The organism is Caldimonas mangrovi, assembly GCF_023721835.1.
GTDB classification, from domain to species: domain Bacteria; phylum Pseudomonadota; class Gammaproteobacteria; order Burkholderiales; family Burkholderiaceae_C; genus Caldimonas; species Caldimonas mangrovi.
Genome location: NZ_JAMKFE010000003.1, coordinates 1 through 53,785 on the forward strand (window position 1 = coordinate 1; position 53,785 = coordinate 53,785).

Consider the following 53,785-nt stretch of genomic DNA (forward strand, 5'->3'; position numbering starts at 1 on the left):
CGAGCCCGCCCAGGCCGATGCGGCCCAAAAGCACACCGCCGCGCAAGACGACAAGCTGCCGCACACCACCGACCCGGTGATCGCGATCAGCGCCAAGGCCGGCTTCGCGCTCACCGCGGGGCAGGACCTCCACGTGGCCGCCGGCGAGATCGTGCACACCGCGGCCGGGCAGGACCTGCACCAGGCCATCGGCGGGCAGGCCCGGCTGCACACCGGCCAGGCCATCGGCGTGCTGGCCGGGGCCATCGGGCCGGGCAGCGAGGCGGCAGGCACCGGACTGACGGTGATCGCCGCACAAGGCGACGTCGACGTGCAGGCGCAGGCCGGGCCGATGCAACTGGCGGCCAAGCAACTGGTCGACGTGAAAAGCAAGGCCGCGCACATCGACTGGGCCGCGGCCCAGCGCATCGTGCTCAGCACGGCAGGCGGCGCCAGCCTCACCCTCGACGCCGGCGGCATCGTCACCCAGTGCCCCGGCAAGATCACCGTGCAGGCCGGCAAGAAGAGTTTTACCGGGCCGGGCAGCGCGTCCTACCCGATGCCGAACCTTCCGCGTGGGGAATTCGAGCTCGACGGCTCCTTCCCGTTCTCCGTCTAGCCGCTTACGCCCATGCTGATCAGCTACCCCATCCTCTCGGCCGCCGCCGTCCACGACGACGAAGACATCTACCTCGGCAACTTCACCGAAAGCCACTTGATTGCGCATGAGGGCCGCTACCCGGTGTCCACCCTCAACACCGCTCAAGGCCCGATGCACCGCTGGCACGGCGGCGTGCATCTCTTCGGCGGCCGCGAGCCCATCCGCGCCATCGCAGACGGCACCGTCGTCGCTTATCGATTCGCCGCAGCGCATGAAACCTACGCAGGCCAGGGCGACTACGACACCAGTTTCGTGCTGCTGCGCCACGAAACACAAACCGGCGAGAACACCACCGTGGTGTTCTATTCGTTGTACATGCACCTGGCCCATCGGGCGGCCCTGGCACCCGACCGCTTCCGCCAGCTGCCCGAGTGGCTGCGGCGTGCCCCGCCCGGCCCCGGCGTGCAGCGCCCCCAAGACCTGCGCGTGTGGCGCAAGGACGTGCTCGGCTACGCCGGGCAGCTGTATGGTGTCGAAGCAATGCACTTCGAGGTCTTCATGCTGGACGCCGACTTCAACCGCGTCTGGCGTGACAGCACGCGGGTGACGCAGGGGACCGGCGGCAATGACTGGTTCGGGGATGCGCACTTCGTGATTCCCGAGCGACAGCAGTTCCAGGAGCGTCACCACAACGGTGGCGTCAGTGGCGCCCATGGGATCTCGTTCAGTAGAACCGAGCGCTATGCGTTGCCGCTCGGTCAGACGGGACAGAACGCCGAGCGCTTGTACGTGAGCGTCAAACTGCAACACGGTCGGCGCATTGCCACCACCTATCGGGCAGGAGCACAGGGCTTGTACGAGCAGGTCGGGGCCCCGGTGGTGCAGGACGACTACGAGTACGAGCTGTACCGGCTGGCCACCGCGCTCTACCCCGACTGCCCCAGCGCCGGTTTCGAATGGCTGCGCTTCGGCCGCATGCTGGGCACCGACACCACCACGAACAATGCCAACTGGCAACTGGTCCGCTACAGCGAGGCAGCGGTGGGCTACATCGACCTAGCCGCCGCCGATATCGCCAAGCTCAGCGACGCGGACTTTCCGCATTGGCTGGGTTGGGAAAAGCGCGACGAGGGCCAGACCGCCCACGCGGCCGACGGGCTGTGCGACGACAGGCGCACGCTCGACTTGGTTCAGGCGGCGCAGGCCAGCGAGACCGCTGCGCGCAAGCTGCAGCATCTAGTGTGCAAGGCGCCGACCGAGTGGGACGACTCTGACCTTGCGACTCGATACGCCCGGCTGCGCGAACCCGGTCAGCCGCTGCAGAGCGAGGCCAGCTGGAGCGCATTTCAGGATCACGTTTCCAAGCTCGCGTTTTGGCCGCAGACGGGTATATCCGACCGCTCTGTCTGGCATTTCCATCCTCTGTGGTTCATCAGGCATTTCAGGCGGTGTGCTTGGCTTGCGCGCCACGAGTTTCGGCAACTGCAGCCCACACACGCCGTTCGGACTGGCTCACGAAACGGTCGTCCAATGGTGTATTGGGAGCCGGTGGCTGCTATGGGCACGGGCGTTAGCAGCGTCCCAGTCCGCTATCTCATCCCATTGAACAGGATGATGCGAAAGTACGGTGTCACGACAGGAAAGCGGCAAGCTTGCTTTTTCGGCAATTCGATTCAAGAAACGAGTTGGATCAGCGCTCTGCAGGAGGGAAGTGGCAGTAGTCTATGGTACGCGCCCTGGTTTGGAAGAGGGTTCCTCCAGCTCACCAATCCGATGAACTACTGTGGCTATTGGGATTGGCGCGGACGTGCTGTTCCTAGCACGCTGCAGGTTGCGCTGCAGCGTGCTTATAGCGCTATTGAGAACACCCGACCCCGCTCAGCAAGGTCCAACGGGACTCTGCAGGACACTCATTTCCCTGCTCTTACGCAGCAGATGGTTATTTGGCGTGACGATGTATTGGGCTCCAGGGCACCTAACCCCACCGCCGAGCAGCTGCTTGCGCCAGCCGACACCGCCGGCTTCTACTGGGTGTCCTTGCGGATGGCCCGCTATGCGGATGAACCTCATGTGATCGAAAGAGTCGCGATTGCAACCGATCAAGGGCAGAAGGTCTACTATCGCAGTCCCGCATTCTGGCGCGCCAGCGCGGCCGTAAACCTTCCTGGCTCGCTTCACAACACCTACAGCAGAGCGCTCAATGGCTTTGACTCTCGGTGTTGTGCGTACGGTGTTGCTCTTGCTGTACTCACTGACCTGCAGTTGCCTGATGCGCGAGGTCGGCAAGTGCTTTGGTATCCCGAAGGCTACAGCGTTCGTCGCCCATGATCATGATCAGAATCAATCATCTGCTTTTTGGTGTCGTTCCCCTCTGCTGGATTTCAATCGGTGCTGCTATCGGCGCCGGCGGACTGCCTCCGGCCCCTCTCCGCGAATCAGGCACGGCACCCGAGAGTCGAGTGCGCGAGTTGCATCTCAAAGATTATTCTGAGATTGGAGTGAAGCATTCTGTGCCCTGTGATTTTCGATACACCGATAAGTATTTCGGATACCTAGATGACGAGACGTACTACCGCAAGGGCAAGCTGCCATTCCAGTCGGCCTGCTACGATGCAGCTTCGGCGGAAGTGCTGGGCGATGCCCCTGTTCGCTTTGATGCAAGCAGAAACGAATGGGTGCGCGATATAAGCGTGGCATTGAAAAGATGGGCGTCGGGCGGGGAGCTCCGACCTGAGCAATTGAAGTCGATCACCGCCTCAATTCGTACTTATCCACTGAATAATGTAAATGCTCGTGGCTTCGCGTACACCGAAGATAGTTGGACGGGAGATGAGCGAAGTCGCGTGCGCCGTTTGCAGTACTGCCTTTTCCGAGAAGGAGTAGCTCTTTGCGGTGCGGGCGATATGGGATATTTGACGAGTGGGGAGGAAAAAGAAATGACAAGATACACCTTAGACATTCTCCGCAGCATCGAGTTCTTGCCGAAGCGTAACGACGCGAGCAGCTTGCCAAGTGGCCCTGCGCAGGAGCCTCAAATCAGGAATTGAGGATGCTTCGTCGTTTGTCTCCCATCGATCGATCGCGACAGTGGCACTTTTACATGAAACGATGGACGACATTTTGGTTTTCGTTGGTCTTATATGCGGCCGTACTCCCATCCACTGGTTCAGCGGTTCGATCTGACAAATATGAGGAGAATCAGAAACTCATCCGATGGATCTATTCTGAGAACCGGTGCGATCTGGCGTTGCCCATCCTGCAAAAGCGGGGAGCTTCGGTGTCGAAAGCACAAGATCATTCGTTTGAAGTCTCGAGTATGGGAACTTGCCTGGTCCGTATGGGGAAGGTTGCGCAAGCGTTGCCCTGGCTTGTTGCCACGAGCGAGCTGAAAGGGCATGAACTGATCACCGTCCGCCAAAACGCCTTCAAGGAATTGGCCGTGCTCTATGCCAAGGGGGATGGTGTACATCAGGATGTCGAGAAGGCAGTCGTCCTCTACCTGAAGGCCGGGGCGCACCGAGAGGCGGCCGAGTTGATGCTGGCCGGCACATGGGATAGCACAGAGACGATTCAACTTCTACTCGACAATGGAGGCCCAGCAGGCACTTTGCGGCTGGCGCAGTGGCTGCTAGAGCGTCAGGACGTGCACGCTGCGGAACGGGCACTCTGGAGAACGCTTGGCGCCCCGGGGTATCGAAGCAAGGAAGACACGGCTGCGCAAGAAACAGCTCGGATCATGCTGGCTCGCAGCCACCTTCGCACCGGCCGGACAGACGGTTTGCTAACAGCGCTTCTTCTCCTGCAGCGAGGGGGGGATGAATCGCAGGAGCTGCTCGATACAGCAGAAACGGAAATCCCCTGGGACCTTGTCCTGGCTGGGGCTGACGCGGACCGGGCAGAACCGCGTCCGGTGGAACGTCGGAAAGAGCACGCAGAACACTTGATACAAAGAGCCTCACTGCATGTACCACCCGATCTTTTGGCGTGGCAGCTCTGGCGAGGTGGGCATCTGGCCGAGTTGTCGCATCTTTCGGGCAAACGCGCGGACGAATGGTTGCTGATCGCGCAACCTGGGGTGCGAAGCAGTGCGTTGCGCAATCTACCGAATGCCAATGATCAAGCACAACTGCGAGTTGCCCTGTTGCGCATCTCTCTGCCGGCCGAGGGGGACACCACGGCACGGGTCCGAGTCACAGTACTGGCCAAGGTCGATGTGCAGGACATCATCGATGAATGTGTCGTTCCACCTCAGGATGATGAAGTGAACGACGGCTATGCAGTCGAATATGACCAAGTGGGCCGGTCGCCGATGTGGCGCAACGTTGGTGGCCGCAGGGCGTTGGAGGTCGAACTGCATCGGTTCGAGGGATTCTCGGGAGGCGGCAGCGGTCACCAGGCAACTGCATGGCTGTGGCCGCACGAAGGCCGGCTGGAGTTGCTCGCCTGCGGGTTGACGCGCCGCTCCGTCAGCATGGCGGGGAACCAGCGTCCCGACGGCTCGCAGATGCATCACGAATATCTGGAAGAGTGGGAACTCGTCGCTGGTGGCAAGCCAACAGCCGGGTGGCCGCAAGTGAAGCTCGTGTCGGTCGCAAAACCGAGAAAGACAGTTGCCGCCTGGCAATGGGACGAACAAGCCGGCCGGTACCTGCTGAAGGCGGGGCATCATCGGTGGCAACAAGGGGCAAAGGCCTCTCGATAGGCCGACGTGCTACAGGTATGCCGCGGGGCACTGGGCCATGCCCACGCCGTCATCAGGGGTGGCGGCCACGAGCGCTGCCGGCGCACCGCAGAATGACCCGGTCCGCGCACGCCCCGCGTGTGCACGTTTGTTGTTGTTGCATTCCGACCGGAGGACTTCATGGACAAGAAGCTGCATCTCCTCGAATCCTTCACGGCCAAGGGCAGTGACGGCGCGATCTACAAGGTGTGCGGGTACGAGCACCTGGTGCGCGATGAGTCGCTGATGGGGGCCGACGAACACTGGGAGCCGACCGGCCTGGCCGAATACCGTCTCGACGACGGGCAGCGCATCGAAGTGTCGCGCGACGGCTCGATGCGGGTGGCGGGCACGGGCGTGCAACTGCAGCGCCACTGAGCACCCACCCTGCCTTTTCCCGTTTCTTCTCTTCGGCGCGTGGTGCGCAGCCGCGCACCGTTCGTCGCTGCACCGGCATGCGTGTTGCCTGCCTGAGCCCAAGTCCGTTCGACACGAGGAAGCCAGATGCCCAATGCCGCCAACGCGGGATCCCCCGAAGAACTGCAGGAAATCTACCAACTGTTGAAAAAAGGACTAGGGCATGAACGGGTGAACGACGACAACGTCTTCGCCCTGATCGATCTGGCCTCGCGCTACGGCAACACCGACCTGGAGGCGCTGCTGCGCGAATGGCAGGCGCCGTGCAGCGACGGCTCCGAGGGGGTGCCGAGCACGATCCCGCCGACGCGCGGCTTCAACCGCGAGCACGTGAAGCGGCGTTAGCGGGCCGCCGTCGGCCGCTGGCCGGCGTGTCCTTCAGGGGCGCGGGGACAGCGTCAGCGTGCAGCTGTCGCCCGAGGCCTCGCGCCACACCTTGACCCACGCCAGCCGCGGCACGGTGGTCGACAGGCGCTGTGCGATGTAGGTGCACAGGCCTTCGAGCGTCGGCCGTTCCAGGCCCGGCACTTCGTCGAGCAGGTGGTGGTCGAGCGCGTCGCGCAGCGGCTCGAGCGCGCGGCGCAGGTAGCCCAGGTCCATCACCATGCCGGTGGCCGGGTCGGGTTGGCCGCGCACGGCCACTTCGGCCAGGTAGGTGTGGCCGTGCACGCGCCGGCTGGGCGCGGCGTCGACCGTGCGTTGCAGGGTGTGGGCGGCCTCGAAATAGAAGCGCTGGGTCAGTTCGTACTGCTGCATGGTCATCGGATGTCGAGCACCTTGTGCGTCTGCACGCTCAGGCGCCAGCGTGGGTCGTGCAGGCAGCGGTCGATGGCCCATTGCGTGTTGCGCTTGGCATCGGGGCCGTCCATGGGCTGCAGGAAGTGATGGGCGAAATCCAGCGTGGCCAGCGCGTCGAGGTCCAGGCCTTCCTGCGGCACCACGACCTTGAGTTCCTGGCCGCGCGTCTGCTGCAGCGGTGCACCGGCCTTGGGGCTGACGCAGATCCAGTCGATGCCGGCCGGCGCGGCAAGGGTGCCGTTGGTCTCGACGGCGATCTCGAAGCCCCGCCCGTGCAGCGCGTCGACGAGGGCGTCGTCGACCTGCAGCAGCGGTTCGCCGCCGGTCAGCACGGTCAGCGGGCGCCCCGGCCGGCCGGCGGGCCATTGCGCGGCAATCCTGTCGGCCAGTTGCGCGGCGTCGGCATAGCGGCCGCCGAGCGTGCCGTCGGTGCCGACGAAATCGGTATCGCAGAAGCGGCACACGGCCCGCTCGCGGTCGGCCTCGCGCCCGCTCCACAGGTTGCAGCCTGCAAAACGACAGAACACGGCCGGGCGCCCGGCATTGGCACCTTCGCCTTGCAGGGTGTAGAAGATTTCCTTGATCTGGTAGGCCACACTGCGCTCCTGGCGGCGGCATCCGCTGCCGCCGTGCCCCGCGCATCGCGAGGCGAACCCGATATTGTCGCTGCCCCAGCCCACCCAGGAGTCCCCCGCCATGAAAGCCATCTGGAATGACACCGTGATCGCCGAGAGCGACGACACCGTCGTCGTCGAAGGCAACCACTACTTCCCCGAGTCGTCGGTGAAACGCGACTACCTGATGCCCAGCAACACCCGGACGACGTGTTCGTGGAAGGGCACGGCGCAGTACTACAACCTGCTGGTCGACGGCAACGCCAACCCGGACGCGGTCTGGTACTACGCGGAGCCGAAGGAGGCCGCGGCACAGATCAAGGGCCGCGTGGCGTTCTGGAACGGGGTGCAGGTGGTCGAGTGAATGGCCTGCTATCAATAAATTCGTTTGAAGACAGCAGAAGAAACGATTTCCTTTATTCGTGCGCCGTCCCTAGCATCCGGGTCTGACCCCCAACAGACCTGCGAGAGGAGACGGCGATGAAGAAGTGGCTGGTACGCGGTGCCGCGGTGCTTGCCGGGACGGTGACGGTGCTGGTGGCGGCGCTGGCGCTGATGCCGGTGCTGGAGGGGCCGCTCGACGAGCCGGCCTACGCCGCGCCCCCCTTGCCGGGCGGGTGGCCCGACGCGCGGCCGCCGCAGGCGCTGGCGTACTCGCTGATCCACACGTCGACCACCCAGGCCACGCCCGAAGCGCTGGTGGTGGCCGGCGGACGCTGGGGCACCGAACGCCGGCCGCTGCACGCGGCCGTGCTGGTGCGTCACCCGCAGGGCAGCTTCCTGTTCGACACGGGGCTGGGCCGCCGGGTCGCCGAGCAGTTCGCGGTGAACTCGGCCTTCCACCGCCAGTTCTTCGCGTATGAAGGGCTGGCGCCGGCGGCCGACCAACTGGCGGCACATGGGGTGCCGGTCGGCGAGATCCGGCGCATCATCCCGTCGCACATGCATTGGGACCACGTCAGCGGCCTGAAGGACTTTCCGGACGCCGAGGTGTGGGTCGGCGCCGAGGAACTGGAGCATGCGCGCCACGGCCAACCGCCGGGCTTCATCGCGAGCCAGTTCGACGGCGACGTCCGCTGGCGGTTGTTCGAGTTCGACGGCCCCGCGTACATGGGCTATCCGGCCAGCCTCGACCTGTTCGGCGACGGCTCGGCGGTGCTGGTGCCGATGCAGGGCCACACGGCCGGCCAGGTGGGCCTGTTCCTGGCGCTGCCGTCGGGCCAACGGCTGTTCTTCATCGGTGACACGACCTGGGCGCTGGAAGGGGTCACGGCTCCTGCCGAGCGGCCGTGGCTGGTGCGGCGCTTGTCGAACGTCGACCACGACGAGGCGCGCAACCGCGCCGCCATCGTCCATGTGCACCGGTTGATGCGGGCCTTCCCCGAGCTGGTGGTGGTGCCCGCGCACGACGAGCGGGTGGCGGCCCGGCTGCCGCGCTTTCCGGCCTTCGCGCGATGAGTCTGAGCCTGCGCAACCTGCGCTACTTCTGCGCCGCCTACGAAGAACGCAGCACGGTGGGCGCGGCGCGCGCGTGCCATGTCACGCAGCCGGCGGTGTCGGCAGCCATCGCGCAGCTCGAGCAGGAGCTGGGCGTGCGGCTGTTCCTGCGCCAGCAGCGCGGTCTCGCGCCCACGCCGGCGGCACAGCGCCTGTACCGCCTGGGCGGCAAGCTGCTGGCCGACACGCAGGCCATCGCGGCCAGCTTTCGGGACACGGCAGACAACCCGCGGCTGGCCTTGCGGCTGTTGCCGTCGCTGGATCCGGCATCGGCGCGACGGCTGCTGCGTCAGTGGCGCCAGCAGATGCCGCGGCTCGAGCTGTCGGTCGTCGGCCCCGAGGAGCCTGCCGACGTCGAGCTGACGTCCAGCCGCTGCGCGACCGACGGCACGAGTTTCGTGCCGCTGTGGGAAGAGAGTTATGTGCTGGCGGTGCCCGAGGACCATCCGCTCGCGGTGCAGGAGCAGGTCGGCCTGGTCGACCTGCATGGCGTGGCCTTCATCGAACGCACGCATTGCGAGATGCATGCGGCCTGGCAGGCCGCGATGGGGCGCGGCGAAGTGCTGCCGCAGGTGCGCGCCCGGGTCACCGACGAAGAGTGGGCGCTCAGCCTGGTGTCGGCCGGCGTCGGTGTGACGATCGCGCCGTTGCATGCGGCGGTGCAACGCGAGGGCGTGGTGCTGCGCACGGATGTGGCCGAGTTGCAGCCCTACCGACGCTCCATCGGCCTGGCCTACCACCCGCCCGCGACGGCGGTGCTCGACGCCTTGTTGCCGGACCCTGGCTGACGCGAACCGTCAGGGCTCGAAAGCACGTCCGAGCGCATCGACCATGGCGCGTGCGACGGCCCCGCCGCGGTCGAGTTCCGGATTGAAGATGCCGACGTGCATGCCACGCGCCTTGGGGCGGTGCAGCGCGACGCGCAGCGCCGCCACCAGTTCGTCCCACGACAGCCCGCCCGGCAGGCGGTAGTCGACGGCCGGCATGACGGCGTCGTCGAGCGCGTCGGCGTCGAGGTGGAGCCAGTAGCCGTCGATCGGCTGCGCCTCCAGACGGGCGACCGCACGGTGTGCCGAAGCCGCCGCGCCTTCGGTGCGCACGGCCTGCAGGTCGATCTGCAGGATCGCGGTGTCCTCAATGCGCGGGCTGTGGAACCGGTCGGCCTCCGGTGCATCCCGGCGGCCGTAGACCACCACATCCTCGTCTCGCACCAGCGGGCGCCGGCCTTCGAGCGCTGCGACGACGGCCGGCCCGCGGCCGGTCGCAAAGGCCAGGTCCATCGACGCGGCCTCGCCGTCGGGCAGCACCTCGGGAAGATAGAAATCCGAGTGCGCGTCGATGAAAAACAGTCCTGGGCGCCCGCGGCGTCGCAACGCGAGCAGGTTGCCCAGCACGATGCTGCAGTCACCGCCGAGCACGAGCGGAAAGCCGCCCTCGTCCAGCACCTGTCCCACCGCATCCGCGAGCCCCAGCGAGAAGCTGGCGATGGCGGCGGCGTTGAGCACGCCGCTGCCGGCGTCGACCTGCGTGCCATGCGGCGGGGGGTCGAGGCGGGGGCCGGGCAAGGCGTGCAGGCGTTCGGCGAGGCCGGCGTCGAGCAGCGCCTGCGGCAGGTGCTCGACGCCGCGCGCGGACAAGCCCAGCGCGGAGGGCGCGTGGACCAGGGTGGGGCGAAACAAGTGGGCCATGCGAGTCGGCGAGGGCCGGATCGCAGCAGCAACTCGCATGCCCCGTGCCCCGCGCGGCCCGTGGACCCTTCAACCGCGGGGACGCTCAGCGTTGCATCGTGTCCTGCAACATCGCCACGGTGGCGCCGAGCGGGTCGATCAGCACCGCGAAGCGGCCGACGTTCGGGATGTCGGTCGGCGGCATCGTCACCGTGGCGCCGAGCGAGCGCGCCTTCTCGGCGCTGGCGTCGCAGTCGTCCACGGCCACGTAGGGCAGCCACATGGTCGGCATCGCCGGGTCGGTGGCCCGGAAGACGCCGGCGCGCGAGACGCCGCCAGCCTTCAGCAGGTAGTAGGTGCCCTGCTCGCCCATGTTCATCGCTTCGCGGGTGTAGCCGAACACCTGCTCGTAGAACGCCAGCGCGGCCCCCTCGTCCAGCGTCCACAGCTCGGCCCAGCACCAGTGGCCGGCCGGCGGCGGGTCGACGTCGGCCGGGTCGTCGTCGTGGCCCTGCCACATCGACACCACGGCACCGGTCGGGTCGGTGACTGCCGCCCCGCGGCCGGCCGGGCCGAACTCGGTCGGCGGCAGCAGCGAGCGAGCGCCGGCCGCGACCGCCGCGGCATGGGTCGCGTCGAGGTCGGCCACGCTGATGTAGCCCATCCACAGGCTCGGCACGTCGGGCTCGATCTGGCGGTAGCCGCCGATGCCCTGCTCGCCGGCGTGAATCATCGGGTAGGCCGCATCGCCCATCGCCACCTCTGCGGAGCGCCAGCCGAACAGCGCGTCGTAGAAGCGTTGTGCGTTGGCGGGGTCGGCCGAGAGGTGTTCGAACCAGACGAACTTGCCGGGCAGTCGATGGGCCATCGTGGGTCTCCTGATCGGAATCAAGGCCCAGCATAGGCGAGAACCGGCCGACCGCACAGCTCAACGTCAGCTGAACGGCTGTCCGATGTCGAGACAGCACCGCGGGAAAACGCTGACTCACGGGCGGACACTTTCCAGGCGGTGAGACATGCGGGAAATCCCGTGAGACACCAGCGTTTCCCGTTGGCCGACAAGCACTTGCGCGCATGCACCAAAGCGTGGCACAGGCCTTGCGCTCGGTGTTCCGCGCTGCGGGCCGTGGGGGCTCGCCGCTGAACCGAAATCAAGACACACAAACATGGGAGCGTGCTGAGTCGGGCGTGTCGGCGCATGGCCGCGTCCCCGGCCGATACCGCGGAGTTGTTGATGAAGTCCTCGCGCTGGTCGTTCCGTCTCGTGTTGACGGTGAGTTTGTGGTGGTGGGTGCCGGGCCTGGCTGGCGCCGAGGTGCTGGTCGGGCAGGTCGCGCCGCTGTCGGGTGTGCTCGCGAGCACCGGCAAGCACATGGTGCTGGGCGGCAAGGTGTACTTCGATTGGGTCAATACGCAAGGGGGCGTGCATGGCGAGAAGATCCGCACCGTCGTGGTCGACGATGGCTACAAGGTCGACGAGACGGTGCGGCTGACACGCGACATGGTGGGCAATCCCGACGTGGTGGCGCTGTTCGGTTTCGCCGGCACTGCCAACGTCGGCAAGCTGCTGCAGGACAAGGTGCTGGAAGAAGCCGGCATCGCCCTGGTGGCGCCCTATACCGGCGGCGAGCCGCTGCGCAACCCGTACAACCCATGGATCTTCCATGTGCGTGCCGGCTATGCCGACGAGGCGGAGCACATGGTCAAGCAGCTCTACACCCAGGGCGTGCGCCGCGTGGCCGTGCTCTACCAGGACGACGCCTTCGGCAAGGCCGGGCTGGCGGGCGTGGAGGCGGCGATGGGCCGGCGTGCGCTGGAAGTGGCCGCGGCGGCGCCGTACGAGCGCAACACCGACGAGGTGGGTGCGGCCGTCAAGCAGATCATGGCCGCACAGGCCCAGGCGGTGATCATGGTCGCGATCAACCGGCCTGCCGCGGCCTTCGTCAAGCAGTACCGCGAAGCGGGCGGCGGCGGGCAGCTGTTCAACATCTCGGTGGTCGACCCGGCCGAACTGGTCCGCCTGGCCGGGCTGAACCATGCACGCGGGCTCGGCATCAGCCAGGTCGTGCCCTACCCCTACCAGCCCCTGCTGCCGGCAGTGAGCGAATTCCATCGCCTGATGAAGCAGTACGCGCCGGGCGAGGACGTGAACTACACGAACTTCGAGGAGTTCCTCGGCGCCAAGGTGCTGGTCGAGGCGCTGCGCCGAGCGGGGCCGAAGCCCACGCGTGCGGCGGTGATCCGCGCGCTCGAATCCATGAACGCCTACGACCTGGGCGGTGTGACGGTGGGCTTCTCGAAGAACAACCGCATCGGCTCGCGTTACGTCGAGGTCACCGTGATCGGCAGCACCGGAAAACTACTGAAGTGAATCCGCAGGAGACATGAACCACCACGCCAACCCCATTCTCGAGGTCCGCGGCCTGACCAAGGAGTTCAAGGGCTTCACCGCGGTCAGCGGCGTCGACCTCACCGTGCAGCGCGGCACCATCCACGCGCTGATCGGCCCCAACGGCGCCGGCAAGACGACCTGCTTCAACCTGCTGACCAAGTTCCTGGAGCCGAGCGCGGGCAGCATCGTCTACAACGGCCGCGACATCACGCGCGAGTCGCCGGCGCACATCGCGCGGCGCGGCATCATCCGTTCGTTCCAGATCTCGGCGGTGTTCCCGCACCTCACGGTGCTGGAGAACGTGCGTGTGGGCCTGCAGCGCAAGCTGGGCACGGCCATGCATTTCTGGAAGAGCCAGTCGACGCTGGCGCCGCTGAACGGGCGCGCGATGGAGCTGCTCGACGAAGTCGGCCTGGCCGACTTCGCGCACACCGAGACGGTGAGCCTGCCCTACGGCCGCAAGCGCGCGCTCGAGATCGCGACCACGCTCGCGATGGATCCCGAGCTGATGCTGCTCGACGAACCGACCCAGGGCATGGGCCACGAGGACGTCGACCGCGTGACGCAGTTGATCAAGAAGGTCGGTGCGGGCCGCACCATCCTGATGGTCGAGCACAACATGAACGTCGTCTCGTCGATCGCCGACCGGATCACCGTGCTGCAGCGCGGTGCCATCCTGGCCGAGGGGCCGTATGAAGAGGTGTCGCGCAACCCCGCGGTGATCGAGGCCTACATGGGCAGCGCCGACACCGAGCTGGCAGGAGCACATTGATGGCCCACCCCCGAAACGCCTTCGACGCTCCCCCTCGAGAGGGCGCCACCAGCGGCCCGGCAAGGCCGGCTCCACGGTGTGCGCCGGGTTGGCCGCCGCTGGCTGCGCAGCGCCTTGAGTTGATCGGAAGGGGAGGCGCGTGTGACCGCTGCCATTGAAGTTCGGGACCTGCACGCCTGGTATGGCGAGTCGCACATCCTGCACGGCGTCGACATCACCGTGAACAAGGGCGAGGTCGTCACGCTGCTCGGCCGCAACGGCGCCGGACGCACGACCACCCTGCGAGCCATCATGGGCCTCACCGGCGAGCGCCGCGGCTCCATCCGCATTCACGGCACCGAGACGGTGGGCCAGCGCACGCACCGCATCGCGCACCACGGCATCGGCTACTGCCCCGAAGAGCGCGGCATCTTTGCCAGCCTGTCGTGCGAAGAGAACCTGATGCTGCCGCCCAGGCTGCGCAGCAACGGGGCCGGCATGGGCGTGGACGAGATCTACGAGATGTTCCCCAACCTGGCCGAGCGCCGCCACAGCCAGGGCACGCGCCTGTCCGGCGGCGAGCAGCAGATGCTGGCGGTGGCGCGCATCCTGCGCACCGGCGCCGACGTGCTGCTGCTCGACGAGATCTCGGAAGGCCTGGCCCCGGTCATCGTGCAGGCGCTGGCGCGAATGATCCGCACGCTCAAGGCCCGCGGCTACACGGTGGTGATGGTGGAGCAGAACTTCCGCTTCGCCGCGCCGCTGGCCGACCGGCTCTACGTGATGGAGCACGGAAAGATCGTCGAGTCCTTCGGCGCATCGCAACTCCATGAAAAGCTGCCCGTGCTCCATGAGCTGCTGGGTGTCTGACGCGAATTTCAACCAAGGGGCGAGCGCCCCACCTCAGAGGAGTCACACGATGAGACAAACCACGCTGGCCGCCGCGGCCGCCGCCCTGGCCTTGGGCCTCGGTGCCACGCAGACCCTGGCCCAGGTGTCGAACGACGCGGTGAAGATCGGCTTCATCACCGACATGTCGAGCCTGTACGCCGACATCGACGGCAAGAACGGCGTCGAGGCGATCCGCATGGCGATCGAGGACTTCGGCGGCAAGGTGCTGGGCAAGCCGATCGAGCTGGTCTCGGCCGACCACCAGAACAAGGCCGACATTGCCGCCTCGAAGGCGCGCGAGTGGTTCGACCAGGACAACGTCGACATGATCCTCGGCGGCACCAACTCGGGCACCGCGCTGGCGGTGAGCGGCCTGGCCTCCGGCAAGAAGCGCGTGTACTTCAACGTCGGCGCCGGCTCGGCACGCCTGACCAACGAGGACTGCACCCCCTACACGGTGCACTACGCGTACGACACCGTCGCGCTGTCGAAGGTGACCGGCTCGGCCATCCTCGAGCAGGGCGGCAAGAGCTGGTTCTTCCTGACTGCCGATTACGCCTTCGGCCACTCGCTGGAGAACGACACCGCCACGGTCGTCAAGGCCAAGGGCGGCACGGTGGTCGGCTCGGTGCGCCACCCGCTCAATGCGTCGGACTTCTCGTCCTTCCTGCTGCAGGCGCAGTCGTCGAAGGCGCAGATCCTGGGCCTGGCGAACGCCGGCGGCGACTTCGTCAACGCGGTGAAGGCCGCACGCGAGTTCGGCATCAACAAGAGCATGAAGATGGCCGGCCTGCTGGTGTTCCTGAACGACGTGCACAGCCTGGGCCTGCAGAACACGCAGGGCCTGCTGATGACCGACAGCTGGTACTGGGACACCAACGACGAGACCCGCAAGTTCGCGCAGCGCTTCTTCGACAAGACCAAGAAGATGCCCAGCAGCCTGCAGGCCGCCGACTACTCGGCCATCACCACCTACCTGAAGGCCGTGCAGGCCGCCGGCACCGACGACGCCGACAAGGTGATGGCGCAGCTCAAGAAGACGAAGCTCGACGACTTCTATGCCAAGGGCTACATCCGCAAGGACGGTCGCTACGTGCACGACATGTATTTGATGCAGGCCAAGGCGCCGAGCGAGTCCAAGGCCCCGTGGGACCTGCTGAAGAAGGTGGCCACCGTGCCGGGCGAGCAGGCGTTCACGACGCCGGCCGAGTCCAAGTGTTCCCTGATGAAGGGCTAGAGAGAGAGACCACCCCTACGGCCTTCGGCCGCCCCTCGAGGGGCGCCACCAGCGGACCGGCAAAGCCGGATCCGCAGTGGCCGCTGGGTTTGTCCGGTGCATGCGGGCAGACCTGCGCAGCGGTATGAAGGCCCAACCGCAACGGCCGCGGGGATCTTCCCGCGTGCATTTGCCAGCGCGAACCTGGTCGTCAAATGGACATCTTCGGTATTCCCTTGCCCGCGATGCTGAGCCAGCTGCTGCTGGGTCTCGTCAACGGCTCGTTCTACGCGGTGTTGAGCCTGGGCCTGGCGGTCATCTTCGGGCTGCTCAACGTCATCAACTTCGCGCACGGCGCGCTGTTCATGCTGGGCGCGCTGCTGGCCTGGATGGGCATGGACGCGCTGGGCCTGAACTACTGGGTGATGCTGCTGCTGTCGCCGCTGGTGGTCGGCGGGCTCGGCGTGATCATCGAGCGCACGCTGCTGCAGTGGATCTACAAGCTCGACCACCTGTACGGCCTGCTGCTGACGCTGGGCATCACGCTGGTGATCGAAGGCGTGTTCCGCTCGGTCTACGGTGTTTCCGGCCAGCCGTACTCGGCGCCGGACCAGCTCACCGGGGCGATGGATCTGGGCTTCATGATGCTGCCGGTCTATCGTGCGTGGGTGGTGGTGGCGGCGCTGGCCGCCTGCTTCGCCACCTGGTACGTGATCGAGAAGACCAAGCTGGGCGCCTACCTGCGCGCCGGCACCGAGAACCCGAAGCTGGTGGAGGCCTTCGGCATCAATGTGCCGCTGATGGTGACGCTGACCTATGGCTTCGGCGTCGCGCTGGCCGCCTTTGCCGGCGTGCTGGCCGCGCCGGTCATGCAGGTGACCCCGCTGATGGGGCAGAACCTGATCATCGTCGTCTTCGCGGTCGTCGTGATCGGCGGCATGGGCTCGATCCTGGGCGCCATCGTGACCGGCCTCGGGCTCGGCGTCGTCGAAGGCATGACCAAGGTGTTCTACCCCGAGGCGTCGACCACGGTGGTGTTCGTCATCATGGTCATCGTGCTGCTGATCCGCCCTGCCGGCCTGTTCGGCAAAACACGTTGAGGAGCGACCCGTGCTGCTTCGTCCAACCCGACTGATGTACGCCCTGCTGCTGGCCGGCCTGCTGCTGGCCCCGCTGCTGGGCGCCTACCCGGTGTTCGTGCTGAAAGTGCTGTGCTTCGGCCTGTTCGCCTGCGCGTTCAACCTGCTGATCGGCTACACCGGGCTGCTGTCGTTCGGCCATGCGGCCTTCTTCGGCGGCGCCGGCTATGTCTGCGGCCACGCGCTGAAGGTGTGGGGCCTGACGCCCGAGATCGGCCTGCTGCTCGGCACTGCGGCCGGCGCCGGCCTGGGCTGGCTGATGGGGGTGCTGGCCATCCGGCGCGAGGGCATCTACTTTTCGATGATCACGCTGGCGCTGGCACAGATGCTGTTCTTCTTCTGCCTGCAGTCGCCGCTCACCGGCGGCGAGGACGGGCTGCAGGGCGTGCCGCGCGGCAGGCTGTTCGGTGTGTTGAGCCTGGCCGACGACCGCGTGCTGTACTACGTGGCGCTGGCCATCGTGGTGGCGGCCTATGCGCTGATCGCGCGTATCGTGCACTCGCCGTTCGGCCAGATCCTGCGCGCAATCCGCGAGAACGAGCCGCGTGCCACCTCGCTGGGTTACGACACGCACCGCTTCAAGCTGCTGGCCTTCGTGCTGTCGGCCGCACTGGCCGCGCTGGCGGGCTCGCTGAAGGTGGTGGTGATGGGCTTCGAGACGCTGACCGACGTGCACTGGAGCATGTCCGGCCTGGTGATCCTGATGACGCTGGTCGGTGGCCTCGGCACGCTGGTCGGGCCGCTGGTCGGCGCCTTCGTGATCATCACGCTGGAGAACAAGCTCGGCGACATCGGCACCGGCCTGGCCGACCTGACCGGGCTGCCCCTTTTCGCCGCCCTCGGCGAATCCGTGACGACCGTCACGGGCGTGATCTTCGTGATCTGCGTGCTGGCCTTCCGCCGGGGGATCATGGGCGAGTTGATCCATCGCCTGGGTCGCAAGGACCCGCCCCCGCCGGTGCCGGCAACCGCTGCCACCCGCCCGGCTCACGCGGAACGCTGACGCGCGACGGGCCCCTCGGAGACGCAGTTGGAACCCGACAAGACGGACATCTGGGCCGCCGCAGACGCGGCGCGGCTCGGCGACTTTTCCTCGCTGCGCGACGGCGCGATGCAGGCCGTCTTCCGGGCGTTCGAGCGTGCCAGCGAGGGCACCATCATCGTCGACCGCGACGCCCGCATCGTCTGGATCAGCGAGCGCTATGCACGCCGCTTCGGCATCGGCGACCCACGCGACGCGCTCGGCCGCGCCTGCGAAGAAGTGATCCCGAACAGCCGCATGCGCGAAGTGGTCAGCACCGGGCAGCCGATCCTGCTCGACATCCTCGACGCGCCGCACAAGCCGCTGGTCGTGATCCGCCTGCCGCTGAAGAACGAGGCGGGCGAAGTGGTCGGCGCGGTCGGCTTCGCGTTGTTCGACGAACTCGGCTCGCTGTCGCCGCTGGTGTCCCGCTTCCTCGCCATGCAGCAGGAGCTGACCGCGGCGCGCAAGGCACGTCCGCCGCAGCGGCAGGCCAAGTACAACTTCTCCAACTTCGTCGGCGTTTCGCCGGCCACGCTGGAGCTGAAGCGCACCGCGCGCCGCGCGGCGGCGACCCATTCACCCGTGCTGTTGCTCGGCGAAACGGGTACCGGCAAGGAACTGCTGGCCCATGCCATCCACGGCGCTTCCCCGCGCGCGCACAAGCCTTTCGTGTCGCTGAGCATGGCCGCCATTCCCGAGAACCTGCTCGAAGCCGAGTTGTTCGGCGTGGCCGCCGGCGCGTACACCGGCGCCGACCGGCGCGATCGCCAGGGCAAGCTGCACATCGCGCAGGGCGGCACGCTGTTCCTCGACGAGATCGGCGACATGCCGCAGGCATTGCAGGCCAAGCTGCTACGCGTGCTGCAGGAAAAGGAGTTCGAGGCGCTGGGCTCGAACGACGTCGTGCGGGCCGACGTGCGCATCATCGCGGCCACCTCGCGCAAGCTGTCCGAGCTGGTCAAGAGCGGCAGCTTTCGTGCCGACCTGTACTACCGGCTCGACGTGCTGTCGATCTCGGTGCCGCCGCTGCGAGACCGCATCGAGGATCTCGAGCTCATCTGCGAGACCGTGCTCGAAGGGTTTGCCGAAGCCCGCCCGGGCGAGCCCTACGAGCTGCGTCCGGAGGCGCTGGCGGTGCTGTCCCGCTACCACTGGCCAGGCAACATCCGCGAGCTGCGCAACGTGCTCGAGCGGGCCATCCTGCTGAGCGACACGCCGGTGCTCACGGCCGCCAGCGTGCAGGCGGCACTCGCTGCCTCGACCGGCAGCGTCGCGGCTCGTGCACGCCAGCCCGAGCCGCTGTCGCCGGCCGACGTGCCGACCGGCGAAGGGCATGCGGTCGCGATGAGCCACTACGAACGCGGCCTGATCGAGCGCGCGCTCGCCGAAAGCCCGAGCGTCGCAGCGGCCGCCAAGCGGCTGGGCATCGGCCGCGCGACGCTGTACCGGAAGATGGCCGCCTACCGCATCGGCCGCTGGGAGCCGGTCAACGGCCAGGCAGGCGGCGAGCCGCCGGGCGGTGCCGAAGACGGTCCGATCTGATTCCCATTCCTTCTCTTCAGGAGCTATTCGGATGTTGAATGCCAAGACGGCCCTCGTGACCGGGTCGACCAGCGGGATCGGCCTCGCGATCGCGAAGTCGTTCGCTGCACAGGGCGCCCATGTGCTGCTCAACGGTTTCGGCGATGCGGCCGGTGCGATCGAGCAGGTGCGAACCGCCGCACCGCGGGGCGACGCTGTGGTCGAGCATCACCCCGCCGACATGAGCGACCCGCGCGACATCGAGCGCATGATGCAGTTCGCGCAGGCTCGCTTCGGCGGTGTCGACATCGTCGTCAACAACGCCGGCATCCAGCATGTTGCGCCGGTCGAAGCCTTCGCGCCCGAGCAGTGGGACCGCATCATCGCGATCAACCTGTCGTCGGTGTCCCACACCACGCGGCTCGCGCTGCCGGGCATGCGCGAGCGCAACTGGGGCCGCATCGTCAACATCGCCTCGGTGCATGGGCTGGTGGGCAGCGCCGGCAAGTCGGCTTACGTCGCGGCCAAGCATGCCGTGGTCGGGCTGACCAAGGTGGTGGCGCTCGAGACCGCCGAGACCGGCATCACCTGCAACGCCATCTGCCCTGGCTGGGTGTTGACGCCGCTGGTGCAGCAACAGGTCGATGCACGGGCTGCCGAGCGCGGCATCGGCGGGCTGGAAGCGCAGCGCGGCCTGCTGCAGGAGAAGCAGCCGAGTGGCGACTTCGTCTCGCCCGAGCAGCTCGGCGCGCTGGCGGTGTTCCTGTGCAGTTCCGCGGCGTCGCAGGTGCGCGGCGCGGCGTGGAACATGGATGGTGGCTGGACCGCGCAGTAGCGCGTTTCCGACCCCGCTGTCCGTGGCACTGTGGGGCCGGTGGCGCGCGCAAGCCGGGGCGCACGGCTTGACCCTCCGCTGAAGTGCGCACCCGCAGCGGGCGCCTATGGTGATATCGGTCTTGATTCATCTCAAGATCGATGCAATGCTGGGGCCTTGTCCCATTTGCCCGGGCGCTCATGAGCGACGTTGCCGAGCCGCAATCAGCGTTCCTATCGACCTTGCCAGCAGGCCCTGCACAGCGAAAGCTGGCGCTCACAACGGTGCTGGTTTCGGCGCTCATCTTCGCCGGCCTGGCGCCATTCGCGAAGCTGCAGCTGCCGCGCATCGGGCCGTTCATCCCGGTGTACCAGTCGGCGCTGGTGGTCAACGACCTGGTCACCGCGGTGTTGCTGTTCGGGCAGTTCCACATCCTGCGCCGGCGCGCGCTGCTGGTGCTGGCCGGCGGCTACCTGGTCACCGCGGTGATGGCGGCGCTGCACATGCTGAGCTTCCCGGGGCTGTTCTCGCCGGGCGGGTTGCTCGGTGCCGGGCCGCAGAGCACGGCGTGGATCTACATGTTCTGGCACGCCGCGTTTCCGCTGTGCGTGATGGGCTATGCGCTCGGCTGGCGCCGCGAGTCCCGCGCCGCACGGCCGGGCCTCGCGATCGCGGCGTGCGTGGCGGTCGCGCTGGTCTGCGCGGGGGGGCTGGCCGCGCTCGCCACGGCCGGCCAGCAACTGCTGCCGCCGATCATGGAGGGCAACCGCTACACCCCGGCGATGATCTTCGTCGTCTCCAGCGTGTGGGTCTTCAGCGTGGTGGCGCTCGCCCTGCTGTGGCGCCGGGCGCCGCACAGCGTGCTCGACCTGTGGCTGATGGTCGTGATGTGCGCGTGGCTGTTCGACATCGCGCTGGCGGCGGTGCTCAATGGCGGGCGCTTCGACCTGGGCTTCTATGCCGGGCGGATCTATGGGTTGCTGGCGTCCGCCTTCGTGCTGGGCGTGCTGCTGCTCGAGAACGGCACCCTGTATGCGCGGCTGGCCGAGTCGCATGAGCGCGAGCTCAGCAAGAACGCTGAACTGCTGCACTTGAACAACCGGCTGGTCGGCATGAACGCCGTGCTGGGCGAGGCCAACACGCGGTTGCAGCAGGCGAGCCGGTTCAAGTCGGAGTTCCTCGCCAACATGTCACACGAACTGCGCACGCCGCTGACGGCCATCATCGGCTTCTCCGAGCTGCTGAAGGACGGTGTGGCCGGGCCGGTGTTGCAGAAGCAGGCGCACTTCTCGCGTCAGATCTACGACAGCGGGCACCACCTGCTGGGGCTGCTGAACGAAGTGCTCGACCTGTCCAAGGTCGAGGCGGGCAAGATGTCGCTCGACCTCGACGGCGTCGAGCCTGACGGGTTTCTGCGCGCCTGCCTGGCCACCTTCGAAGGCAGCACCGAACGGCGCGGAATGAAGCTGGCATTCGAGCCGCTGCCGCCCGGCACGGGCCACGGCGAACGCATCGCCGTCGATCCCCGCAAGCTGCGCCAGCTGGTCTACAACCTGTTGTCCAACGCGATCAAGTTCGCGCCGGACGGCGGCAGCGTGCGGCTGGTGCTGCGCCACGCCCCGCCCGGCACGCCGCAGCTGCACGACGCGCAGGGGCGGCCGACGCGCGTGCTGGCGCTACGGGCCGCGGTGGCGACACCGCGCGGGTACCTGGAGATTCGTGTCAGCGACGACGGCGCGGGCATGTCCGGCGACGACCTGGGGTTGCTGTTCGAGGCCTACCGCCAGGTGCGCTCGGGCGATGGCTACGGGCGCGTCGGCACCGGGCTCGGCCTGGCGCTGGTCAGCCGCTACGCCGAGCTGCACGGCGGCACCGTCGGCGTCGCCAGCGCGCCCGGGCGGGGCACCACGTTCGCCGTCTGGATTCCGTGGCGAGAAGCGCCGTCAGCGGCCCTGCCGCCGGAACAGGTGCAGATGCCGGCCGTAGCGGCGGCGGGCCGCCGTCGCCGCGCCGTCGTGATCGAGGACGATCCGGCCGCTGCCGAGCTGCTCAAGCTGCATCTCGAAAGCGCCGGCTTCGAGGTGCGATGCATCGACAACCCCGGCGACCTGCAACGCATGGCCGAACCGGTGCCCGACGTCATCACCCTGGACATCATGCTGCCGGGTCAGCTCGGCTGGGACGTGCTCGGCCGCATCAAGTCGCATCCGGTACTCGCGACGGTGCCCGTCGTGATCGTCTCGGTGCTGTCCGAACTGCAGCGCGGTTTTGCGCTCGGGGCCTCGAGCGTGCTGCAAAAACCGGTCGGCCGCGAGGCGCTGCTCCACGCTGTCCGCGACGCGGGCTTGCAGTCGCCACCATTGCGCCCGTGCAAGGTGCTGGTCGTCGACGACGACCCGGCGGCCGTCGACCTGGTGGCGACCGCGCTGGAGGGCCCGAAGTGCGAAGTGCTGAAAGCCTACGATGGCCCGACCGCGGTGCGGATCGCGAGCGATGCCGAGCTCGATCTCATCGTGCTCGACCTGGTGATGCCCGGGATGAGCGGTTTCGAGGTCGTCGAGCAGGTGCGGCGCCAGCCGGCCAAAAGCTCGGTGCCGATTCTGGTGATGACGGCTCAGACGATCAGCCCGGCCGAGCAGGAACTGCTGCAGGGCCGGGTGGGACGCATCGTGGGGAAGGCGACATTCGACGAGCGCCGCTTCCTGTCGGAAGTGCGCAACGCATTGCACCAGCACTGAAAGCCGCGCCGACCTACGACGCTTTCGCGGCTGCCACGTCCGCGGTGGCGCCCTTGCGCAGGATGGCCGCCGCGACCACGCTTGCCGCGACGACGATCAACGCGCCAGCCGCCGCGTTGAACTGCAGCGCATCAACGAAGGCTGCGCGCGAGGCGCCCAGCAGGGCCTGTCCGACGCTCCCTGGTACGCTTTCCGCAGCGGCGACGGCTCCGCCCAGCGTCGTCATCGCCGTGGCTGCCGCCTCGGCCGGGACGCCGGGCGGCATCGCGCTCGCCAGGCCGGTGCGGTAGAACACGGTGCCCAGGCTGCCGAACACGGCGATGCCCAGCGCGCCGCTGAACTCGGAACTGGTTTCCGAAATTGCCGACGCCGCGCCGGCGCGCTCCGGCGGCGCGGCCGTGATGATCATCTCGTTGCCGATCGTGAACACCGGCGCCATGCCCAGGCTCATCACCACCATGCCGACGACCACGAGCGCCAGCCCGGCGCCGGTGCCGGCCAGCGTGATGAGGCCGAAGCCGACCGCCGCGCCGGCCAGCCCCCACACCAGCAGCGAGGCACCGGTGACGCGTTGCGCGATGCGCGGCGCGAACAAGGAGCCGGCCACGAAAGCCAACGCCGACGGCACCGTCGCGAGGCCGGCGGCGAGCGGCGACAAGCCGAGCACCAGCTGCAGGTATTGCGTGACGAAGATGTAGACGCCGAACATCGCCAGGCACGACAGCGCATAGGCCGCGATGGCGGCGCTGAAGGTCGCGCGGCGGAACAGCGTCAGGTCGAGCAGCGGATAGGCGAGCCGGCCCTGTCGCCGCACGAACAGCCAGCCGACGACGACCCCTGCCAGCACCAGCAGCACGGGGAGCCAGGCGAGACCGTGTTCGGCGATCTGCTTGAGGCCGTAGATCGTGACCAGCACCGACGCCAGCGACAAGGCCACGCTGGCGGCGTCGACGCGGCCGGCGTGCGGGTCGCGGTATTCGGGCAGCAGGCTGGGGCCGACCAGCAGCAACAGCAGCATTACCGGCACCGCGACCAGGAACACCGAGCCCCACCAGAAGAACTGCAGCAGCACGCCGCCGACCAGCGGCCCGATCGCCGCGCCGAGCGAGAAGGCCGCGATCCATACGCCGATCGCGAACTGCCGCTGCTGTTCGTCGTGGAACATGTTGCGGATCAGGGACATCGTCGACGGCGCCAGCGTGGCCCCGGCGACGCCGAGCAGCGCGCGCATCGCGATCAGCATCTCGGCGCTGTCGGAGAACGCGGCCACCGTCGAGGCGGCCGCGAAGGCCGCCGCGCCGATCAGCAACAGCTTGCGCCGGCCGATGCGGTCGCCCAGCGTGCCCATCGTGATCAGGAAGCCCGCGACGAGGAAGCCGTAGATGTCGACGATCCACAGCAGCTGCGAACTCGACGGCTGCAGCGCCGTGCTGAGCGCGGGCAGCGCGAGGTTGAGCACCGTCATGTCCATGGCATAGACCAGACACGGCAGGGCGATCACGGCCAGACCGATCCATTCGCGGCGGCCGGCCTTCGGGGCGGGGTGGGAGGTGTCCATCATGATGAAGCTCGGAGTGTGCAGTATCCACACGACGAACGAGCGTCGCGCGGTTCGACATTCCGGGTCTTCGTAAGGCGGTCGCGCCCCGGCCGCTATGTCCGTTGTGCCAGCAGCGCGTACAGGGCCTGCGGGTCGGTCGGCTTGGTGCAGTGGTGGTCGAAGCCGGCGTCCCGCGCCCGCTGCTGTTCCTCCTGCTGGCCCCAGCCGGTCAGCGCGATCAGATGCACCGTGCCGCCCCAGGGGCGCGCGCGGATCTCGCGGGCGACCTGGTAGCCGTTGAGTCCCGGCATGCCGATGTCGAGGATGGCCACGTCCGGGCGCAGCTGCTCGGCCGTGGCCAGTGCCTCCTTGCCGTCGCTGGCGGTGTGGACCCGGTGTCCGGCGATCTCGAGCAGCAGCGCCAGGCTGGACAGGGCGTCGACGTTGTCGTCGGCGATCAGCACCTCGCGCGATGGTGCGCCCGTGGCGACACCAGGCGACGCGGCAGGGGCGGCCGAAGCGGCGCCGACCAGCGCCGGCAGCCGCACGACGAACTCCGCGCCCCGCCCGATGCCGGCGCTGTGCGCCTCGATCGTGCCGCCGTGCAACTCCACCAGCCCGCGGCTCAGCGCCAGCCCGATGCCCAGCCCGCTCTCGGCGCGGCCGAGCGCCGGCGCCACCTGCGAGAACATCTGGAAGATCTGCTCGCGCGAAGTTGCCGACAGGCCGATGCCGTTGTCGCGCACCCGGATCACCACCTGCCCGCCTTCCTCGTCGGCGCGCAACTCGATGGCGCCGCCGTCATCGGTGTACTTGGCGGCGTTCGACAGCAGGTTCGACAACACCTGCGCCAGCCGCAGAGGGTCGGCGTCGAGTAACACGTCGTGCGGTGGCAAGCTTTGCGTGAAGCGGTGGTGGCGTGCGTCGAGCAGGGGCCGCGCGGTCTCCACCGCGGCGTCGACCACCGACGCCAGGCTCACCTGCTTGCGCCGCAGCGCGAGCCGGCCGCTGGAGATGCGTGCCACGTCGAGCAGGTCGTCGAGCAGCAGCCCCATGTGGCGGGACTGGCGCTCGATGATGTCCAGCGCCCAGGCGTTCTGCCCTGCCGGCAGCCGCTGCATCTTCGCCAGCTGCACCGCCTGGCGGATCGGCGCCAGCGGGTTGCGCAGCTCGTGCGCGAGTGTCGCGAGGAACTCGTCCTTGCGCTGGTCGGCCTCCTGCAGCGCCTGCACGGCGCGCACCTGCTCGGTCACGTCATGGCCTTGGGCAAAGATGCCGCGCACCGCGCCGCTGGCTTCGACCACCGGCTGGTAGACGAGGTCGACATAGCGTTCGACCAATGGACTGTCGGGCCCGGACTGCAGCATCAACCGCATCGCACGGCCGACGAAAGGCTGGCCGCTTTCGTAGACGCGCTGCAGGATCTCCTCGAAACCCTGCTTGCGCACTTCCGGCAGCGCCTCGAACACCGGCAGCCCCTGCAGCGGCCGGTGGCCGACCAGTTGGTAGTAGGCCTTGTTGACCATCTCGAACACCAGCTGCGGGCCGCGCAGCAGCGCGATGAAACCAGGGGCGTTGTCGAACCAGGTCTGCAGTGTCTGGGCGGTGTCCTGCGCACTGCGCACCAGGGCGTCGCGCTCGCGTTCGGCGATCACGCGCGGCGTTTCCTCGGTGCAGGCGCAAAACAGCCCGCCGACGCCGCCCAGCTCGTTGTGGATGGGGCTGTACGACCAGGTGAAATAGGTTTCCTCGGCATAGCCGTTGCGTTCCATCACCAGCAGTTCGCGCTCGTTCCAGGTCGGCCGCCCGTGCAGCATCACCTCGTCGACCTGCGGGCCGAGCACGTTCCAGATGTCGTTCCAGAACTCGCGTGCCGGCCGTCCGAAGGCTCGCGGGTGGCGCTTGCCGAGCACCGGGATGTAGGCGTCGTTGTAGATGTTGATCAGCTGCGGGCCCCACCAGACGAACATCGGAAAGCGCGAGTTCAGGCAGATGCTCACGGCGATGCGCAGGCTCTGCGGCCAGCGCTGCACGGCACCGAGCGGCGTACTCGACCAGTCGGTGCCCAGAAACAGGCGGCCCATCTCGCTGTCGGGCAGCGGCGGCAGGGTGGGGCGGGAACTGCTCATGCAGCGAGCCTAGCGGAGCGCCACGGCGCGGCATGTCATCCTTCGTTACAGCGCGGCGGCCGCGCTCGGCCGGGCACAAGGCCTGCTCGCAAGCCAACGCTTGCCCCTCACCGTCACCGACTGGAGTCCGACGATGGCCCTGCCCCATGCTCAACTGCTCGACGTCATCAGCGTGCGCCCGCTCGGCGAAGCGCTCGCGACGGCCGTCAGCACCAGCCTGCTGAAGACCGACAGATTGCAATTGCTGCACCTCGTGCTGCACGAGCACCAGGACCAGCCTGAACACCACGTCGGTGACGAATGCACGATCCATTGCCTGGAAGGCGACGTCGAGGTCGTGACGCCGGGCGGCACGATGCGCATCGGCCCCGGAGAGCTGGTCGTGCTGCCGGGCCAGCAGCGGCATTCGCTGCGGGCGCGCGGCGATTCGGCCGTGCTGGTGACGCTGCTGCTGAACGGCGGCGACGCCGGCACCGGTGGCGGCGTCGCCGCCCCTTAGCGGGCCCGGTCGCCCGTGCGTTGCAGGCGCGGCGGCAGCTGTTCGAGCAGGAAGTCGATGAACACGCGCACGCGGCGCGGCATGTGTCGCACAGAGGGGTAGAGCAGCGAGAACGGCCGCGATGCCCCCGCGTAGCCCGGCAGCACCTCCTTCAGCGTGCCGGCTTGCAAGTCCTGATCGACGATGAACCGGTAGGTTTGCACCAGCCCGGCGCCGTGCCGGGCCAGCGTGACCGGCGCCAGGATGTCGTCGGCGCACCGCAGCGCGCCGTGCACCGGCACCTCCCGGTCCTGCCCGTCGTGCCGGAACACCCACGGCACCAGTTGCCCGCTGCTCGGCAGGTGAAAGTGCAGGCATTCGTGCTGCGCCAGCGACTCCAGCGACGTCGGCGTGCCGCGTCGCTGCAGATACATCGGCGACGCCACCACCACCAGCGGCGCGTCTTCCAGCCGTCGAGCGACGAGACCCGAATCGGGCGGGTTGCGCCCTCGCACCGCGAGGTCGTAGCCCTCGGCGGTGAAGTCGATGTTGCGGTTGCTCAGTTGCACTTCGAGCTGCACCTCGGGGTAGCGCTCGCGAAACAGCGGCAGCAGCGGCAACACGCGGTGATGCCCATACGAGGTCGGCAGGCTCACGCGTACGGTGCCGCTCGGCACCTGCTGCTCGCCGGTCAATTCGCGCTCGGCCTCCATCAGCTGGCCCAGCGCTTCGCGGCACTGACGGTGATAGCTGGCGCCGCCTTCGGTCAGGCGCACGCGCCGCGTGGTGCGCACGAACAGCTGCGACCCCAGCCGCGATTCCAGCCTCGCGATCGAGCGGCTCACCGCCGCCGGGGTGAGCCCGGCCGCGGCGGCTGCGGCCGTGAAGCTCTGCAGTTCGGCGACCCGGCAGAACAGCTCGAGGCTGCCGAGGTTGATGTCGTCAAGCCGGCGCATTGGAGCACTTCATGGAAGAAATGAATTGAATGATGCCCCATTTATTGTCTGTTGAGTCCTGAATATCGTGAAGGCTTCGTTATCTCTCCAGGCAACCCACCATGAAGCTCTATTACGCCCCCGGCGCCTGTTCGCTGGCTCCTCATATCGTGCTCAGGGAAGCAGGCGGCGAGTTCACGCTCGTGAAGGTCGACACGGCCCGCCACGTCACGGCCGACGGTACCGACTACGACACGCTCAACACCAAGGGCCAGGTGCCGATGCTCGAGCTGGACGACGGGACGCGCCTCACCGAGGGCCCTGTCATTGCGCAGTTCATCGCCGACCGGCTGGGCGCCTCCGCGCTGATGCCGGCGGCCGGCACGATGGAGCGCTACCGCGTGCAGGAGTGGCAGAACTACATCACCTCGGAACTGCACAAGTCGTTCACGCCGCTGTTCAATGCGGCGCTCGACGCCGGCGCCAGGCGCACCTTGTCCGAAGTGCTGCGGAAGAAGCTGCAATGGGTCGACCGTGGCCTCGCAGGGACCGATTTCCTGACCGGCGGCGTCTTCACCGCAGCGGACGCCTACCTCTACACGGTGTGCGGCTGGGCACGGCATGTCGGCCTGGACCTGTCGCCATTGACCCACCTGCAGGCCTTCCTGCAGCGCGTCGCGCAGCGCCCGGCCGTGCGCGCCGCGATGAAGGCCGAAGGCCTGGCGCTGCCCGCCTGACCCCATCACAGGAGACCCCATGCCCATCGTCACGATCCAGGTCACCCCCGCAGGGGTGTCCGCCGCGCAGAAAGCTGCGCTGATCGAGGGAGCCACCGAGTTGCTGGTGCGCGTGCTCGACAAGGACCCGGCCCTGACCTTCGTGCTGGTCGAGGAAATCGAGCCCGACAACTGGGGTGTCGCCGGTCAGACGGTGACCTCGCTGCAACGGCCGCAGGCCGGCGCAGGAGGGACACGATGAACGCGCCCTTCGCCGACGTCTGCGCGGTGCTGGCCGACTACTTCGAGGGGCTGTACCGCAGCGATACGCGGCTGTTGCGGCGTGCCTTCCACCCCCGCGCCATCTATGCGTGCGCCACCGACGCGGCGTTGCTGCGGCTCGACATGGACGAGTATTTCGGCATCGTCGACCGGCGAGCGTCGCCGGCCAGCCGCGGCGACGCTCGTGCGGATCGCATCCTCTCGATCGATTTCATCGGCCCGGTCACGGCGCTGGCCCGCGTCGAATGCGAGATCCTGCCCAAGCGCTTCAGCGATGTGCTCACGTTGATCCGCGTCGACGGGCGCTGGCAGATCATCGCGAAGGTCTTCCACTACGAGCTGGAGGCGACGTAGGGCGGGCAGGCTCGCCGTCATTCGCCTCCTTCGCTGCCTGGAGCAGCCAGTCCTCGAAGCCCTGCAGCGCCAGCGTGCGCGGCGCGGCCTTCGGGATGCAGACGTAGTAGCCCCGCCCGGTGGAGGCGGCCACCGGCAGCGGGATCACCAGGCGGCGCTCCTGCAACTCCCGCTCGATCAGGCAGCGCTGCACCACCGCGACGCCCAGCCCCGACATGACGGCCTCGACGATCCCGGAGACCAGGTCGAAGCCGGGGCCCAGTTCCACCTCTGCGCCCGTCCATGCGGCGGCCTGCAGCCAGATCTGCCAGTTGCCGGGATAGTTGGCGTGATGCAGCAGGGGGTACTGCAGCAGGTCGGCCGGTGCACGGATGCGGGCGGCGATCGACGGGTGGCACACGGGCACGATCTCGCGTCCGACGAGATAGCTGGCCTTGACATGGCGCGGCCAGCGTTGCGTCGGCGAATGGCGCGTCTGGACCCAGCAGTCGATGTCGGGCCGCAGAAAATCGTCGTCGACGAGGTAGGTCTTGAAGATCAGCTCGACGTGCGGATGCTGCGCACGAAACCCCGACAGCCGCGGCACCAGCCAGCGCGTGTTCAGCGACGGGATCACGCACAGGCGCAGCGGCTCGCGCGTCGAACCGGGCGTGCGCAGCTTGCGGGCTGCAGTTTCGAGCAGCGCCAGCGCGGGCGAGACCTCTTCGAAGTAGCTGCGGCCGCGCGCCGTCAGGCTGATGCCCTGCGGGCTGCGGTGCAGCAAGGTGCATCCGACGCGCTGCTCCAGCCGCAACACGGCCCGGCTCACTGCGGCCTGGGTCACGCTCAGCGCCGCGGCCGCTTCGGTGAAGCTGCCCGAGCGCGCGGTACAGACGAAGGCGTGCAGTTCACTCAGAGAGGGCGACAGGATCCGCATAACCCAATGTAATGACGTGCGCCCGGATTGTCGCTTTCGCTGCGCTGCCCCCGCAGCTATCGTCTTCCCGCACAACATCCCTCGAAAGAGAGCACGACATGAAGACCGGAGACATCACCCGCCGACGCCTGCTGCAACTGGGCGCCGCCTCGGGCGCCGCGTGGGCGGTGCCTGCCAGCAGCCAGGCGCAAGCCAGGTACCCTCAGCGCCCCATCGCGCTGGTCGACAGCTTCACTGCCGGCGGCAGCTCCGATCTCTTCGCACGCCATCTGGCCGAGCAGATGGGCCCGATCCTGGGGACGACCATCGTGGTCGAGAACAAGCCCGGCGGCGGCGGCGTGGTGGGCACCGAACACGTGGCGCGCAGCACGCCGGATGGCTACACGCTGGCGATGGCGACGGTCAGCACCATGGCGACCGGCCCGGCGGTCAGGCCCAAGCTGCCGTACGACCCGGGCAAGGACTTCGTGCACATCACCAACGTGGTGAACGTGCCCAGCGTGCTGGTGGTGCACCCGTCGGTGCCGGCCACATCATTGAAAGAGCTGGTCGGCCTAGCCAAGCGCAAACCCGGCGAACTGACCTTCGGCACGCCCGGCATGGGCTCGGCCGGGCACATCCTGCTGGAGCAGTTCATGCAGTCGTCGGGTGCGAAGTTCCTCAACGTGCCGTACCGGGGCGGCAGCAGTGCGTCCAACGACCTGCTGGCCGGGCACATCCTGGTGGCCAGCGACAACCTGCCGTCGATGCTGCCGCACATCCAGTCCGGCAAGGTGCGGGCCATTGCGGTGCGCGACCACCAGCGACTCGCGCTGTTGCCCGATGTGCCGACCTATGCCGAGGAGGGCTATCCCGAGGTGTCAGCGCCGCTGTGGTTCGGGCTCGTGGCCCCGGCAGGCACGCCCAGGGACGTCGTGCTGCAGTTGAACCTCGCCGCGCACCAGGCCATCGCCACGCCGGCCTTCCAGGCGCGGCTGCGGGCGGTCAGTGCGAGCTCGGCGGCGAACAAGCCCGAGGAGTTCGCGCAGCAGGTGCGCACGCTGTTCGAGAAGTACAAGGACGTCGTGCGCAAGGGCCAGATCACCCTCGGCTGACGCCGACCGCAAGCCGCAACAGATGCCCCGGGGCGAGCCGCACCGGGCGGGGACAGGTTCGTCCCGCACACACGAGGCGCCACGATGGACCGCGCTGCACCACCGACACGAGGTTCCGTATTCGCCGTTCTGCGCGCAGGCGCGCTGTCGGCTCTGCTGGCCGCCGGCACGGCGCTGGCGGGCGCGCCGGGCGTGTATGCGGACCGGGTCGTTTTCGGCCAGTCCGCCAAGCTGAGCGGCTCCGGCGGCACGCAGCTGGGCCGGCAGTACCGCGACGGCGCCTTGCTCGCCTTCGACGAGGCCAATCGCGCCGGCGGCGTGCATGGCCGCCGCATCGATCTGGTCTCGCTCGACGATCGCATCGACCGCGACCAGGCGGTTGCGAACACGCGGGCGCTGATCGACGAGCATCGCGTGTTCGCGTTGACGCATTACACGTTCACCAACCCCGTCAAGGCCGCGCTGCCGCTGGCGCGGGATGCCGGCATTCCGTTCCTCGCGCCGTACACGGGCTACCCCGAGCTCTACACGCACACCCCGGCCCACGTGTTTGTCATGCGGGCCAGCTTTGACGACGAACTGAAGACCATCGTCCGGCACATCGAGACGGTGAACTTCCGGCAGATCGGCGTGGTGTTCTATGCCAATGCGCTGGGCGAGGAGTTCCGCGACGACGTGGTCGCGAAGCTGCAGACGATCGGCAGGCCTCTGGCCGTGCAGGGCTCGATGCCGCTGAACGCGAAGGACCCGCTCGCAGCGGCCGGCCCGGCGGCCGATGCCCTGCGGCAGGTCTGCCCGAAAGTGGTGATCCTGGGCGTGTCGGGCCGCGACGCGGCATCGATCGTGCGGCGCATGGCCCAGACGGACTGCCCCGCGCCGCGCTACTTCGCTCGCGGCCTGGTCGACATCTCGCTGCTGAAAACCGAGCTCGGCCCTGCAGCGCGCGGGATCATGGTGACGCAGGTCGTGCCCAATCCCCATCGCTCCGGCCATCCGCTGGTCCACAGCTACCGCAGCCTGATGGCGCAGCGCTCCGCCGGTGCGGTGCCCGATTTCGTCGAGTTCGAGGGCTACATCGCCGGCCGTTTCATCGTGCAGGCGCTGCGACGCTGCGGGCCGCAGCTCGACCGCACGTGCTTCGTTCGCGCGCTGGAGAACGAGCAGCTGGCAGGCCCGAACCCTTACCGCCTGGCCTTCGGTGCAGGCCGGCGTCTGGGCAGCCGATACGTGAATATCGTGATGCTCGCGGACGACGGACGGATCGCAGACTGAGGACTATTCATGAACAGACCAGAAACCCTCTCGGCCCGGGTCCTCGAACTCGCTGAGCAGTTGATCGCGTGCCGCTCCGTCACCCCATCGGACGGCGGGTGTCAATCGATCATCGCGCAACGCCTGGAACGCATCGGTTTCCAGTGCCACCAGCTCATCTTCGGGCCCGAGGGCGGCGAGGTGACCAACCTCTGGGCCGTGCGGCGTGGCGGCCAGGGCGGGGCAGCGCCGCTGCTCGCGTTTGCCGGGCACACCGACGTGGTGCCGCCGGGCCCGGCCAGCGCGTGGGTGAGCGATCCGTTCGAGCCGACTTGCCGCGACGGCCGGCTGTACGGGCGCGGCGCGGCGGACATGAAAACGTCGTTGGCCGCCATGGTGGTGGCGATCGAAGACTTCGTCGGCGTGCATCCCTGGCACCGCGGGCGCATCGCCATGCTGCTGACCAGCGACGAAGAGGGCCCGTCGAAGGACGGCACGGCGCGTGTCTGCGACTGGCTGAAGGACAACGGCGAGACGCTGGACTACTGCATCGTCGGCGAGCCCACCTCGACGCTGCGGCTCGGCGATGTCATCAAGAACGGGCGGCGCGGCACCTTGTCGGGCCGGTTGACCGTCAGGGGCGTGCAGGGGCATGTGGCCTATCCCCACCTGGCTCGCAACCCCATCCACCAGATGGCGCCGGCGCTGGCGCGCTTGGCGGCCACGGCATGGGATGCGGGCAGCGAGCATTTTCCGCCGACCACCTGGCAGGTCTCGAACCTGCATGCCGGCACCGGCGGGCTCAATGTCATTCCGGGCGAGGCGGTGATCGACTTCAACTTCCGGTTCGGCGCGGCGTCGACTCCGGCGCAACTGCAGCAGAAGCTGACGGCCGTGCTGGACGAGCACCGGCTCGAGTACGAGCTGCGCTGGACGCTGGGCGGCGAGCCGTTCTTCACGTCGCCGGGCACACTGAGCGAAGTGCTGGCCCGGGCGGTGCGCGAGGAGACCGGCCTGGTGCCCGAGTTCTCGACGTCCGGCGGCACCTCCGATGCGCGCTTCATCCGCACCATCTGCTCGCAGGTGATGGAGTTCGGCCCCGTCAACGCCAGCATCCACCAGGTCGATGAGCATGTCGCGATCGACAGCCTGGCGCCGCTCAGTGGTGTCTACCGGCGAGTGCTCTGCGGACTGCTCGGCTGACGCCGCTCACCGGTCACTCGCCGGCCGCACACACGTGGATCTCGATCGTCGCATGCACGATTTCCTCGTGCACCGACAACCATTCGCGCACTTGTGCGGCAGTGAGCGTGGTGTCGTGCGTCACCACCGTCAGCGCGCAGGCATAAGTGCGCTGGCCGACGCGCCAGGCATGCAGGTCCGCGACGCGGGTGCCGCCGTGCTCCGTGCCGGGCGTCTCGACGGCCGAGCGGATCTCGTCGACGACCGGATGGTCCATCTCGCGGTCGAGCAGCACCGTGCCGGTCTGGCGCAACAGGCCGTGGGCCCACATGGCGACCAGCACCGCACCGACGATACCCGTCAGCGGGTCGAGCCAGGCCCAGCCGAACACCCAGCCACCCGCCAGCGCGGCGATGGCGAGCACCGACGTGGCGGCATCGGCCAGCACATGCAGGTATGCGGACTTGAGGTTCAGGTCCGGGTGGCCGTTGTGGTGATGTACGTGCCCATGCTGAGGACCTTGCTCATGCACGTGACCATGGTGCACCCGCCCGAGGATCACGGCGCATGCCGCATTGACCAGCAGGCCGAGCACCGCGACGGCGATCGCGTCGCGGTACTGGATAGGCTGCGGTGACAGCAGCCGCTCCGCAGAGCCGATGACCATCAGTGCGGCCACGCCGAGCAGGAAGATTGCACTGGCGAAGCCGCCCAACACCTCGATCTTCCAGGTGCCGAATGCGAAGCGTGGATCGCCCGACAGCCGTCGTGCGGCGGCATACGCGTATGCGCTGACGCCGAGCGCCATGGCGTGGGAACTCATGTGCCAGCCGTCGGCCAGCAGGGCCATCGAATTGAACCACCAGCCGGCGACGATCTCGGCGAGCATCGCGGCCAGCGTGATCCACATGACGGCGCGCGTGCTGCGCTCCGCCGCCGGCCGCTGCGCGTCGAACACGTGCTCGTGGCGCCAGGGAGACAGGTCTTGATGGTGCATGTGGCCGCCGATGGTACGCCGCACCGCTCGCAGCGCTGTTCAAGCCCTGGTGCCGACGCGAGAATGCGAAGCGCGCGACACCGACCGCGAGCGACACGCGCGCGCAGCAGGAGGACTTGGAGCATGGCCTGGCAGAAATCACCCCCCGAGCTGATCGCCCGCTTCGACCGGCTGGTGCCGCAAGACCCGCGCGTCGAACGGCGCAAGATGTTCGGCTACCCGGCGGCCTTCGTGAACGGGCGCCTGTTCGCAGGGCTGCACCAGGGCGATCTCGTGCTCAAGCTGCCGGCCGCGGACCGGGCGCTGCTGCAGGCGCACGGTCACGCACGCGCCTTCGAGCCCATGCCCGGCCGCGCGATGGGCGAGTTCGTCGCGCTGCGCGGCGACACGCTGCCGGAAGGCGCGGTGATGGCCGCGTGGATGGCCCGCGCGTTGGAGCACGTGGCCGCCATGCCGGCCAAGACGGGCAAGCGAAGCCGGGCCTGAACTCACTCTGCGTCGAGCAGCCGCGCGCCCGGCCCCTGCGTGCCCAGTTCGTCCCAGGGGTTGCGCAGTGGGCAGTCCTTCAGCGACAGGCAGCCGCAGCCGATGCAGGTGTCGAGCTGGCCACGCAGCTTCGTCAAGCGTTCGATCCGCTCGTCCAGTTCCTGCTTCCACTTGGCCGAAATGCGGCGCCAGTCGGCAGCCGTCGGCGTGCGGTGCTCGGGCAGGCCCTGCAGCGCCTCGCGGATGGTCGCCAGCGGGATGCCCAGGCGCTGCGCGACCTTGATCACCGAGACCCGGCGCAGCACTTCGCGCGGGTAGCGGCGCTGGTTGCCGCTGGTGCGCAGGCTGCGGATCAGGCCCTTTTCTTCATAGAAGCGCAGCGCCGAGGGCGCGACGCCGCTGCGCGCGGCCACTTCGCCGACGGTCAGTTCGGGGCGGAATTGCATCGGGCAGGGTTTTTCCATGGCAGCTCTTGACTTCAAGTTAGCTTGAGTTTCTACGATGCCGCCATTCCTTGTTCCGCATCAGGAGATCGCATGGACACGACAACACCGACGCAGAAGCTCAAACTGGCCGTGATACTGGGCAGCACCCGCAAGGGGCGGCTGTGCGAGCGGGTGGCACGCTGGGCCGCCGCCCGCGTGGAGACCGACGCCCGCTTCGACCTCGACGTGATCGACCCGGCCACGGACGCCGCAGCGGAGATCGGGCGGCGCTTGCGCGAAGCCGACGCCTTCCTGGTCGTGACGCCTGAATACAACCACGGCTACCCGGCGCCGTTGAAAGCCTTGATCGACGGCTGGTACGACGAGTGGCAGGCCAAGCCGGTAGCCTTTGTCAGCTATGGCGGCATCTCGGGCGGCTTGCGTGCGGTAGAACAGTTGCGCCAGGTGTTCGCCGAACTGCATGCGATGACGGTGCGCGATTCCGTCAGCTTCGACAACGCCTGGGACCGCTTCGATGCGGCCGGCGCGTTGCTGCAGCCCGAACGGGCCGAGCGTGCGATGCAGGTGATGCTGTCGCGGCTGCATTGGTGGGCCCGTGCGCTGCACGATGCCCGTGCCGGCGCCGCGTATGCCGAGGCGGCGTGAGCACGGTGAGTGCCGTTACAAAAAAGTCGCCGCCGCTTGTCGATCCACGGGACGCTGCACCGTCGTGGAGATGGAGCACGCGAGGTTCCATCGTCCACCACCCCCACCAGGAGACCGACATGCGAGTCATGGTTTTGATCAAGGCCGACAAGAACACCGAAGCCGGCGTGATGCCGAGTGAGCAGTTGCTGACCGAAATGGGCAAATTCAACGAAGAGCTCGTGAAAGCCGGCGTGATGTTGAGCGGCGAAGGCCTGCACCCCAGTTCGAAGGCTGTGCGGGTGCACTTCTCGGGCCAGCGTCGCAGCACGACCGACGGCCCCTTCGCCGAGACCAAGGAACTGATCGCCGGCTTCTGGATGTGGCAGGTGAAGTCGATGGAGGAGGCGGTGGCCTGGGCCAAGCGCTGCCCGAATCCCACGGGCGAGGAATGCGAAATCGAGATCCGCCGCGTGTTCGAGGCAGAAGACTTCGGCGCCGAGTTCACGCCTGAGTTGCGCGAGCAGGAAGATCGCCTGCGCACGCAGATCGAGCAGCAGGCGGCCACACCGAAGGTCGCCGCCGTGCCGCAGCAGAACGGTGCCACGCCCTATCTGATCGTCAAGGGCGCATCCGACGCCATCGCGTTCTATCAGCGCGTGTTCGGCGCCGAGCTGAAGCTGCGGCTGGACGGCCCCGACGGCAGCGTGATGCATGCCGAACTGCAGATCGGGCCGGCGCGTTTCATGCTGAGCGAAGAGCAGCCGCAATGGGGTTCGCTGAGCCCGCTGTCGATCGGCGGCTCGGCCACCTCGGCCGTGGTCTACGTGCCCGACGTCGATGCCGTCTTCGAGCGTGCGGTGGCGGCCGGCGCCAAGGCCACCATGCCGGTGGCCGACCAGTTCTGGGGCGACCGCAGCGGTCACGTCGTCGATCCGTTCGGCCACCAGTGGTTCATCTCCACCCATCTCGAGGACCCGTCGCCCGATGAACTGCAGCGCCGCATGGCGAAGATGTTCGAGCCGGGGGCGACGCCGGCCCACTGACACCAGGGAGTCCCGTGCATGCAGCAAGCGCGCACCGTGCAAGTGACGATCGAAAGGCCGTGGAGCGAGGTCTGTGCCTTCCTCGCCGAGCCGGGCCACTATGGCGACTGGGCCTCGTGGCTGGGGCCGACCCTGCGCCGCCGGCGCGGCGAATGGACGGTGCAGCGGCCTGGAGGCACACGCGCCAAGGTGCGCTTCACCGCCCGCAACGGCTATGGCGTGGCCGACCACTGCGTGCTGGACGCGCAGGACCGCGCCAGCTTCGTTGCGCTGCGCGCGGTGCCGCATGGCGACGCCTGCGAAGTGATGGCGACCTTCTTCCGGGAGCCGGGCTGGAGCGATTGGCAATGGCTCGAAGGGGTGCAGGACGCGCAACATGCGCTGGTCCGTCTGAAGGCGAGGCTCGAGGCGCAGGCGCCGATGACACGGGCACACGAGCCTGAACTCGCGCCGGTGTGAGCGCCGGGCAGGACCGGAATCACGACAGGCTGTATCAGCCGACGGATTGACACAGTGGCGGGGCTGTCGTGCCCCGCTGTCACTGGGCGAGCGTGGCGGAGCAGCCTATCGTGGGCCCTCATCGCGAGGAGCCTTCATGACGTCCCGATCCGCCCATCTGCCCCGGCATGCCGCAACGCCCGTTCGCATGCCGTTCGCCGCAGCCATCGTGCAAGGCCTGGTGCAGGCCCTGGTGCACACGACCCATGGCATTGCCGGCGCATGGCGGCGTCTTGCCGAAGACCAGGATGCCCGCTTCCTGCGCTCGGCATGCGACCTAGAAGACCTCGAATACCGGCTGCGGGTGCTCGAGCGCGGCCGGCGCGGCCCCGGTCGCGCGATGATGGCGCGTGGCCCTTACGCGTGAGGCCGGGGCAGCGCCTAAGATGCGCACGCATCACGACCGGATCGTGAAGGACGTCAGCCGTGTTCAGCATAGACCGAGCCTCCCCGGTGCCGCTCGCGGTACAGATCGAGCAGCAGGTGATCCGCCTGCTGCAGCGGGGCCAGTTGGCGTCCGGTGTGCGGCTGCCGTCCATCCGCCATCTCGCGCAGCGGCTGAGCGTGAGCCCCAATACGGTCGTGAACGCCTACGACCGGCTGGTGGCGGACGGCCATGTGGAGGCGCGCGGCACTGCCGGCTACTTTGCGGCGGCGACCGGTTCGGTGCAGACCGACGTCGCCAGCCTGCTCGAGGCCGGCGTGGAGCAGGACGCGATCTGGCTGGTGCAGCAGGCCAACGACCTGCCGCCGGGCATGCTGCAGGCGAGCAGCGGCGCCCTGCCCGCCAACTGGTTGCAGGACGTGGCGCCCGCCAGCGTGTTGCAGCGAGCCTTTGCGTCGCTGCCCGGCGGCATGGGCAGCCGCTGCCCGCCGCAGGGCTGGATGCCGCTGCGCGAGCGGCTCGCGTTGATGCTGCGCGGCCAGGGCATCGCCGTGGACGCCAGCCGCATCATGACCACCACCGGCGCCACGCAGGCCATCGACCTGATCTGCCGCGCCTACCTGAAACCGGGCGATGCCGTGGTGGTGGAGGACCCGGGCTACCACCTGCTGGCCGCCCGGCTGCGCGAGAGCAGCATACGTATCGTCGGCGTGCCCCGGTTGCCCGACGGCCCGGACCTGGCACGGCTCGAGCAGGCGCTGGTCGAGCACCGGCCGCGGCTGATGTTCCTGCAGGGTTCGCTGCACAACCCGACCGGCTGGACGGCCAGCCCCGGCAACCTGCACCGGGTGCTGTCGCTGGCCGAGCGGCACGGCGTGCTGATCGCCGAGGACGACGTCTATGGCCACCTCGTGCCGGGCTTGCGCAGCAGCCTGGCGCAGATGTCCGGGCTGGCCCAGGTCATCTACTTCTCGACCTTCTGCAAGGTGTTGAGCCCGGCGCTGAGGGTCGGCTATGTGGCGGCCGAGCCGTCGCTGCTGAAGCCCTTGCTGCGGCAGAAGATCATGAGCGTGATGAGCGGCTCGGCCTTGATGGAGGCCGTGATTGCCGAACTGCTGGCCGCCGGGCGGGTACGCAAGCACCTGGAGCGGCTGCAGGCGCGCCTGGCCGGTGCCCGCAGCGCCAGCCTGCGTGTGCTGGAGGACGTGGGCCTGCGCTTCGAGCGGCCCGCGCAGGGGGGCATGTTCCTGTGGGGCCGGCTGCCCGACGGCGTGGCGGTCGAGCCGCTGGTCAAGGACGCGTGGCAGCAGGGCATCCTGCTGGCGGGAGGCGCCACCTTCGGCAGCGAGGCGACCAGCAGCGCGAGCCTGCGCTTCAACGTGGTGTATGCGCAGAACGTGCAGCTGAGCCGCTACCTGAAGGAGCGTTTCGCGCTGATGGAGCGCACCCGCAGCTCGCTGGCGCGCATCGCCCAGGGATGACACCCGGCCCGCTCACGCACCGGCTCGCGACGGCGGCGGGTACAGCGCCGCCATGCGCTGCAACTGATCGATCATCCGTCGCCGCAACATGGGCGGGCGCAGCACCTCGGCCTCGGGGCCGAGCCGCAGCAACTGGTCGGCGGCGTGCTCGACCGACTCGATCGGCACCGTCACGCGTACCCACCCACCTGACTCCGGCGCGCTCGCCGTTCGCAGCGCCGCCTCGCCCACCGCCGCGCTGAAGTCCCGCAGCCACTTCAGTCCGCGCGGAGACACCCGCAGCGTCGCCTCATCCTGGTAGAGCGCGGCCTCGAAGCGCTCGATCGATGCGCTCCAGTACGCGGCGAGGTCGAAGCCGCGCGGCGGCTCGAAGCGTTCGTCGCTCGGCGTCAGCTCCAGGATGTTGTCGAGCCGGTAGGTGCGTGCCTTGCCTCCCGCGCGTGCCACCACGTACCAGATGCCGGCCTTCAGCACCAGCCCGAGCGGCTCGACTTCGCGCTCGACCACGCCCTTCCAGCTTTCGTAGCGCATTGCCATGCGGCGTGAGTCCCACACTGCCTGCGCGACGGCAGGCAGCCGGTCGGCCGGCGCTGCCTGCCGGTACCAGTCGGTGGGGTCCAGGTGAAACCGTGCGCTGACCCGCTGCGCGTCGGCCTGCCAGCCAACGGGCAGGGCCGCCAGCAGCTTCAGTTGCGCCGAAGCCATCGCCTCGCCCAGGCCCAGCTGCTTCGCCGGCCCCGGCAAGCCGGCCAAGAACACCGCCTGGGCTTCGGCCGTGGTGAGGCCGGTCAGTTGCGTGCGCCAGCCTTCGCGCAGCTGGAAGCCGCCGTGGCGTCCGGTCTCGGCCCACACCGGCACGCCGGCCGCGCTCAGTTGGTCGACGTCGCGGTAGACCGTGCGCACCGACACCTGCAGTTCGGCGGCCAGCGCCTGCGCGCTGATACGGCCCCTCGTCTGCAGCAGCATCAGGATGGACAACAGCCGGCTCGCTTGCATGCGGCGCAGTGTGGCAGAAAAGCCTGACATTCGATGTCAGGGTTTTGGATGCAAGATCGTGCCGTCTTCATCCACCAGGAGCCGCCGTGCCCGCACCCCCACCCACCGTTGTCGAGCTGCGCCAATACACCTTGCATCCCGGCCAGCGCGAAACGCTGATCGAACTGTTCGAACGCGAGCTGGTGCACACGCAGCAGGCGCTCGGCATCGAGGTCGTCGGCCCGTTCCGCGACCTTGACCGGCCTGACGTGTTCGTCTGGGTGCGCGGTTTCGCGAGCGTGGCCGCCCGCGGGCCGGCGCTCGAAGCTTTCTATGGTGGGCCGGCATGGCAGGCGCACCGTGCAGCGGCCAACGCGACGATGACCGCATGGCACGACGCGCTGCAACTCAAACCGGCGCGCGCCGGCAGCGGCTTCACCTGGCCGGCGCGCGCGCCGCAGCGGCTGCACGCCACGCTGCTGTCCCTGCACGAGCCCGCCGGCGGCGACCGCCTCGATGCGATCGAGGCGTTGCTGCAGACACAGCTCGATGCCGCCGGTGCCCGGCGGTTCGCGAGCTTCGTCACCGAACCCGCACCGAACGGCTATCCGCGCCTGCCGCTGCGCGAGGGCGAGCCGATGTTCGTTGCCTTCCACGAGCCGGCCGCATTGGCGCTGGGCACGTTGCAGCCGTGGCTGCGCACCGGGCCGCAGACCCTGCGGCTGGAACCCACCGAGCGCGCGATGGCGCGCATGACAGGAGCGTCCGCGTGAGCACGACCACATACACCGGCCAGCCGCACGATTTCGATTTTCTCGTCGGCCGTTGGCACGTCGCCAACCGCAAGCTGAAGCAGCGCCACGCCGGTTGCACCGAATGGCACGAGTTCAGCGCCGAACACCAGGCCTGGTCGCACCTGGACGGCGTCGTCAGCGTCGATGAAATGGTGTGCCCGGGCGAGGGCTTTTCCGGCTGCTCGGTGCGCACGCTCGACCTGGCGACGCGGCAGTGGGCGATCTACTGGATCGACAGCCGCAGCGGCACGCTGTTTCCGCCGGTGCATGGCGGCTGGCAGGGCGAGCGCGGCGAGTTCCACGGCGACGATGTCGACGAGGGCCGGCCCGTCAAGCTGCGCTTCGTCTGGCTGCGGCTCGGCCCCGACGAGGCACGCTGGGAGCAAGCCTTCTCGACCGATGACGGCGAGCGCTGGGAGACGAACTGGGTGATGGAATTCCGGCGTGCCGACGGCGATCAGCGGTAGAACGCCTCGACCTTGCCGTTGAGCTTGATCATCAGCGGGTGGCCCTTGCGGTCCAGCGTCTTGCCAGCCGGCACGCGGATCCAGCCTTCGCTGATGCAGTACTCCTCGACGTCGTGGCGCTCCTTGCCGTTGAAGCGGATGCCGATGTCGTGCTGGAACACGGCGGCGACGTGGTGCGGGCTTTTCGGGTCGATCGACAGGCGGTCGGGCAGAGGCGGCACTTGAGGGTCGGTCATGGGCGATCCGGGAGAAAAAAGGTCCGGGAAGGGAGCAATGGGCCGCATTGTCCCTGACGCAGGGGACAACGCATCGGCCCTCCGTCGTGTGAACAGGCCCTAGGGTAATCCCGAGGCCCTGTAAGAACGACACCCCGGGGGCGACTCATGCTGGCGGGCCGTTCGTCTCAGGGTCGCCCGCGGGTCCACAACACACTGAAAGGAAAAACAGATGCTCAAGATGAAATCAGGCCTCGCCGTCGCGACCGCCGCCGCCGCCATGTTCTCGATGGGCTTGACCACCACGGCCGTGCAGGCGGACGGCGGCATGGTCAAGTGCTCGGGCGTCAACAGCTGCAAGGGCACCTCCGAGTGCAAGACCGCGAAGAGTGAATGCAAGGGCCACAACAGCTGCAAGGGCCAGGGCTGGGTGTCGAAGAAGTCGGCCGAGGAATGCACCAAGGCCGGCGGCAAGGTCGTCGGCTGATCGACGTCGGTCCACGGACATGACAGACATCCGGTGCATGGCGCGCGCCGGCACCGGGTGCCCTTCGACATGACACAAGACCTCTGCGGCTTCGGCCTGGGCCTGCGCACCGAACACTACCGCGACTTCACCGAGCGGCGGCCGGCGGTGGACTGGCTCGAAGTCATCTCCGAAAACTACATGGTGCCCGGTGGCAAGCCGCTGCACTACCTCGATACGATCCGGCGCGACTACCCGATGGTGATGCACGGCGTGTCGCTGTCCATCGGCAGCGCCGACCCGCTGAACCGCGATTACCTGCGGGAGCTGGCCCGGCTGGCGCGGCGCCTCCAGCCGGCGTGGGTGTCGGACCACTTGTGCTGGACCGGTGTCGACCGTACCCAGCTGCACGACCTGCTGCCGCTGCCGTACACCGAGGCGGCGCTGCGCCATCTGGTGCCGCGCATCCACCAGGTCCAGGACGCGCTGGGCCGCCGGCTGGTGCTGGAGAACGTCTCCAGCTACGTGGCCTACGCGGCCGACGAGATGAGCGAGTGGCAGTTCATCGGCGAGCTGCTCGTGCAGGCCGACTGCCTGTTGCTGCTGGACGTCAACAACGTCTACGTCAGCAGCGTGAACCATGGCCACGATCCGCACGCGTATATCGACGCCATGCCGCGCGAGCGTGTCGTGCAGATCCACCTGGCCGGCCATGAGCGCCGCGGCGACTTCCTGATCGATACCCACGACCACCCGGTGTGCGAAGCGGTGTGGGCGCTCTACGGACACACCCTGCGGCACATTGGTCGCGTGGTGCCGACAATGATCGAACGTGACGATCGCATGCCGCCGCTCGACGAGCTGCTGCAGGAACTCGATCAGGCGCGGCGTGTCGCTGCCGAGTGGGCGGCGCAGCCGGCCGGAGCGCTCGCATGACGCCGAACGTGTTGCTCGAGCAGCAGCGCGCCTTGATGCGGGCCATCGTCGACGGGGCGCCGCCCGCCGGGCTGCGCCCGCGCCCCGGCGGGCAGCCCGCTTTGCTGTCGGTGTACCGGCAGGCCTACACCGCGCGCCTCGCCGCCGCGCTGGCCGACAACTACCTGGTGCTGCAGCGGGCGATGGGCGACGCGGCCTTCGACGCCCTGGCGTGCGCGTACATCGGTGCCTGCCCGTCGCGCCGTCCTTCGATACGCTGGTTCGGCGACCAACTGCCGGCGTTCATGGCCGGTCGCGATGACCTCGTGCCGCATCCGGCGCTGACCGACGTCGCCCACATGGACTGGGCGTTGCGCAGCGCCTTCGACGCGGCCGACGCCCCCGTGCTTGAACCGCAGGACGCCGCCCGCGTGCCGGTTGAAGCCTGGCCCGGGCTCACGATGCAGCTGCATCCGAGCGTGCAGACCCTCGCGCTGCGGTGGAACGTCGAGCCGGTGTGGCAGGCGCTGCGGGTTCACGAGCCGGATAGCGGTGCCGGCGAGCCCGAGCTGCCTGAACCGCAAGCCCACCCGCATCGCCTGCTGGTGTGGCGCGAACGGCTCGACACCCGCTGGCGTTCGCTCGAGGCGCGCGAGGCGGCACTGCTCGACGCCGTGCAACGCGGCTGCCGTTTCGACGCCCTGTGCGAACTGGCCCTCGAAACCGAGGCCGACGAGGACGCCGCCGTGCTCGTGGTCGTGCAGGCGGTACAGCAGTGGCTGAGCGAGGGCCTGCTGAGCCATTGGTCTCCTGTTTGAGCTCGAGGGGCCGGTGTTCACCGGCGGCATCGGTCGCTCCTGCTGCTTCGCGTCCGGGTGACATCAGGCCAAGCGCCAGCATGCATGCCCACGCGGCGGGGTGGCACCCCGGTTGCTGGCAACGGTACACCTGTTCCCCTGCGGGGCGGATTGCCCCTGCACAACCCAGACGAGGTGACCATGGCCCCAACCCCTACTTCCAAGCTGCGGGAAGTGCCCCGCGAGCAGCAAGACAGCGCCGCCCACCCGGCTCCGGCGGTCCGCGCGATCGACGTCGGCTTCGGGCTGGTGAAATTCAGCCTGCCGGCCGAAGGCGGCATCACCTTTTCATCTTTCCCGTCGATGGCAATTCCTGCCGACGTCAGTGCCGTGCGCAGCCTCAGCACGCGCCGACGCGACACCTTCGACGTGCCGGCCGGCGGCGCACAGTACGAGGTCGGCCGCGACGTCGGGCTGGCACAGGCCGGCGGCAGCTTCGGCCGCGACGTGACGGACGAGTTCTACAAGGGCGCGATCTACGAGGCGCTGACGAAGGGCGCGCTGCGCTACATGGCCGAAGCCGGCGACCGCACGATCGACGTGCTGGTGCTCGGCCTGCCGGTCAACCAGTACAACGACGCCAAGCGCCGCGACCACCTGCGCCAGACGTACGAGCGTGCGGTCGACGTCGGCGACGGCAAGACGATCGAGGTGCGCAAGGTGGTGGTGCAGGCGCAGCCGATGGGCGGCTACGCGGCGCTGGAAGAGCATTTCGACGAGCTGAACCAGGTGATCCAGGGCACCGGCGGCGCCTTGCAGCCGCTGGCATCGGTCGACGAACTCGACGAGCTGTCGGTGCTGGTGGTCGACCCCGGCGAGCACACGCTCGACTGGCTGCTGATCCAGCAGGGCAGCATCAACCCGCGCGCCAGCGGCGCCGCGTCGGACGCCGGGCGCCATCGCGTGATCCGGGCGGTGCAGGAATCGCTGGCGGCGGACGTCGGCCGCCCGCTCGGCCCGGCGGTCGCGCCGCGCATCAACGAGGCGCTGCGCCAGCAGCAGCCGGTCAAGCTCAGCGGCGTCGCGCACGACCTGGCCAAGTACGAGCCGCAGATCATGAGCGTGATCGAGGACTCGCTGAACCGCATGATCGACGGGCTGCGCGACGCCCACGAGATCATCGACCTGATCGTGCTGGTCGGCGGCCACCCGGGGCGCTACCGCGACGTGCTCAGCCGGCGCTTCCCGGCCATCCCGGTGTTCGTGATGCCGGAGTCCATGTCGGCCAACGTGCGCGGCTTCCAGATGATCGGCGAGGCCGTGGCGGAGGACGCCTGATGCGCGCGGCGAGCAGGGGCCGGCGATGGCCGTGATCCGTCTGCAGGTCGAGATCGACAGCGCGGTCTACCCCGAACTGTACGCCGGGCTGTACGCCATCGAGCGGCCGCAGGCGCGCGAAGAGCGGCTGCGGCAGTTGGCGGCCTCCGGGCTGCTCTGGGAGGGCGTGCGCATGCGCGGATCGGCCGGCGCGGTGACCCACCCTCAACCGCCGGCGACGGCCAGCGTGCCGGTGCTGTTCGATGTGGTCGACGACGGCACGCGCGGGTCGCATGCAGCCACCGAGCCGCCGTTGCCACCTGCGCTCGAAGCGGGCGTCTACCGGCCCGGCGCGCGCTCCGAGCGGGTCAAGCGCATGCGCGACCGAGGCCTGTTCAAGAACGGCTGACGCCGCCCGCCTGCCCCGGCCGCACGAAGTCCCGGCGCACGCGCGCGACCTCGGCCCGCGTCACGCAGCCTTCGGCGTGGTCGTTGATCAAGCCCATGGCCTGCATGAACGCATAGACGGTGGTCGGGCCGACGAACTGCCAGCCCTGCTTCTTGAGCGCCTTCGACAGCGCGACCGAGGCGGCCGACTGCGAGGCCGTCTGTGGTGCCGCCAGCGCGTGCGTCGGCGGCTCGAAGCCCCAGAAGAACGCGGCCAGCGAACCGTGCTCGTCGACCAGCTCGCGGGCGCGCTGCGCGTTGTTGATGGCCGCCTCGATCTTGCCCCGGTGGCGCACGATGCCGGCGTCGTTCAGCAGGCGGTCGACGTCGCGCCCGGTATAGCGGGCGACCCGGTGGTAGTCGAAGCCGTGGAACGCCGCGCGAAAGTTCTCGCGCTTGGCGAGGATGGTGCGCCAGCTGAGGCCCGACTGGAATCCTTCCAGGCAGAGCTTCTCGAACAGGCGCACGTCGTCCGAAACGGGGAAGCCCCATTCGGTGTCGTGATATGCGAAGAACTCGGGCGCTGCGGCGCACCAGCGGCATCTCGGCTGGCCATCGGGTCCCGGGACGGTGTCGGTCATGGCGCGGATCGAAGGAGGGGAAGTCGGTTCAAACCAGGAACGACAGCCGGGCGTCGGCCTTCGACGGGGCGATCTCGACGATCTCGGCGCTGACCACCTGCTCCCTGACGAAGGGGTCGTCGTCGATGCGGGCCTGCAGTTCGTCGCGCGAGACGCCGTGCGCCAGCAGTGCGCCGCCCTGCTGCGGCGGCAGGCTGCCGGCCAGCACGAAAACCCCGTCGTCGAAGCCGCGCTGTATCCATTGCACGTGGGCGTCCATGTGGTCCCTGGCTCGGGACCTGTGCGCCGAGAACTTCAGCAGTACGAGAAACATCGATGCCTCGTCGGGTGTCAGTCGTGGGGTGTGTGCGAGGGGGCGTCGCCCAGGCACGATGTCAGCCACTCGTGCATGCGACGGACTTCCTCGCGGATGAACTTCTCGTCGTGAAACGCATGGGCCAGCGTGGCGACGCCCTGGCTCATCGCCAGCAGGTGCATCGCCAGCGCCTCGGCATCCGCCTTGCGCCCCAGCAACCGGAACTGCTTGCGCAGCCAGGTGCGGAACAGCGTGAACAGCTGGTTGGCGTCGTCGTGGGCCGCATGCTGCAGCTTGGCGAGCTCGGTGCACAAGGTGCCGACCGGGCAGCCGTATCGCTGAATGTCCGCGCGGTTGGCGCTCAGCATCTCGATGAAGCGGCGCAGGCGTTCCTCGGGACCGGCGGCTTCGCGCTCCCACTGCGCGAGCATCTCTTGCGTGCGGGCCAGACGGACGCCGATCACCGCGTCGAGGATCTGGTCCTTCGTCTTGAAGTGATGGTAGAAGTTGCCGCGCGAGATCTGCACGGCATCGGCGATGTGCGCGAACGAGGTGTACTCGTAGCCGGTGCGATAGAACAGCCTGTCGGCGGCTTCGACGATCTGATCGCGGGTCGACTTGGCGAGCGTGCTTGCGGCGTTCATGGGGGCGGGATGGAGCGGCTAGGACAATCGTCCCACATCCCGATGTTAGGACGATTGTCCTAGAACGTCAAGGGCCTCGCGGCGCCTCGTGCGCCGCACCCTCTCACCCGCGACGCGTCTTCACGGCCTGTGCCAGCCCTCGCAGCGCGTCCTCGGTCTGGCTCCAGCCGATGCACGCGTCGGTGATCGAAACGCCGTGCTTCAGCGGGGCGCCCGGCACCAGGTCCTGCCGTCCTTCTTCCAGATGGCTTTCGATCATCAAGCCGGCAATGCGGCGCTCGCCTTCGCCCACGCGGCGGCCGATGTCGGCGGCCACGTCGATCTGGCGGCGGTGCTGCTTGGCCGAGTTGGCATGCGAGCAGTCCACCATCAGCCTCTCGCGCAGGCCCGCCTTCGCCAGCGCGGCGCAGGCGGCGTCGACGCTCGCCTCGTCGTAGTTCGGCCCCTTGGAGCCGCCGCGCAGGATGACGTGGCAGTCGTCGTTGCCCCGGGTTTCGAAAATCGCCGCCTGGCCCATCTTGGTCATGCCCATGAAGGCGTGGCTGGCGCGCGCGGCCTGCAACGCGTCCACCGCCACCTGCACGCCGCCGTCGGTGCCGTTCTTGAAGCCCACCGGGCAGCTCAGGCCCGAGGCCAGCTGGCGATGGCTCTGGCTTTCGGTGGTGCGCGCGCCGATCGCGCCCCAGCTCACCAGGTCGGCGATGTACTGCGGGCTCAACAGGTCCAGGAACTCGGTGCCGCAGGGCAGGCCCAGCGCACTGATGTCCAGCAGCAGCTCGCGCGCGCGGCGCAGCCCCTCGTTGATGTGGAAGCTGCCGTCCAGGCGGGGGTCGTTGATGTAGCCCTTCCAGCCTACCGTGGTGCGCGGCTTCTCGAAGTACACGCGCATCACCAGCAGCAGTTCATCGCGCAGCCCCGCGTCCAGCGCCTTGAGGCGTTGCGCGTACTCGATGGCCTGGTCGTGGTCATGGATCGAGCACGGCCCCACCACCACCAGCAGCCGGTCGTCGCGACCGTGCAGCACGTCGGCGATGCGCGAGCGCGCGTCTTCCACCAGGCCCTGCACCGGCGCGGGGATCGGAATTTCATCGAGCAGCAACGCCGGCGAGATCAGCGGCCGCACCGCGCGGATGCGCACGTCGTCGATGCGGGTGAGGTCCTGCGTGCTGTCGGCGTTGCCGGCCTCACGGTCGTGCAGCGGGTCGTCGATGCGGGTCATGGGAGGTCCTGGGGTGAGGGGTTCCAGCTCAGGACGGCGGCGAGCCGGTCGTGGAACGGGGTGGGCGGCTGGGACGAGATGCTAACAGTGGCTCATCGTGCCCGCTGCTTCCCGGTTCCCTCCATCACCGCCTGCAACCCTTCCAGTTGCTGCTGCAACATCGGGCCGACCACCGCGTCGACGGAAGCTTCGAGGCTCAGGTCGCAGCGGGTGTGGTGCAGTTGTCCTGCGAGCGTCAGGTGTGCGAACCCGTGCACCGTCGACCAGATCGACATCAGCACGGCGTGCTGCGGCGCCGTCAGCGGCTGATCGGGCGGCACCCCCAGCAGGTCGCGCACACCGTTCTCGAGCATCGCGAAGGCCGCGTGCCCGCTGCGCTGCAACTCGGCATCGTCGCCGTGGTTGCCGGCACGGAACATGAGCCCGAAGCGGCCGGGGTGGCGCAGCGCGAAGCGCACATAGCCCACGCCCTGTTCGCGCAGGCGTGCCACGGGGTCGCTGCCGCCACGGGCGTTGCCGGCCGCCAGCGCCTCGGTCAACCCGTCGAAGGCCAGCGTGGCGACCACGGTCAGCAGGCCATCGGCGTCGCCGAAGTGGTGCGCCGGCGCCGCAGGCGATACCCCCGAGCGGCGCGCCACTTCGCGCAGCGAAAAACCTTCCAGCCCGCGCTCGGCCAGCAGCGCTTCGGTGGCATCGATCAGCGACGAACGCAAGGCGCCGTGGTGGTAGGCCGTGCGGGCAGCGGGGGACGGGGGCGGCTTCTTCGGCATGGCGGCAGTCTAACTTGACACCGTTCAGATGTGTCGCTAGAGTGAACTTAACACTGTTCAAATGAGGTGCCTCGATGAACCTGCCTGCTCTTGAAACGTGGTTCGGCCTGGCCAACAGCCTGGCCCTGCTCGGCTGGGCCGCGCTGGTCCTGGCGCCGCTGTTCGGCCGCCATGCCGGTCTGGCTCGCCGCTTCGCCGGGCGTGTCGTGCCGCTGTTGCTGGCGGTGGCGTATGCGGGCCTGATCGCGACGCATTGGGGCACCGGTGGCTACGGCTCGCTGCAGCAGGTGCAGCAGCTGTTCTCGGTGCCCGGGCTGTTGCTGGCGGGCTGGCTGCACTACCTGGCATTCGATCTGTTCGTCGGCAACTGGATCGCCGAGCGCGCCGTGGTGCTCGGGCTGCGCGCGTGGGTGTGGGTTCCGCTGCTGGCCCTGACTTTCCTGTTCGGCCCCGCGGGGTTGCTGGGCTATGCGCTCGTGCGCGGCCTTGCGGCCGGTCGGGCCCGGCTGTCCGCGGCCTCCCTCTGAGCCTGTCCGTTTCACTTCTGCCCGAGGAGGCTGCATGAACACGCTCGTCTCGACCCCTGCGCCGCACAGCACCGGCCGCGCCCACCGCCTGGCCGGCGTGCCGCGGGAACTGCTCGCCCGGCAGCGCACGCTGACGGTGTTCGCTGCCGTGCTGCTGGTGCTGCTGCTGCCCGCCACGCTGGCCTGGGGGCTGGACGAGCGGCTGCTGCGCGGCGTGAATGTCTGGGTCAAGCCGATGAAGTTCGCAGTGTCGATCGCCGTCCTGGCGCTCACGACCGCCTGGTTCATCGGCCACCTGTCGCCGGCGCAACGGCATTCGCGCGGCGTGCGATGGGTGGTGGCGCTGATCGTCGGCGCCGGGTCGTTCGAGCTGGCCTACATCGCGCTGCAGGCCGGCCTGGGCGAAGGCTCGCACTACAACGTCGCCGGCACCTTCCACGCGGTGATGTACCCCCTGATGGGCCTGGGCGCACTGCTGCTGACCGCGTCGCAGCCGCTGCTGGCCTGGCAGCTGTACCGCCATCCGGATCCGGCGCTGCCGCCGGCCTACCGGGCGTCCGTGCTGCTGGGCCTGGGGCTGACCTTCTTGCTGGGTGCGGGCATCGGCGGGCTGCTGTCGGCCGTGCAGCCGCCCGATGGCTCCGGCTTGCCGCTGGTCGGGTGGTCACTGGCCGGCGGCGATCTTCGGCCCGCTCATTTCTTCGGCGTCCATGCCCAGCAACTGCTGCCGCTCGCCGGCCTGGCGCTGGCGCGGTGGGTGCCGCGGCAGGGCCGGCGCGCGGCGATGCTGCTCGCCGCGCTGTACACGCTGGGCTGCATCGGCTTGGTGGTGCAGGCGCTCGACGGCGTCGCGCTGGCCGGCTATTGACGGCGGCGGCAGCCACCGCGGCAGCGGAAGGCGTCTTTTGCAACGGTCCGCCACCCCTGTCGGCTGCGCGCATACTGGTTCGTCCTTGAGGTCTGCGCCGGTATGAACGAACCCGCCATGCCCATCCCCGAACCCCGAGAGCTCCCCGTCGCCGCCTGGATCGCGACCACGCTTCGAGACGCCCGACCGCGTGCCGTTGCCGCCCTGCTGCGCTACTTCCGCGACCTCGACACGGCCGAGGAAGCCTTTCAGGAGGCGAGCCTGCGTGCATTGCAGCGGTGGCCCGTCGACGGCACGCCTGCGGAGCCGTTGGCGTGGCTGGTGCTGGTGGGTCGCAACGCCGGGCTCGACGATGTGCGCCGACGCCGCCGCGACGTGCCGTTGCCGTCGGACGACTTCTTTTCCGATCGCGGCGAAACCCAGGCGGCATGGGCCGAGCAGCTCGACCACGCGCCCTACCGGGACGACGTGCTGCGTCTGCTGTTCACTTGCTGCCACCCTGCGCTGCCGGCCACGCAGCAGATCGCGCTGGCGTTGCGCGTCGTTGCCGGGTTGCCGGTGGCCGAAATCGCGCGGGCGTTTCTTGTCAGCGACAGCGCGATGGAGCAGCGCATCACGCGCGCCAAGCGGCGCGTGGCAACGGCCGGCCTGCCGTTCGAAGCGCCCGGCGCCGCCGAGCGGTCTGTGCGGCTGGGTGCGGTCGCCGCGACGGTCTACCTGCTGTTCAACGAGGGCTATTCGGCCACCAGCGGCACCGAGCACGTGCGCGTGCCGCTGTGCGAAGAGGCGATCCGCCTGGCGCGGCTGCTGCTGCAACTGTTCCCCGAAGAGCCGGAGATCGCCGGCCTCACGGCCTTGTTGCTGCTGCAGCATGCGCGTGCCGCAGCGAGGCTGGACGCCGAGGGCGCGGTCGTGCTGCTGGAAGACCAGGACCGGGGACGCTGGAACCGGGCGCTGCTCGACGAAGGCCTCGCACTCGTCGAGCCAGCCTTGCGGCGCGGCCGGCCGGGGCCTTACCAACTGCAGGCGGCGATCGCTGCGACGCATGTGCAGGCGCGCCGCGCGCAAGACACCGACTGGGCCGAGATCGACCGTCTCTATGCGGTGCTCGAAGCGCTGCAGCCGTCGCCCGTGGTCACGCTGAACCGTGCGGTGGCCATGTCGAAACTGCAGGGTGCAGAGGTCGCCCTCGCGATGATCGAGCCGCTGGCCGACCGGCTCGCCGGCCACTTCCACTTCCATGGTGTCAAGGGCGCACTGTTGATGCAGCTCGGTCGCGACACGGAGGCGCGCGCGGCATTCGATGCGGCGATGGGCTTGTCGCGCACTGCAGCGGAGGCTGCACACCTGCGCGGCCAACTCGACCGGTTGGCGCAGGGCGTGCCGCGGCGCGGCATCGCGAAACCGATTGCATGAGCGAGGACGATCGATGCTCTATTCCATCCTGATCTACGGCAGCGAAGCCCACGTCGCTGCCTGGGCGCCCGACCAGGAAGACGACGTGCTGGGCCGGCATGCCGAGCTGCGCCAGCAACTGCGCGCCGAAGGCCGCATGGGTCCGGTGATGCGCCTCGCGCCGGACGCGGCCGGCACGGTACTGCGCGTCGGCAGCGGCGAGCCGCTCGTCACCGACGGGCCGTTCGCCGAGACCAAGGAGCAGTTGATGGGCCTCTACTTCCTGGAGTGCGCGACGCTCGACGACGCCGTCGCGGCGGCACGGCGCCTGAGCTTCGAGACGGGCGTCTTCGAGATCCGGCCGGTGGTCTGGTTCGATCCCGGCATGCTGCCGCCTCACACGCCCTGAAAGGTGTCGGCTGCGGCCACGCGCGTTCGTCCTTGGGCAGACCGTCGCCATAGGGGCCGGCGGCAAGACCCGAGGAGATGCTCATGTGGCTGGAAGGCAAGGTTGCCGTGGTCTACGGCGGTGGTGGGGCGATCGGCGGCGCCGTCGCGCGCGCGTTCGCCCGTGAAGGGGCGCGAGTGCATCTCGCCGGCCGCACGCAAGCCAGGCTCGACGCGGTGGCGGCCGAGATCGTGGCCGCAGGCGGGCAGGCCGAGTGCGCCGCGCTCGATGTGCTGGACGAGGAGGCCGTGGAGCACCACGCGTCCGCGGTGGCCGAAGCAACGGGCCGCTTCGATGTGATGCTCAACGCCGTCGGCATCTCGCATGTGCAGGGCACCCCGCTGCTCGAGCTGGGCTACGACGAATACGCGCACCCGCTCGAAGGCTACACACGCAGCAACTTCCTGACGGCGCGGGCGGCGGCACGGCGGATGGTGCGCCAAGGCACCGGCGTGATCCTCATGCTGTCGACCCCCGGCGCTCGCATGGCGGGCGGCGGCTTCATGGGCTATGGGGCGGCATGCGCGGCGGTCGAGGCGATGACGCGGCACCTGGCCGGTGAGCTCGGCCCGCACGGCGTGCGCGCGGTGTGCCTGAGGTCGGACGCGATTCCCGAGGCGCTGGGCCGGCACTCGCACACCGCGGAAGTGTTCCGCAAGGCGGCGCAGCAGGCGGGGATGACGGTCGACGGCATGCTCGCCGAACGCGCGCGCAGCGCAACCCTGCTGCAACGGCTGCCGACGCTGCAACAGCTCGCGGACGCCGCGGTGTTCGCGGCCTCCGACCGAGCAGGCGCCGTGACGGCCTGCCTGCTCAACGTGACCTGCGGCTCGGTGGTCGATGTGTAGGGCTTTCATTCGGGCGGGAGCGCCGGGCACGCGATACGCCGAGCTGCACGCCTGCGCGCCGTGGTAGCTTTCAGGCACGTGGGCCGCGGCAGCCGGCCTGTACAAGACAAGCAAACGGAGGGTGTCGCGATGTCGTGGCGTTACGTCCATCTTGGCGTCGGTGTGCTGGGCCTGCTGG

60 protein-coding genes and 2 pseudogenes (1 of these 62 cut by a window edge) are annotated in these 53,785 nt (G+C 68.6%); 45 read left to right on the top strand and 17 right to left on the bottom strand.

The features are described 5' to 3' along the window. The 6 genes from M8A51_RS05040 to M8A51_RS05065 form a co-directional block, all read left to right on the top strand. On the top strand, positions 1–598 hold a 598-nt coding region (locus M8A51_RS05040; RefSeq protein WP_251777053.1), incomplete at its 5' end, for a DUF2345 domain-containing protein. 12 nt (positions 599–610) lie between these two features. Further along, a complete protein-coding gene (locus M8A51_RS05045; protein ID WP_251777055.1) occupies positions 611–2,908 on the top strand; it encodes a M23 family metallopeptidase in 2,298 nt (765 codons plus the stop codon). Beyond that, the gene (locus M8A51_RS05050) at positions 2,905–3,627 is read left to right on the top strand and encodes a hypothetical protein (protein WP_251777056.1); all 723 of its coding nucleotides are present in this window, start codon (positions 2,905–2,907) and stop codon (positions 3,625–3,627) included. Before M8A51_RS05045 ends, M8A51_RS05050 begins: the two co-directional genes overlap by 4 nt. A 53-nt stretch (positions 3,628–3,680) precedes the next feature. Next, positions 3,681–5,282 (top strand): SEL1-like repeat protein, encoded by a 1,602-nt coding sequence (locus M8A51_RS05055; RefSeq protein ID WP_251777058.1) that lies wholly within the window; start codon positions 3,681–3,683, stop codon positions 5,280–5,282. A 159-nt stretch (positions 5,283–5,441) separates the two neighbouring features. Then, entirely contained in the window at positions 5,442–5,678 is a 237-nt protein-coding gene (locus tag M8A51_RS05060; RefSeq protein ID WP_251777059.1) for a hypothetical protein, read from the top strand. Between the two features lie 126 nt (positions 5,679–5,804). Further along, positions 5,805–6,062 (top strand): hypothetical protein, encoded by a 258-nt coding sequence (locus M8A51_RS05065; protein ID WP_251777060.1) that lies wholly within the window; start codon positions 5,805–5,807, stop codon positions 6,060–6,062. A gap of 33 nt (positions 6,063–6,095) precedes the next feature. Here M8A51_RS05065 and M8A51_RS05070 read toward each other — a convergent pair whose 3' ends face one another. After that, positions 6,096–6,479 (bottom strand): 6-pyruvoyl trahydropterin synthase family protein, encoded by a 384-nt coding sequence (locus tag M8A51_RS05070; protein WP_251777062.1) that lies wholly within the window; start codon positions 6,477–6,479, stop codon positions 6,096–6,098. Next, the gene (gene queE, locus M8A51_RS05075) at positions 6,476–7,111 is read right to left on the bottom strand and encodes a 7-carboxy-7-deazaguanine synthase (protein WP_251777063.1); all 636 of its coding nucleotides are present in this window, start codon (positions 7,109–7,111) and stop codon (positions 6,476–6,478) included. The genes M8A51_RS05070 and queE overlap by 4 nt, the downstream gene beginning before the upstream one ends. 100 nt (positions 7,112–7,211) lie before the next feature. On the opposite strand from queE, the gene M8A51_RS05080 reads away from it, so the two are divergent. From M8A51_RS05080 to M8A51_RS05090, 3 genes are all read left to right on the top strand, one after another. Beyond that, positions 7,212–7,493 (top strand): DUF427 domain-containing protein, encoded by a 282-nt coding sequence (locus tag M8A51_RS05080; protein WP_251777065.1) that lies wholly within the window; start codon positions 7,212–7,214, stop codon positions 7,491–7,493. 116 nt (positions 7,494–7,609) lie between these two features. Continuing rightward, entirely contained in the window at positions 7,610–8,587 is a 978-nt protein-coding gene (locus tag M8A51_RS05085; protein ID WP_251777066.1) for an MBL fold metallo-hydrolase, read from the top strand. Next, entirely contained in the window at positions 8,584–9,414 is an 831-nt protein-coding gene (locus M8A51_RS05090; protein ID WP_251777068.1) for a LysR family transcriptional regulator, read from the top strand. The genes M8A51_RS05085 and M8A51_RS05090 overlap by 4 nt, the downstream gene beginning before the upstream one ends. Before the next feature lie 9 nt (positions 9,415–9,423). Here M8A51_RS05090 and M8A51_RS05095 read toward each other — a convergent pair whose 3' ends face one another. Further along, positions 9,424–10,314, bottom strand: a complete 891-nt coding sequence (locus M8A51_RS05095; protein ID WP_251777069.1) for an arginase family protein — start codon at positions 10,312–10,314, stop codon at positions 9,424–9,426. An 85-nt stretch (positions 10,315–10,399) separates the two neighbouring features. Then, complete coding sequence (locus tag M8A51_RS05100) at positions 10,400–11,161, bottom strand: VOC family protein (RefSeq protein ID WP_251777071.1); 762 nt, start codon at positions 11,159–11,161, stop codon at positions 10,400–10,402. A gap of 366 nt (positions 11,162–11,527) precedes the next feature. On the opposite strand from M8A51_RS05100, the gene M8A51_RS05105 reads away from it, so the two are divergent. The 9 genes from M8A51_RS05105 to M8A51_RS05145 all read left to right on the top strand — a co-directional run bounded on the left by M8A51_RS05105 (position 11,528) and on the right by M8A51_RS05145 (position 22,779). Further along, positions 11,528–12,664 (top strand): ABC transporter substrate-binding protein, encoded by a 1,137-nt coding sequence (locus M8A51_RS05105; RefSeq protein ID WP_251777073.1) that lies wholly within the window; start codon positions 11,528–11,530, stop codon positions 12,662–12,664. A gap of 13 nt (positions 12,665–12,677) precedes the next feature. Then, positions 12,678–13,457, top strand: a complete 780-nt coding sequence (locus tag M8A51_RS05110) for an ABC transporter ATP-binding protein (protein WP_251777074.1) — start codon at positions 12,678–12,680, stop codon at positions 13,455–13,457. 141 nt (positions 13,458–13,598) lie between these two features. Next, on the top strand, positions 13,599–14,306 hold the full coding sequence (locus M8A51_RS05115) for an ABC transporter ATP-binding protein (RefSeq protein ID WP_251777077.1): 708 nt from the start codon (positions 13,599–13,601) through the stop codon (positions 14,304–14,306). A 49-nt stretch (positions 14,307–14,355) separates the two neighbouring features. Beyond that, complete coding sequence (locus M8A51_RS05120) at positions 14,356–15,564, top strand: ABC transporter substrate-binding protein (RefSeq protein WP_251777079.1); 1,209 nt, start codon at positions 14,356–14,358, stop codon at positions 15,562–15,564. A 194-nt stretch (positions 15,565–15,758) separates the two neighbouring features. Continuing rightward, positions 15,759–16,643: a branched-chain amino acid ABC transporter permease gene (locus M8A51_RS05125; RefSeq protein ID WP_251777081.1), complete on the top strand. Its 885-nt coding sequence runs from the start codon at positions 15,759–15,761 to the stop codon at positions 16,641–16,643. A 34-nt stretch (positions 16,644–16,677) separates the two neighbouring features. Then, positions 16,678–17,685: a branched-chain amino acid ABC transporter permease gene (locus tag M8A51_RS05130; protein ID WP_251777553.1), complete on the top strand. Its 1,008-nt coding sequence runs from the start codon at positions 16,678–16,680 to the stop codon at positions 17,683–17,685. A 108-nt stretch (positions 17,686–17,793) separates the two neighbouring features. Continuing rightward, the gene (locus M8A51_RS05135) at positions 17,794–19,248 is read left to right on the top strand and encodes a sigma-54 interaction domain-containing protein (RefSeq protein WP_251777554.1); all 1,455 of its coding nucleotides are present in this window, start codon (positions 17,794–17,796) and stop codon (positions 19,246–19,248) included. A 31-nt stretch (positions 19,249–19,279) separates the two neighbouring features. Then, on the top strand, positions 19,280–20,062 hold the full coding sequence (locus M8A51_RS05140; RefSeq protein ID WP_251777083.1) for a 3-hydroxybutyrate dehydrogenase: 783 nt from the start codon (positions 19,280–19,282) through the stop codon (positions 20,060–20,062). Between the two features lie 263 nt (positions 20,063–20,325). Further along, positions 20,326–22,779, top strand: coding sequence for a response regulator (locus M8A51_RS05145; protein ID WP_251777085.1), 2,454 nt, complete (start codon positions 20,326–20,328; stop codon positions 22,777–22,779). A gap of 13 nt (positions 22,780–22,792) precedes the next feature. Here the strand turns inward: M8A51_RS05145 and M8A51_RS05150 are convergent, their stop codons facing one another. Together M8A51_RS05150 and M8A51_RS05155 are read right to left on the bottom strand one after the other, a co-directional pair. After that, a complete protein-coding gene (locus M8A51_RS05150) occupies positions 22,793–24,340 on the bottom strand; it encodes an MFS transporter (RefSeq protein WP_251777087.1) in 1,548 nt (515 codons plus the stop codon). A 92-nt stretch (positions 24,341–24,432) separates the two neighbouring features. Beyond that, entirely contained in the window at positions 24,433–26,448 is a 2,016-nt protein-coding gene (locus M8A51_RS05155; protein ID WP_251777089.1) for a hybrid sensor histidine kinase/response regulator, read from the bottom strand. Between the two features lie 133 nt (positions 26,449–26,581). On the opposite strand from M8A51_RS05155, the gene M8A51_RS05160 reads away from it, so the two are divergent. Then, the gene (locus M8A51_RS05160) at positions 26,582–26,947 is read left to right on the top strand and encodes a cupin domain-containing protein (protein ID WP_251777091.1); all 366 of its coding nucleotides are present in this window, start codon (positions 26,582–26,584) and stop codon (positions 26,945–26,947) included. On the opposite strand, the gene M8A51_RS05165 is transcribed toward M8A51_RS05160, so the two are convergent. Continuing rightward, positions 26,944–27,882 (bottom strand): LysR family transcriptional regulator, encoded by a 939-nt coding sequence (locus M8A51_RS05165; RefSeq protein ID WP_251777093.1) that lies wholly within the window; start codon positions 27,880–27,882, stop codon positions 26,944–26,946. The two genes, M8A51_RS05160 and M8A51_RS05165, sit on opposite strands and share 4 nt — an antisense overlap. 101 nt (positions 27,883–27,983) lie before the next feature. Here M8A51_RS05165 and gstA point away from each other — a divergent pair, with 101 nt between their 5' ends. The 3 genes from gstA to M8A51_RS05180 are packed head-to-tail and all read left to right on the top strand — an operon-like array spanning position 27,984 to position 29,213. Beyond that, positions 27,984–28,598 (top strand): glutathione transferase GstA, encoded by a 615-nt coding sequence (gstA, locus tag M8A51_RS05170; protein WP_251777095.1) that lies wholly within the window; start codon positions 27,984–27,986, stop codon positions 28,596–28,598. Between the two features lie 19 nt (positions 28,599–28,617). Beyond that, positions 28,618–28,839, top strand: coding sequence for a tautomerase family protein (locus M8A51_RS05175; RefSeq protein ID WP_251777098.1), 222 nt, complete (start codon positions 28,618–28,620; stop codon positions 28,837–28,839). Further along, positions 28,836–29,213, top strand: a complete 378-nt coding sequence (locus tag M8A51_RS05180) for a nuclear transport factor 2 family protein (RefSeq protein ID WP_251777100.1) — start codon at positions 28,836–28,838, stop codon at positions 29,211–29,213. The genes M8A51_RS05175 and M8A51_RS05180 overlap by 4 nt, the downstream gene beginning before the upstream one ends. On the opposite strand, the gene M8A51_RS05185 is transcribed toward M8A51_RS05180, so the two are convergent. Next, the gene (locus tag M8A51_RS05185) at positions 29,173–30,129 is read right to left on the bottom strand and encodes a LysR substrate-binding domain-containing protein (protein WP_251777102.1); all 957 of its coding nucleotides are present in this window, start codon (positions 30,127–30,129) and stop codon (positions 29,173–29,175) included. The two genes, M8A51_RS05180 and M8A51_RS05185, sit on opposite strands and share 41 nt — an antisense overlap. A 98-nt stretch (positions 30,130–30,227) precedes the next feature. On the opposite strand from M8A51_RS05185, the gene M8A51_RS05190 reads away from it, so the two are divergent. The 3 genes from M8A51_RS05190 to dapE all read left to right on the top strand — a co-directional run bounded on the left by M8A51_RS05190 (position 30,228) and on the right by dapE (position 33,677). Continuing rightward, positions 30,228–31,223 (top strand): Bug family tripartite tricarboxylate transporter substrate binding protein, encoded by a 996-nt coding sequence (locus M8A51_RS05190; RefSeq protein WP_251777104.1) that lies wholly within the window; start codon positions 30,228–30,230, stop codon positions 31,221–31,223. Between the two features lie 84 nt (positions 31,224–31,307). After that, positions 31,308–32,495, top strand: coding sequence for an ABC transporter substrate-binding protein (locus M8A51_RS05195; protein ID WP_251777106.1), 1,188 nt, complete (start codon positions 31,308–31,310; stop codon positions 32,493–32,495). A 9-nt stretch (positions 32,496–32,504) separates the two neighbouring features. Continuing rightward, positions 32,505–33,677: a succinyl-diaminopimelate desuccinylase gene (gene dapE / locus M8A51_RS05200; RefSeq protein WP_251777109.1), complete on the top strand. Its 1,173-nt coding sequence runs from the start codon at positions 32,505–32,507 to the stop codon at positions 33,675–33,677. A gap of 13 nt (positions 33,678–33,690) precedes the next feature. Here the strand turns inward: dapE and dmeF are convergent, their stop codons facing one another. Further along, positions 33,691–34,653 (bottom strand): CDF family Co(II)/Ni(II) efflux transporter DmeF, encoded by a 963-nt coding sequence (gene dmeF / locus M8A51_RS05205; protein WP_251777111.1) that lies wholly within the window; start codon positions 34,651–34,653, stop codon positions 33,691–33,693. A gap of 123 nt (positions 34,654–34,776) precedes the next feature. Between dmeF and M8A51_RS05210 the strand changes: the two genes are divergently transcribed. Beyond that, positions 34,777–35,139, top strand: coding sequence for a TfoX/Sxy family protein (locus M8A51_RS05210; RefSeq protein WP_251777113.1), 363 nt, complete (start codon positions 34,777–34,779; stop codon positions 35,137–35,139). Positions 35,140–35,141: 2 nt separating this feature from the next. On the opposite strand, the gene soxR is transcribed toward M8A51_RS05210, so the two are convergent. After that, complete coding sequence (soxR, locus tag M8A51_RS05215; protein ID WP_251777116.1) at positions 35,142–35,603, bottom strand: redox-sensitive transcriptional activator SoxR; 462 nt, start codon at positions 35,601–35,603, stop codon at positions 35,142–35,144. 72 nt (positions 35,604–35,675) lie between these two features. On the opposite strand from soxR, the gene M8A51_RS05220 reads away from it, so the two are divergent. The 6 genes and pseudogenes from M8A51_RS05220 (at position 35,676) to M8A51_RS05245 (ending at position 39,619) form a co-directional block, all read left to right on the top strand. After that, positions 35,676–36,230, top strand: coding sequence for an NADPH-dependent FMN reductase (locus tag M8A51_RS05220; RefSeq protein WP_251777118.1), 555 nt, complete (start codon positions 35,676–35,678; stop codon positions 36,228–36,230). 119 nt (positions 36,231–36,349) lie between these two features. Next, positions 36,350–36,772: pseudogene (locus tag M8A51_RS05225) on the top strand (YciI family protein); the annotation flags it as partial. 63 nt (positions 36,773–36,835) lie between these two features. Next, positions 36,836–37,255, top strand: a pseudogene (locus M8A51_RS05230) (VOC family protein); the annotation flags it as partial. Between the two features lie 18 nt (positions 37,256–37,273). After that, positions 37,274–37,714 carry an SRPBCC family protein gene (locus tag M8A51_RS05235; protein WP_251777119.1) on the top strand — a complete coding sequence of 147 codons (441 nt, stop codon included), beginning with the start codon at positions 37,274–37,276 and terminating at the stop codon, positions 37,712–37,714. Positions 37,715–37,850: 136 nt separating this feature from the next. After that, positions 37,851–38,120 carry a hypothetical protein gene (locus M8A51_RS05240; RefSeq protein WP_251777122.1) on the top strand — a complete coding sequence of 90 codons (270 nt, stop codon included), beginning with the start codon at positions 37,851–37,853 and terminating at the stop codon, positions 38,118–38,120. Between the two features lie 59 nt (positions 38,121–38,179). Then, positions 38,180–39,619, top strand: a complete 1,440-nt coding sequence (locus tag M8A51_RS05245; RefSeq protein WP_251777124.1) for an aminotransferase-like domain-containing protein — start codon at positions 38,180–38,182, stop codon at positions 39,617–39,619. 12 nt (positions 39,620–39,631) lie between these two features. On the opposite strand, the gene M8A51_RS05250 is transcribed toward M8A51_RS05245, so the two are convergent. Continuing rightward, positions 39,632–40,645, bottom strand: coding sequence for a helix-turn-helix transcriptional regulator (locus M8A51_RS05250; protein WP_251777125.1), 1,014 nt, complete (start codon positions 40,643–40,645; stop codon positions 39,632–39,634). Positions 40,646–40,701: 56 nt separating this feature from the next. On the opposite strand from M8A51_RS05250, the gene M8A51_RS05255 reads away from it, so the two are divergent. Further along, a complete protein-coding gene (locus M8A51_RS05255; protein ID WP_251777127.1) occupies positions 40,702–41,367 on the top strand; it encodes an NIPSNAP family protein in 666 nt (221 codons plus the stop codon). Continuing rightward, positions 41,364–41,855 carry a hypothetical protein gene (locus tag M8A51_RS05260; RefSeq protein ID WP_251777129.1) on the top strand — a complete coding sequence of 164 codons (492 nt, stop codon included), beginning with the start codon at positions 41,364–41,366 and terminating at the stop codon, positions 41,853–41,855. Before M8A51_RS05255 ends, M8A51_RS05260 begins: the two co-directional genes overlap by 4 nt. Here the strand turns inward: M8A51_RS05260 and M8A51_RS05265 are convergent. After that, positions 41,846–42,091, bottom strand: a complete 246-nt coding sequence (locus tag M8A51_RS05265; RefSeq protein WP_251777130.1) for a DUF3297 family protein — start codon at positions 42,089–42,091, stop codon at positions 41,846–41,848. The genes M8A51_RS05260 and M8A51_RS05265 overlap by 10 nt on opposite strands. A 211-nt stretch (positions 42,092–42,302) precedes the next feature. Here M8A51_RS05265 and bufA2 point away from each other — a divergent pair, with 211 nt between their 5' ends. The 5 genes from bufA2 (at position 42,303) to M8A51_RS05290 (ending at position 45,974) form a co-directional block, all read left to right on the top strand. After that, on the top strand, positions 42,303–42,557 hold the full coding sequence (gene bufA2 / locus M8A51_RS05270) for a BufA2 family periplasmic bufferin-type metallophore (RefSeq protein WP_251777132.1): 255 nt from the start codon (positions 42,303–42,305) through the stop codon (positions 42,555–42,557). Between the two features lie 69 nt (positions 42,558–42,626). After that, positions 42,627–43,472, top strand: coding sequence for an MNIO family bufferin maturase (gene bufB / locus M8A51_RS05275; RefSeq protein WP_251777133.1), 846 nt, complete (start codon positions 42,627–42,629; stop codon positions 43,470–43,472). Beyond that, positions 43,469–44,269, top strand: coding sequence for an HvfC/BufC N-terminal domain-containing protein (locus M8A51_RS05280; RefSeq protein ID WP_251777134.1), 801 nt, complete (start codon positions 43,469–43,471; stop codon positions 44,267–44,269). The genes bufB and M8A51_RS05280 overlap by 4 nt, the downstream gene beginning before the upstream one ends. A gap of 180 nt (positions 44,270–44,449) precedes the next feature. Further along, complete coding sequence (locus tag M8A51_RS05285; RefSeq protein ID WP_251777135.1) at positions 44,450–45,586, top strand: ParM/StbA family protein; 1,137 nt, start codon at positions 44,450–44,452, stop codon at positions 45,584–45,586. A gap of 25 nt (positions 45,587–45,611) precedes the next feature. Beyond that, on the top strand, positions 45,612–45,974 hold the full coding sequence (locus tag M8A51_RS05290) for a hypothetical protein (RefSeq protein ID WP_251777136.1): 363 nt from the start codon (positions 45,612–45,614) through the stop codon (positions 45,972–45,974). Here M8A51_RS05290 and M8A51_RS05295 read toward each other — a convergent pair. The 5 genes from M8A51_RS05295 to M8A51_RS05315 form a co-directional block, all read right to left on the bottom strand. After that, the gene (locus tag M8A51_RS05295; RefSeq protein WP_251777137.1) at positions 45,961–46,593 is read right to left on the bottom strand and encodes a DNA-3-methyladenine glycosylase I; all 633 of its coding nucleotides are present in this window, start codon (positions 46,591–46,593) and stop codon (positions 45,961–45,963) included. The genes M8A51_RS05290 and M8A51_RS05295 overlap by 14 nt on opposite strands. Before the next feature lie 28 nt (positions 46,594–46,621). Next, positions 46,622–46,906 (bottom strand): YciI family protein, encoded by a 285-nt coding sequence (locus M8A51_RS05300; protein WP_251777138.1) that lies wholly within the window; start codon positions 46,904–46,906, stop codon positions 46,622–46,624. A 17-nt stretch (positions 46,907–46,923) separates the two neighbouring features. Then, complete coding sequence (locus M8A51_RS05305; protein WP_251777139.1) at positions 46,924–47,532, bottom strand: TetR/AcrR family transcriptional regulator; 609 nt, start codon at positions 47,530–47,532, stop codon at positions 46,924–46,926. Between the two features lie 103 nt (positions 47,533–47,635). Continuing rightward, positions 47,636–48,751: a 3-deoxy-7-phosphoheptulonate synthase gene (locus M8A51_RS05310; RefSeq protein ID WP_251777140.1), complete on the bottom strand. Its 1,116-nt coding sequence runs from the start codon at positions 48,749–48,751 to the stop codon at positions 47,636–47,638. Positions 48,752–48,843: 92 nt separating this feature from the next. Next, positions 48,844–49,521, bottom strand: a complete 678-nt coding sequence (locus M8A51_RS05315) for a TetR/AcrR family transcriptional regulator (protein WP_251777141.1) — start codon at positions 49,519–49,521, stop codon at positions 48,844–48,846. A gap of 74 nt (positions 49,522–49,595) precedes the next feature. Between M8A51_RS05315 and M8A51_RS05320 the strand changes: the two genes are divergently transcribed. From M8A51_RS05320 to M8A51_RS05345, 6 genes are all read left to right on the top strand, one after another. Next, positions 49,596–50,048 carry an ABA4-like family protein gene (locus M8A51_RS05320; protein WP_251777142.1) on the top strand — a complete coding sequence of 151 codons (453 nt, stop codon included), beginning with the start codon at positions 49,596–49,598 and terminating at the stop codon, positions 50,046–50,048. A 34-nt stretch (positions 50,049–50,082) separates the two neighbouring features. Then, positions 50,083–50,916 (top strand): hypothetical protein, encoded by an 834-nt coding sequence (locus M8A51_RS05325; protein WP_251777143.1) that lies wholly within the window; start codon positions 50,083–50,085, stop codon positions 50,914–50,916. Positions 50,917–51,033: 117 nt separating this feature from the next. Further along, positions 51,034–52,332, top strand: coding sequence for an RNA polymerase sigma factor (locus tag M8A51_RS05330; RefSeq protein WP_251777144.1), 1,299 nt, complete (start codon positions 51,034–51,036; stop codon positions 52,330–52,332). A gap of 13 nt (positions 52,333–52,345) precedes the next feature. Beyond that, positions 52,346–52,720, top strand: a complete 375-nt coding sequence (locus M8A51_RS05335; protein ID WP_251777145.1) for a YciI family protein — start codon at positions 52,346–52,348, stop codon at positions 52,718–52,720. An 83-nt stretch (positions 52,721–52,803) separates the two neighbouring features. Continuing rightward, complete coding sequence (locus M8A51_RS05340) at positions 52,804–53,607, top strand: SDR family NAD(P)-dependent oxidoreductase (protein ID WP_251777146.1); 804 nt, start codon at positions 52,804–52,806, stop codon at positions 53,605–53,607. Positions 53,608–53,736: 129 nt separating this feature from the next. Then, positions 53,737–53,785, top strand: the start of a protein-coding gene (locus tag M8A51_RS05345) for a hypothetical protein (protein ID WP_251777147.1). Its footprint extends 377 nt past the window's final position; only the first 49 of its 426 coding nucleotides appear in the window; its start codon is at positions 53,737–53,739; its stop codon lies off the right edge, out of view.

Coding starts and splice junctions, on each gene's coding strand:
- M8A51_RS05265 (WP_251777130.1), bottom strand. CDS start 42,091: ATGACCGACCCTCAAGTGCCGCCTCTGCCCGACCGCCTGTCGATCGAC.
- M8A51_RS05080 (WP_251777065.1), top strand. CDS start 7,212: ATGAAAGCCATCTGGAATGACACCGTGATCGCCGAGAGCGACGACACC.
- M8A51_RS05155 (WP_251777089.1), bottom strand. CDS start 26,448: ATGAGCAGTTCCCGCCCCACCCTGCCGCCGCTGCCCGACAGCGAGATG.
- M8A51_RS05045 (WP_251777055.1), top strand. CDS start 611: ATGCTGATCAGCTACCCCATCCTCTCGGCCGCCGCCGTCCACGACGAC.
- M8A51_RS05100 (WP_251777071.1), bottom strand. CDS start 11,161: ATGGCCCATCGACTGCCCGGCAAGTTCGTCTGGTTCGAACACCTCTCG.
- M8A51_RS05060 (WP_251777059.1), top strand. CDS start 5,442: ATGGACAAGAAGCTGCATCTCCTCGAATCCTTCACGGCCAAGGGCAGT.
- M8A51_RS05290 (WP_251777136.1), top strand. CDS start 45,612: ATGGCCGTGATCCGTCTGCAGGTCGAGATCGACAGCGCGGTCTACCCC.
- M8A51_RS05280 (WP_251777134.1), top strand. CDS start 43,469: ATGACGCCGAACGTGTTGCTCGAGCAGCAGCGCGCCTTGATGCGGGCC.
- M8A51_RS05065 (WP_251777060.1), top strand. CDS start 5,805: ATGCCCAATGCCGCCAACGCGGGATCCCCCGAAGAACTGCAGGAAATC.
- bufB (WP_251777133.1), top strand. CDS start 42,627: ATGACACAAGACCTCTGCGGCTTCGGCCTGGGCCTGCGCACCGAACAC.
- dmeF (WP_251777111.1), bottom strand. CDS start 34,653: ATGCACCATCAAGACCTGTCTCCCTGGCGCCACGAGCACGTGTTCGAC.
- M8A51_RS05125 (WP_251777081.1), top strand. CDS start 15,759: ATGGACATCTTCGGTATTCCCTTGCCCGCGATGCTGAGCCAGCTGCTG.
- M8A51_RS05310 (WP_251777140.1), bottom strand. CDS start 48,751: ATGACCCGCATCGACGACCCGCTGCACGACCGTGAGGCCGGCAACGCC.
- M8A51_RS05190 (WP_251777104.1), top strand. CDS start 30,228: ATGAAGACCGGAGACATCACCCGCCGACGCCTGCTGCAACTGGGCGCC.
- M8A51_RS05340 (WP_251777146.1), top strand. CDS start 52,804: ATGTGGCTGGAAGGCAAGGTTGCCGTGGTCTACGGCGGTGGTGGGGCG.
- M8A51_RS05300 (WP_251777138.1), bottom strand. CDS start 46,906: ATGTTTCTCGTACTGCTGAAGTTCTCGGCGCACAGGTCCCGAGCCAGG.
- dapE (WP_251777109.1), top strand. CDS start 32,505: ATGAACAGACCAGAAACCCTCTCGGCCCGGGTCCTCGAACTCGCTGAG.
- M8A51_RS05315 (WP_251777141.1), bottom strand. CDS start 49,521: ATGCCGAAGAAGCCGCCCCCGTCCCCCGCTGCCCGCACGGCCTACCAC.
- M8A51_RS05235 (WP_251777119.1), top strand. CDS start 37,274: ATGCAGCAAGCGCGCACCGTGCAAGTGACGATCGAAAGGCCGTGGAGC.
- M8A51_RS05095 (WP_251777069.1), bottom strand. CDS start 10,314: ATGGCCCACTTGTTTCGCCCCACCCTGGTCCACGCGCCCTCCGCGCTG.
- gstA (WP_251777095.1), top strand. CDS start 27,984: ATGAAGCTCTATTACGCCCCCGGCGCCTGTTCGCTGGCTCCTCATATC.
- M8A51_RS05085 (WP_251777066.1), top strand. CDS start 7,610: ATGAAGAAGTGGCTGGTACGCGGTGCCGCGGTGCTTGCCGGGACGGTG.
- M8A51_RS05120 (WP_251777079.1), top strand. CDS start 14,356: ATGAGACAAACCACGCTGGCCGCCGCGGCCGCCGCCCTGGCCTTGGGC.
- M8A51_RS05220 (WP_251777118.1), top strand. CDS start 35,676: ATGGACACGACAACACCGACGCAGAAGCTCAAACTGGCCGTGATACTG.
- M8A51_RS05180 (WP_251777100.1), top strand. CDS start 28,836: ATGAACGCGCCCTTCGCCGACGTCTGCGCGGTGCTGGCCGACTACTTC.
- M8A51_RS05055 (WP_251777058.1), top strand. CDS start 3,681: ATGAAACGATGGACGACATTTTGGTTTTCGTTGGTCTTATATGCGGCC.
- M8A51_RS05240 (WP_251777122.1), top strand. CDS start 37,851: ATGACGTCCCGATCCGCCCATCTGCCCCGGCATGCCGCAACGCCCGTT.
- M8A51_RS05165 (WP_251777093.1), bottom strand. CDS start 27,882: ATGCGCCGGCTTGACGACATCAACCTCGGCAGCCTCGAGCTGTTCTGC.
- M8A51_RS05185 (WP_251777102.1), bottom strand. CDS start 30,129: ATGCGGATCCTGTCGCCCTCTCTGAGTGAACTGCACGCCTTCGTCTGT.
- M8A51_RS05325 (WP_251777143.1), top strand. CDS start 50,083: ATGAACACGCTCGTCTCGACCCCTGCGCCGCACAGCACCGGCCGCGCC.
- M8A51_RS05090 (WP_251777068.1), top strand. CDS start 8,584: ATGAGTCTGAGCCTGCGCAACCTGCGCTACTTCTGCGCCGCCTACGAA.
- M8A51_RS05140 (WP_251777083.1), top strand. CDS start 19,280: ATGTTGAATGCCAAGACGGCCCTCGTGACCGGGTCGACCAGCGGGATC.
- M8A51_RS05250 (WP_251777125.1), bottom strand. CDS start 40,645: ATGTCAGGCTTTTCTGCCACACTGCGCCGCATGCAAGCGAGCCGGCTG.
- M8A51_RS05330 (WP_251777144.1), top strand. CDS start 51,034: ATGCCCATCCCCGAACCCCGAGAGCTCCCCGTCGCCGCCTGGATCGCG.
- M8A51_RS05150 (WP_251777087.1), bottom strand. CDS start 24,340: ATGATGGACACCTCCCACCCCGCCCCGAAGGCCGGCCGCCGCGAATGG.
- M8A51_RS05320 (WP_251777142.1), top strand. CDS start 49,596: ATGAACCTGCCTGCTCTTGAAACGTGGTTCGGCCTGGCCAACAGCCTG.
- soxR (WP_251777116.1), bottom strand. CDS start 35,603: ATGGAAAAACCCTGCCCGATGCAATTCCGCCCCGAACTGACCGTCGGC.
- M8A51_RS05130 (WP_251777553.1), top strand. CDS start 16,678: ATGTACGCCCTGCTGCTGGCCGGCCTGCTGCTGGCCCCGCTGCTGGGC.
- M8A51_RS05210 (WP_251777113.1), top strand. CDS start 34,777: ATGGCCTGGCAGAAATCACCCCCCGAGCTGATCGCCCGCTTCGACCGG.
- M8A51_RS05295 (WP_251777137.1), bottom strand. CDS start 46,593: ATGACCGACACCGTCCCGGGACCCGATGGCCAGCCGAGATGCCGCTGG.
- M8A51_RS05110 (WP_251777074.1), top strand. CDS start 12,678: ATGAACCACCACGCCAACCCCATTCTCGAGGTCCGCGGCCTGACCAAG.
- M8A51_RS05160 (WP_251777091.1), top strand. CDS start 26,582: ATGGCCCTGCCCCATGCTCAACTGCTCGACGTCATCAGCGTGCGCCCG.
- M8A51_RS05335 (WP_251777145.1), top strand. CDS start 52,346: ATGCTCTATTCCATCCTGATCTACGGCAGCGAAGCCCACGTCGCTGCC.
- M8A51_RS05050 (WP_251777056.1), top strand. CDS start 2,905: ATGATCATGATCAGAATCAATCATCTGCTTTTTGGTGTCGTTCCCCTC.
- M8A51_RS05175 (WP_251777098.1), top strand. CDS start 28,618: ATGCCCATCGTCACGATCCAGGTCACCCCCGCAGGGGTGTCCGCCGCG.
- M8A51_RS05135 (WP_251777554.1), top strand. CDS start 17,794: ATGCAGGCCGTCTTCCGGGCGTTCGAGCGTGCCAGCGAGGGCACCATC.
- bufA2 (WP_251777132.1), top strand. CDS start 42,303: ATGCTCAAGATGAAATCAGGCCTCGCCGTCGCGACCGCCGCCGCCGCC.
- M8A51_RS05305 (WP_251777139.1), bottom strand. CDS start 47,532: ATGAACGCCGCAAGCACGCTCGCCAAGTCGACCCGCGATCAGATCGTC.
- M8A51_RS05195 (WP_251777106.1), top strand. CDS start 31,308: ATGGACCGCGCTGCACCACCGACACGAGGTTCCGTATTCGCCGTTCTG.
- M8A51_RS05105 (WP_251777073.1), top strand. CDS start 11,528: ATGAAGTCCTCGCGCTGGTCGTTCCGTCTCGTGTTGACGGTGAGTTTG.
- M8A51_RS05070 (WP_251777062.1), bottom strand. CDS start 6,479: ATGACCATGCAGCAGTACGAACTGACCCAGCGCTTCTATTTCGAGGCC.
- M8A51_RS05285 (WP_251777135.1), top strand. CDS start 44,450: ATGGCCCCAACCCCTACTTCCAAGCTGCGGGAAGTGCCCCGCGAGCAG.